Here is a 49,615-nt window from a genome sequence, read left to right on the forward strand (position 1 = left end):
CGCACCGTCCGCGGCCGTCCCCTCGACGGCAAGCGACACGCCGCCCACCGTCTCGAGAGAGTGAGCCTTCTGGATCGTCATCAGGTGTCCCTTCTGGTGAAGTTCCCACCTAATTCATGACACTCCCTTCGGCCCCGGGTCCGTGTGGTCGGTGCCCGGTACTTCGTAGTGCGCGATGATGTGCGAGCGGTCCCTGGGGATCCCGTACTTGGCGCAGATCGCCGCGGTCAGCCGCGCCGACCCCTCGTACATGGCGCTGGTGAAGTACGCGGGCTTGTCCACCCAGCCCTCGTGCTCGATGCCGATGCCGCGCGTGTTGTAGGTCCAGTTGCCCGCGTGCCAGGCGATGTCGCGCTCGCGCACCATCTGTGCGACGTGGCCGTCGGCCGACCGGACGACGTAATGCGCGGAGACCTGCTTCTTCGGGTTCTGGAAGATGGCCAGGGTGTTCCGGTAGGTCGCCTGCGTCATGTGAATGATCACCAAGTCGACGGGGTGGCTCGTCGGGCGATTGGCCGCCGTGTAGTTGGCCGTGTTCGCCGGGAACCATTCCGCTTGCGGGTAGTCGAAGGCCTGGGGTTTCGCGCCGGCTCGGGTGCTCGGGAGTAACGCGGTGGAGAGCGTGGCGAGGGCCGCACTCTGGAGCAGGCGTCGCCTGCTGGGAAGGCTGGGCAGACCGGGAAGGGCTGCGGGCAGGAACTTGGGTCGGTCCAGCTTGGCTCGGTTCATCAGGAAGCGCCTCTCGGTGAGGGGTGGTGAGTGGTGTCGTGCTGCGGTGGAGCGGTGGAGAGGTGGAGAGGTGGAACGGTGGTGAATGAGTACGTGCGGGAGCGATGCCAGTGGCCACGGCGGTTTGGCTCAACGTCCCAGCGCCACCGCCGCTTCGCGCAACCGCGCGTGCAGCCCGCGGTGCGTCTCGCGCTCCGGCAGCCACTTCTTGCGGAGCTTGGCCACGCACGTGTAGTTGGTGTCGCATACGTTGGCGAGCGGCGACTCGACGGCCTGGGTCGCGAACTGGTAGGCGTCCAGCTCGCTGAACCCGTAGTCGCGCACCAGCCACTGCACCAGGTCGAGTTGGGATATCCGGAACGCGTCCTCCAAGGGACGTGCCGAACCGGTCGAGATGATGTGCGTGTCGGACTCGATGCGGGGCCACGGCGTGGCGATCCCCTTGAGCAACTCGACGATTACGACAGTGTTCATCGCACACTCGACGGCCACCCCGCAGGTCTCGCCTTCGCCCTGTCGAGCGTGCCCGTCACCGAGGCTCAGCTGCGCGCCTTCGACGTTCACTCCGAGGAAGCACGTGACACCGGCCCGCATCTCGGGCGTGTCCATGTTCCCGCCGTGCGCGTCCGGCACCAGAGCGGAGCGCACCTCCAGGTTGGCGGGCGCCACGCCCACAGTTCCGTGCATCGGGTCCATCGGCAGCTCGATCTGGATGTCGCTGTCGCGCGCGCTGAACAACGCGGTGCGGCGCGCCCGGTCGAGCTGCCAGATCCACACGGTCTCCGGCAACGGCGGCTGAAGTGTGGCCGTGGTGTGCGTGGAGGTAAGGGCCCCGAACAGCGGGACCGTTGTCGACGCCGCCCAGTCCCGTGCCGGTTCGATCGACACGAAGTGCACCGCGACCGTGTCGCCCGGCTCCGCGCCTTCCACATGGAACGGTCCCGTCTGCGGGTTGAGAAACGGAAACTCGCACACCTCTGACACCAGGTCCTTCTCCGACCGCACCCGCCCGGCGAAGCAGTCCTCTGTGTAAAGGTCGAGGACCGTGCCCGGCGCGATACGCGCCACGGGCGGCGCGCCGCCGAACGTCCACGCGTACTCGCCGGGTTCGGGCCGCACGGTCAGGATCCGCGGGTCACTCATGGTTGTGTAGCTCCGTTCTAGCGAAGGCTGGGGGAAGGGGTCTCGTCGAGGTGGACACGGCACGGGCTGTCTCGGCCATGCGCTCCGGATGGCGTCGCGACAGCATCACGAGCACCACGACCCCGGCCAGCATCAAGGCCCCGGCGATCGGACCCGCATACGGCACCGGCGCCGTCACTTCGGCCGAGTCCGCGGCGGACAGCTGCCGTGCCGGCTCGACCACGGACGATGCGGTGAGCAGGCATGCCACCAGCGCCATCAGCAGGGACAGCGGCAGGCTGCCGCCCGCGAAGACCGTGCTCGACGGAATGGACGCTGCACCCGCTGCGGCGGGCGCCATCGCAGTGATCCTCTGGAACAGGACCTCGCGCAGCTCGACTGCCTTGTGCCGTAGTCCTGGACCTGCGGTCTCCCCCGACATGTGAATCCCCCGATTCCCCGTGCTCGGACGCGCCTTCGTCTGCCCGATGGCAGCGTCTCGCGTGAATCACGGTACGGCTCTTGCCGGTTGGCGAGGAAGAGCGTGGCCTGGTCCGTGGAGAACCCCAGGACTGTGGACAACTCGGTCACTCGTAAGGGGGATTGAGGCGTGAGGATCCAGCGAGAAGAGCCCTGTGAAGAGCCGTGGGACGACCCACGCGGCCGGTAAGAGCGGGCCCGAGACCTATGCCCCGCCGCCCACCGCCGCCGGATCGTCCAGCACGGCTCGCACGACCGAGTGCGCCGCGCCCAGCAACGGGCCCTCTGGGCCGAGCCGGGAGACGGACACCGCGCAGGCGGGACCGGCCGTCCGCCGCGCCAACTCCCGTTCCAGCGATGGCAGTAGCCAGGGCGCTAGTCCGGACAGCGCCCCGCCCAGCACGACGACCTCCGGGTCCAGCAGGTTCACGGCACCGGTCAGCGCGATGCCCAGCGCGGTTCCGGCGTCGCGCAGGGCCCGCCGTACGTCCTTGTCACCCTGAGCGGCGCGCTCTGCCAGCAACCCGACGCGGTCCTCACCCAGTTCCAGGCCGGCCGCGCGCAGCACGGCCTCCTCGCCCGCGTACTGCTCCAGACAACCCCGTCCGCCGCAGGCACAGGCAGGACCCTCGGGACGTACCGGCACGTGCCCCAACTCTCCCGCGAACCCGCGCGTCCCCCGCAGGAGCCGCCCGTCCACGACCACCGCCCCGCCGATGCCGATCTCGGCGGAGACATGCAGGAAGTCGCGCGGAGCCTGCTCGTTGAGCCAGAGTTCGGCGAGACCACCGAAGTTCGCCTCGTTGTCGACCGTCAGCGGCAGTTCGCCCGGCAGCAGAGCGCCGAGATCCGTGTCGTGCCAGTCGAGGTTGGGGGCGCGCACCACGGTCCGGGCATCGCGCGCCACCAGGCCGGGTACGGCGACGGCGAGACCCGCGGGCCACAGGCCCGCACGGTCGGCCTCGGCGACGACCTGCCGTATCAGCTCGGTCAGTTCTCGCAGCACCGGCTCGGGCGACCGGCCGCGGTTGGTGCCGTGCCGCATCGCCCGCGCCCGCACCTCGCCGCGCAGATCGACCGCGCACACGGCGAGATGGTCGACGCCCACCTCCGCGCCGATCCCCGCGGGGCCGCGCCCGCTGAGGGCCAGCGCCGAACCGGGCCGCCCCACCCGCCCCGGCCGCTCGGGACCCAGTTCTTCGAGGAGTCCGGAACGGATCAGCTCGTCCACGAGGGTCGAGACGGCCGCCCGGGTCAGCCCGATGTGTGAGGCGACCGCGGCGCGGGACAGCGGTCCCTCGGCGTTCACGGTGTGCATCACCCGCGACAGGTTGCGGCGCCGCATGCCCTGTTGGGTGTCGGGCAGGCGACGGCCGGGACTGCTGGGATGGGCCTCGTGCAGGGGTGCGGTCATGCCTCCGTCAGTCCTCGTTCGGGCGGTGCCCCTCAGGGCTGTCCTGGCCAGTGTGCGCCGACGCCACAAGAGGCGGAGCGGAGGTCACTGACCAGTCTCTCATCGGGCGCTGATCAAACTCTTAGCGGTGATCTGCCTCTCGCTCCAGCAGCGGAGCGGCGTCGGAGAGTACCGCGGCGATCCGCGCGAGCGCCGCTTCGTCCCGCTCCACAGCATCAAGCACCGGCCCGCGTGCCGTGTCCCAGCGACGGGCCACCGCTGCCGGGTCCTCGCCGGTCAGCAGGCCCGCGGCCTGCGCGGCGGCGCCGAGCGCCACCAGCTCCTTGGCCTCGGGCACCTGAACGGGACGCCCCGACAGCCGTCGCACGGTCTGCTGCCAGGCTGTTCCGCGGGCGCCTCCGCCGATGAGCAGCAGCGGCGCAGAGCGGTCCGCGTCTTCGTCGAGCACCAGGTCGAGGGCGCCGAGCAGCGAGTGGACCGCGCCGTCGTACGCGGCCTGGAGCACCTGTCCGCGTGTCGTGTCGTGCCGCAGCCCGTGGAGCAGGCCCGAGGCGTGCGGCAGGTCCGGGGTGCGCTCGCCGTCCAAATAGGGGAGCAGCGTCACGCTCGTGCCCGGCTCGACAGCCTCGCGGTCGATGCCCAGCAGGGTGGCGACGCGGTCCACGGCGAGAGTGCAGTTGAGGGTGCAGGCCAGCGGCAGCCAGTCGCCACGCGCGTCGGCGAAGCCCGCGACCGTGCCGGTCGGGTCCGTGGGGCGCCGCGTCGAGACGGCGTACACCGTGCCCGACGTGCCGAGGCTGAGCACCGGGGTGCCTGAGAGCAGCCCGAGGCCCAGCGCGGCGGCGGCGTTGTCACCGGTGCCGGGGGCGACCAGCGTGCCCTTGGAGAAGGGCAGGCCATGGCGGTCACGGACGGTGCCCGCGACCTCGCCCGGCTGGACCACACGCGGCAGCAGAGCAGGGTCGAGCCCCACGTGCTCGAGGATCCCTGCGTCGTACGACTCGGTGCCGGACGCCCACCACCCCGTACCGGAGACATCGCCGCGGTCGGTCGTGCCTTGCCCGGTGAGGCGCTCGGTGAGGTAGTCGTGCGGCAGACGTACGGCTTTGGTCGCGCGGATGGCCTCCGGTTCGTTCTCGGCCAGCCAGGCCCACTTCGTGACTGTGAAGGAGGGGGCCGGGACGAGTCCGGTGCGCTCGGCCCAGACTTTCGCCCCACCCAGTTCCTCGGTGAGACGGCGGGCCTGCGGCGCCGAACGCACGTCGTTCCACAGCAGTGCCGGGCGTACGGGTTCGCCCTGTGAGTCCAGCGTGACAAGGCCGTGCTGTTGCCCCCCGATCGACACCGCGGCCGCTTCGCGCGCCGCGTCTCCGCACTGGTGCAGCGCCTCGCACAGTGCGTCCCACCACTGCCGTGGATCGCTTTCGCGACCCGCTCCGGAGGAGACGGTGTGCGGCGCCTGGCCGCTCGCCACCACCTCCCCGGTGGCCGCGTCCACGACCAGCGCCTTGGTGGACTGGGTGGACGTGTCCACGCCGACGACGAGCGGACCCTCGGCTGCTGACATCGGACTCTCCCTCTTCCGCGGCTCCGCGGGGTCTGACCTGGTCTTTTTGGGTGTCTGTCGGGGCCGACACGGCCCAGATTTCACCCGTTGCCTCTGTTCGGAGACATCTTGTCTCTTCCCAGAGATGCCTCCGCATACTAATTTGTTAAGTGCCATGACGAAATAGTCGGAGCAAACAAGGAGCCGCGGCATGAACTACCAGCCCACCCCCGAGGACAGGTTCACCTTCGGCTTGTGGACCGTCGGCTGGCAGGGACGGGACCCGTTCGGGGACGCCACCCGGGCCGCCCTGGACCCGGTCGAGTCGGTGCAGCGACTGGCGGAGCTCGGCGCCTACGGAGTGACCTTCCACGACGACGACCTGATCCCCTTCGGATCCTCGGACACCGAGCGCGAGTCGCACATCAAGCGCTTCCGGCAGGCCCTCGACACGACCGGCATGACCGTGCCGATGGCCACCACCAACCTCTTCACCCACCCGGTGTTCAAGGACGGCGCGTTCACCGCCAACGACCGCGACGTGCGCCGTTACGCCCTGCGCAAGACCATCCGCAACATCGACCTGGCGGTCGAGCTGGGCGCGCAGATCTACGTGGCCTGGGGCGGCCGTGAAGGCGCCGAGTCCGGCGCGGCCAAGGACGTACGCGTCGCCCTGGACCGTATGAAGGAGGCCTTCGACCTGCTCGGCGAGTACGTCACCGAGCAGGGCTACGACCTGCGGTTCGCGATCGAGCCGAAGCCCAACGAGCCGCGCGGCGACATCCTCCTGCCCACCGTCGGGCACGCGCTGGCGTTCATCGAGCGCCTTGAGCGGCCCGAGCTGTACGGCGTCAACCCGGAGGTGGGCCACGAGCAGATGGCCGGGCTGAACTTCCCGCACGGCATCGCCCAGGCGTTGTGGGCGGGCAAGCTCTTCCACATCGACCTCAACGGCCAGTCCGGCATCAAGTACGACCAGGACCTGCGCTTCGGCGCCGGCGACCTGCGGGCCGCGTTCTGGCTGGTCGACCTCCTGGAGACGGCCGGCTACGAAGGCCCCAAGCACTTCGACTTCAAGCCGCCGCGCACCGAGGACTACGCCGGCGTGTGGGCCTCGGCCGCCGGCTGCATGCGCAACTACCTGATCCTGCGCGATCGTACGGCGGCCTTCCGGGCCGACCCCGAGGTCCAGGACGCCCTGCGGGCCTCGCGCCTGGACGAACTGGCCCAGCCCACCGCCGCGGACGGCCTCCAGGCGCTGCTCGCGGACCGTACGGCCTTCGAGGGCTTCGACGCCGAGGCGGCCGCCGCGCGCGGGATGGCGTTCGAGCACCTGGACCAGCTGGCCATGGACCACCTGCTGGGCGCCCGGGGCTGATTCCGACTCCGGTGGGAGAGTCCTGCGCGGAAGGTCTCCGGAATCATGCGATCCACGCCATGAGTCCGTATCAACTTCCGCGCGGGGGTCGCATTGTGACCGGTTCGAGGCGACTCTTGACGGTATGGCCACGCCGCCCTTACCGCCCCAGCCTCCCCGGCCGCCGGACGACACACCGCCTCACGGCGGTGGCGGGTTCGGCCCGCCGCCCGGAGGCTTCGGACCTCCTCCCGGAGGTTACGAACCTCTTCCCGGGAGTTACGGGCCTCCTCCTGGAGGCAACGGCCCGCCATGGCAGGGAGGCGGTGGAGGCTGGCAGCCACCACCTCCTCCCGGACCGCCGGGCGGCCCGGGACGCCGCCGGAACATGCTCTTCATCCTGCTCGCAGTGCTCGTGGCGATCGGCGCGGTGGCCGCGGTGGTCCTGGTCGCCACCAGCGGTGACGGCTCGTCGGACAAGAACCCGCCCGCGGAGAGCAGCGCGACCACGGGTCGTCTGCCGACGCCGTCGCTGAGCATCCCGTCGGAGGTGCCCAGCCAACTGCCCTCCCTGCCCACCGATGTGCCGTCCAACCTGCCGAGCGATCTGCCCAGCGACCTGGACTCGTTGCTCCCGTCCCTCGCGGGCGACGAGGTGCCGTACTACATGCTGCGAACCGGTGACTGCTTCGACATCGACGACAGTCGGCCCGGCCAGGCCTCGAAGCGTTCGTGCCGCGCGGCACATGACGCCGAAGTCGTGAAGGTGGCCGAGTTGGAAGGCACCTACACGACCGATGCCGCCCTCAAGAAGGCGGCATCGGACCTCTGCGAGAAGCCCCTGGACACCAAGGCGGCCCGGCAGCCCGCCGGCACCGTGCGCGGCACCCTGGTGCAGTATCCGGATCCCTCAGGCTTCGAGATCGGCATAGACAACGTCGCCTGCAGCCTGGCCGCGGACGTCGGGGAGGGGAACCGCAAGCTCACCAAGCCGCTGAAGTGAGCCACGCGCGCGTAGTCGTGTGAAAACGCCGAACGGAGGCCGACGGTCAGATCCCGCGCGGCAGCCGTATGTACGTCACCGTGGTCTCGATACCGCTGTCCAACAAGCGTCCTTGTCCGTCGAACGCCTCCGGGCCGTCCGTCATGCCGAAGTCGTTGTCGTTGATGAGCGCGAGCGTGTCGTGGTCCACGCGCGCGACGCCCTCGATCTTCCCGGGCAGCCCCGACACCTGGCCGAGGTCGACGACCAGCCGCTTGCGCAGCACCGGAACACCCGAGGCAGCGGGGTCGTCGAGCTGCTCAAGGGACGGGGCCGTGGTGTCGTCGTCCCACTTGTCGCCGAGGATGTCCGCCTGTCCGCTCAGCTTCACCACCTGCAACCGGGCAGCCTTGTCGGTGCGCTCCTCGACGAGCAGCCGGTCGCGGCCGACGGCCACTACGGAGGAGATCTTCAGCTCAGCCGGGTCGTCCTCGCTGGGGTCGACCACGTTCACCGGGTCGAACCGGTACGCGTACTCGGCGGTGACGGCCCGCTTCTGCGGCGAGAAGCGCAACAGGCGCGTCGTCAGCGATGCCTCGCCCGCATCCGTGTCGGGTACCGACAGCGGGCTCTGTACGGCCATCACGAGATCCCCGCCCGGCAGTTGGGCGAGCCCTTCGAAACCGCGGTTGACCTTCCGGTGCAGCAGGATGGCGGGCAGTGCCTCGACGACCGGGTAGTCCGTGCCCTTCAGGTTCAGCCCCTCGGGTACGTACCGGGTGAGTACCTTCCCGCGCGCGGAGACGTGGATCAACGAGGGCCCGTACTCGTCCACGAGCCAGAAGCTGCCGTCCTCGGCTCGCACGACGCCCTCGGTGTCCACACCGTTCGGGTTGTACGAGAGCGGCGTCCGCGCGTCGTACGAGTACGGCGCCTCGTCGCGCCCCTCCTGGTTCGGCAGCCCGGTGACGGCCTTCCCGGAGGAGGTGGTGATCGGGATCGCGTCCAGCATCTTCACGGTGTCGCCGGACACCCGGATCTTCACGATCGCCGGGTCGAAACCGGGCACGGGGAACGTGCGGCGCTTCTTGCCGTCCACCTTGATCTGGCCGTTGGGCCCGCGGTCGGTGACTGTCCAGAACTCGCCCTTGCGGCCCGCCGGGTAGATGTCGCTGCCGATGCCACCGAGGTCCACACCCCGGTCGTCGTCCACCGTGCCAGGGAGCAGAGAGTTGCTGAACGTGCCGAGGGGGATGTCGGCGAGCGTCGCGGAACGCGTGACACGCGCGTCCCCCGAGGGCGCACCGACCGCGGTACCCGACACCGCCAGGGCGGCCAGCACGGCGAGCGGCAAGCCCGCGGCGACGGAACGGTGGACGCGGCGCTGACCGGCGGCATTCGGGGACATCGGGGCCTCCTGGGGCACAAGTTCAGTGACAGGGGCCAGATTTCGCCTCCTCGCCGAACGCCGTACGGCCGGTGGGTGAACGCCGAGCGTCCACCCCTCATCCGCTGGGCGGTGCCGCCGCTGTCCGCGCCCTTCAGCTCAGTGTCATTCCTGCCCTTCCGCCAGGCCGAGCGCCGTCGCCGGGTCCTGGGACGCCGGACCCGCGGGAACCCAGCGCCCCCGCTCCTTGCGGTACGGCCACCAGCGGCCGTCCGTCCCCAGACGCACCTGTGCCCGCCCGCCGACGACGGTCCAGCGGTTGCGGGACGCGCGCAGTGGCGGCCGCTCGTCCTCCTCCCAGGCCGACTCCAGAGCGGCACGCGCGCGCGTGAGCGTTTCCGCCTCCACCGCCCACTCCGCCTCCAGCACGTCGAGCGCGGGCACACCCCCGTAGTCCCAGGCGCGGACGGCGAGCGCCAGCCCTTCACGGTCCCGGCCCGACCCCTCCGCGAGCCGGGCGGCCACCGAAGCCTCCGGAACACCCGAGGCGAGCCGGACGGCGTCCTGCGAGAGCGTCAACTGGGCCTCGGCGGACTGCTGTTCGTGTCCGGTTCTGAGCGCCTCGGCGAGCAGGCGGTGCGCCTCGCGGGCGGCCTGCGTCGCCAAGAACTCCAGCGCGGCCGGATCGACCCCGGGCGCGGGATCGGTCTCCGTGTCCAGAGACGGCGGCAGTCCCGGCTCTGCGGGCACAGGAGGCGCGGGGGGCAGCGGCGGCAGGATGTCCCCGGCCGCGTACGCCTCGGCGGCGTCCACGCCCTCGTACGCCTGCTGCCGCGCGGGAGCAGCCTCGGTCCGAGGGACGCTGCGTCCTTGCAACTCGTCCAGCAGCTCGCGCTCGCCGCGACCGCGCATGAGGAGCAGCACGAACGGATCCTGGTCCAGCAGCCGTGCCACCTGGTAGCACAGCGCCGCGGTGTGACCGCAGTGGTCCCACGCGCCACAGCCGCACTCCGCCTCCAGATCCCCCAGGCCCGGCAGGAGTTCGACACCGGCGGCCGCCGCGTCCTCGACCAGATGCGGCGGCATCTCGCGGTCGAGCAGCGCCGCGATGTGCCCGGCCCGCTCGACGGCCATGCCCAGGAAGCGGTCCCACTGCCCCTCGGACAGTTCCTGGAGCAGGACGTCGGCGCGGTGCGAGGTGCGGTCGCGGTCCTGGACCACCGCGGTGATGCGCCCCGGACGCACCGACACGGCGCCCACGGCTCCCGCCCGCGCGAGCCCGCGGCCCGTCTTCACCTGCTCCGAGTCCAGCGCGGCGTCCTCCAGCGCCTTCAGCCAGGCCTGCCCCCACCACGTCTGTGCGAAGCCCCGCCCGTGCGCGGGCGGCAGGGCGGCGAAGGTGCGCTCCGGCGTGTTGTCGTACGGGTCGCTCATCGAGTGCCTCCTCGCAGTTCCACCAGGTTGGCCAGTTCGGAGTCGGTCAGTTCGGTGAGGGCCGACTCCCCGGAGCCGAGCACCGCGTCGGCCAGCGCCCGCTTGCGCAGCAGCATGTCCGCGATGCGGTCCTCGATCGTCCCCTCGGCGATCAGCCGGTGCACCTGCACCGGCCGGGTCTGGCCGATGCGGTACGCGCGGTCGGTGGCCTGCGCCTCGACGGCCGGGTTCCACCAGCGGTCGTAGTGCACGACGTGTTCGGCGCGTGTCAGATTCAGGCCCGTGCCCGCCGCCTTCAACGACAGCAAGAAGACGGGCACTTGGCCCTCCTGGAAGCGCTGCACCATGGCCTCACGCTTGGGGACGGGCGTACCTCCGTGCAGGAACTGCGAGTTCACGCCGCGCGTGCTCAGGTGCCGCTCGATGAGGCGGGCCATCCGCACGTACTGCGTGAAGACCAGAACGCATGCCCCCTCGGAGAGGATGGTGTCGAGCAACTCGTCCAGCAGCTCCAGCTTCCCGGAGCGCCCCGCGATCTTCGGCCTGTCCTCCTTGAGGAACTGCGCCGGGTGGTTGCAGATCTGCTTCAGCCCGGTGAGCAGCTTCACGATCAGCCCGCGCCGCGCCATGCTGTCGGCGCCCGAGATCTCCGCGAGGGTCTCGCGGACCACCGCCTCGTACAGACCCGCTTGCTCCTTGGTGAGTGAGACGGCTCGGTCGGTCTCGGTCTTCGGCGGCAGCTCGGGTGCGATGCCCGGGTCCGATTTGCGGCGGCGCAGCAGGAACGGCCGCACGAGCTGGGCGAGCCGCTCCGCCGCCCCCGGATCCTGCCCGCCCTCGACGGCCTGCGCGTACCGGGTGCGGAACGTGCCGAGCCTGCCCAGCAGCCCTGGTGTCGTCCAGTCGAGAATCGCCCACAGCTCGGAGAGGTTGTTCTCCACCGGAGTTCCGGTGAGCGCCACGCGTGCGCGTGCCCCGATCGTCCGCAACTGCCGGGCCGTGTCGGAGTACGGGTTCTTCACGTGCTGTGCCTCGTCGGCGACGACGATGCCCCACGAGGCTTCGGCCAGTCGCGGCGCGTCGAGCCGCATCGTTCCGTATGTCGTGAGCACGAACTCGCTGTCTGCCAGCCCCTCCAGGCTCCGTCGCGGGCCGTGGAAGCGGCGGACCGGAGTGCCCGGAGCGAACCTCTCGATCTCACGCTGCCAGTTGCCCATCAGCGACGTCGGACAGACGACCAGCGTGGGGCCCGCGGCCGACTCGTCGGTCTGCCGGTGCAGATGCAGGGCGATCAGCGTGATCGTCTTGCCCAGACCCATGTCGTCCGCGAGACAGCCGCCAAGCCCCAAGGAGGTCATCCGGGCCAGCCAGTTGAGTCCGCGCAGCTGGTAGTCGCGCAGTGTCGCGGTGAGCGCGGCGGGCTGCCCGACCGGCTCCTGCCCCTCCGGGTCCGAGAGCCGCTCCCGCAGCGTCGCCAGCCACCCCGTGGGCCGCACGTCCACCCGGCGGCCGTCGACCTCCGTGGAACCCGCCAGAGCGGCACTCAGCGCGTCGATGGGCGTGACCTTGCGGTCCTGCTGGTCACGGGCGCGGCGCACCTCCTGTGGGTCGACGAGCACCCATTGGTCACGCAGCCGCACCATGGGGCGGTTCGCCTCGGCGAGCCGGTCCAGCTCCTGTCGCGTCAGTTGCTGATCACCCAGCGCAAACCACCAGTTGAAGGCCAGCAGCGCGTCGGCGGACAGGAACGGCGGTGCGTCGGACGGCAGCTTGCCGGGGCCCCGCTCTTCGTCAGGCGGGCCGATGACCGCGCGGGCTGTCAGCTTGCGCGCCAGTTCCTTGGGCCAGCGCACCTCCACACCGGTGGCCGTGAGCCATCGGGCGCCCTCGCCGAGGAGTTCGGCGACCTCTTCGTCGGCGAGTTCGATCGAGTCGGGCGCGGTCGCCGAGAGCAGGGGAGTGAGCGGAGCCCAGGCCCGCGCGGCTCGGCGCAACGCGAGCAGCGCGTCCATCCGCGCGCGTGGACCGAAGGCGGGGCTCGATCCACTCCACACCTCGGCCGCGTCCGCAACCAGCGTCGGATCGCTGACGCTGTGCAGCTGCAGCACCGCACGGAACGGCAGCCGGGTCTCGTCCGACACGGCTGACGCGAGCCCCGGCACCTCGACCCGCAGCGAGATCCGTACGCCCGCGTCGTGCCCCGCTGCCACGTCGGCGGCCCACGGGCGCTGCTCGGGCACATGCCGCGGCTCCGAAGCGGCGAAGGCAGGACCACCCGCCGCGAGCGTCGCGGCGGGGGAGCGGGGCAGTGTGTCGGCGACCGCGTCGAGGAAGGCGCGCAGCAGCCACTCCGGGTCGGGCAGACACAGCGGCTCGACGTCGTCGACCGGCGCCGCGTGCGCCTCTGGCGGCATCGCGGCGGCCAGTTCGCGGATCCGCTCCAGATCCGCCGCCCCCAGGGGACCGGCACGCCACGCGTCGTGGTCAGCGGCGCTCAGACCGGGCAACAGCAGCCCCCGCGCGGCGAGCTGGAGCGCGAGAACGGCCGCCGCACCCCAGAACGCGGTCGTCCTGTGCGCCTGTGTGGCAGCGCGCGCACGCGTGAGGACTGGCAGAGCCGCCCGCACCGGCAACAGAACGGCCGGTACGCTCACCAGCTCGACGCCATCCTCAGCGGGCAGGACGACCGTCAGCTCCTCGACGGAGCCGGACCCGACGGCAGGGGGGCCTGAACCGTCGGGCAGCCAGAACGCGACGCTCCCCGTACGGGCCGGATCAGCAGGCACGAACACGGCGCAGCAGCGGGCCAGTTCGGAGATCTCGGAGGCGGTTGCCGCAGGAATCCTCTGCACAGCGATGATGCATTCCTCAAATTTGACTACTGGGGTTCAGGGTCGCCGAGGATACAGCACCCTGACCGCCTGGCGGGTTCGTCGGAGTCGTGACCCCGGTCACCTCGCCCTGGGGGTGTCGTCAGTGCCACCAGCCGACCGGGGGTCCTCCCTCCATGAACACGGGTGGTGGCGCCATGGTCGCGCAAGGTCACTGATCCGTACGTTTCTTCAGGTCAGCCCTTCGGCGAGAGACGGAGACCCACCATGCCCCAGACCGCTGCAGCCGTCGCGGAACACCCTCCAGGGGTATCAAGCGAGTTCACGCCACTCCTGCGGACCGTCAAGAGTCAGGGCCTCCTCGACCGCAGGCAAGGCTGGTACGCGATCACCATCGCGGTCAACGCACTGACCCTGGCCTGCATCGTCGCGGGCGTCGTCCTGATCGGCCACTCCTCGTGGGTGCTGCTCCTGGCCCCCCTGCTCGCCGTGCTGTCCGCCCGTACCGCCTTCATAGGCCACGACGCGGGCCACTCCCAGATCACCGGCAACCGGGCCGTGAGCCGCCTGATCGGGCTCATTCACGGCAATCTGCTGCTCGGGATGAGCTATTCATGGTGGAACCAGAAGCACAACCGCCACCACGCCAACCCCAATCACATCGACAAGGACCCCGATGTCGCCGCCGACGTCCTGGTCTTCACCAGCGAACAGGCCACGGGGCGCGTCGGCTTCCGGCGCTGGATCACACGCAACCAGGCCTGGCTCTTCTTCCCGCTCACTCTCCTCGAAGGCGTCGCGCTGAAGGTCCACGGCTTCCAGGATCTGCGTCGGCAGCCTCCCCGTGAGCGCGTGGTGGAGGCAATACTGCTGGTGGCGCATGTCGGCGCGTACGTGACGCTGCTGCTCACCTCCATGCCCCTCGGCACGGCCCTCGCCTTCGCCGCGCTCCATCAGGCGCTCTTCGGCCTGCACCTGGGCATGGCCTTCGCGCCGAACCACAAGGGCATGGAGATGCCCGACCCCCAGGGCGAGGGGTGGGGTCATCTGCGTCGCCAGGTGCTTACCTCCCGCAACATCCGCGGTAGCGCCGTGACCGACTGGTTCCTCGGTGGCCTCAACTACCAGGTGGAGCATCACCTGTTCCCGAGTATGCCCCGCCCTCATCTCCGACTGGCCCAGCCCCTGGTGCGCGCACACTGTCGAGAGTTGGGTATCCCATACATGGAGACGGGACTCGTAGACTCCTACCGTCAGGCCCTTCGGCACATGCACGAGGTCGGGGAGCCCCTCAGGGTCGAGTAGGGGTCGCGCTCAGGGTCGTATCAGGGGCATGGCCTGGAACCGCGGGGAGCACGGACCCGTTCTCAAGACAGAGAGCGGCAGTGGCCGCGAAGGAGGCGACGCACATGTCGAAGAACGCGAAGATCGCCGCAGGGGGTGTGGCGGCCGGCATCATCCTGCTCATCTGGCTGCCCTGGTGGGCCGCCCTCCTGATCGTCCTGGGAGTTCCGGCGGCAGCGTATCTGACGCTGGACCCCTCACAGCGGCGCAGGCTGCGCCGTGTCACGCGCAAGGAGATCGGTCGCTGAGGCTCCATCGATCCGGTCAGGTCCCTTTCAGAGCAGGGGAGTTGACCACGTCGCCGCTCGTGGGCCTGCCGACGGTACGGTCCGCGGGCGGCTGCACGCCCGCTCCAGCCATGCGCACGAGCCCGTGGAAAGCCGACCGGCAGCACGGGAGGCTCGCCTACGGCTGCTCCGGATCCGTGTCGTAGAGGCCATCGACATGCGCCCCGCCCCGACCGTGTGGGTAGCACGGGTTCGCCCCGGCCGTCCTGATCCCGCCGGATTCAGCTCGGGCGTACGGCCATCTTGTCCAGCGCCTCCAGCAGACCGGGCAGCTCGGGCCCACGACCGACCGGAAGAATCTCCCCGGGCTTCTCGTCGAGCAGCACGAAGGCGATGTCGTCGGTCCTGGCCACCATCGACCAGCCCGGCCCGTCGGCCCGTAGGGTGCGTGCGTCACCCGGTGCGAAGGAGGAGCGCACTCGGCCCAGGGGTGGTGGCGTGTCCACGTACGCGCGCACTTCCGCGAGCACGCGTCGGACGCTGCCGCGAGGCAGGCTCCCGGTGTCGTCGCCTTCATCGGAACCGTCACTCCGCGCCGCGTCCTCGGAGGACGCTTCAGCGTCCGGATCGACGAACTCCTCGTCGTTGATCTGCTCCCGCCAGGCCGCCCACTGGAGCGCGATCTCGTCGGCACCGAGCCGTCGCTGCGCCGGACCCCAGCCGGACGTGTCCGGCGGGGACAGCGGCGCCTGTTCCGCGATTTCGGGTGGGGGATCGTGCGGGGCCGGTACGCCGGGTGCCGCGACGGCGAGGGCGAGCGGCCACCCCGGGAGCGCCGCGACCATCGTGCGCTCGTCGGGCGACAGGTCGTACTCCATGCCGCAGTCCCAGGACGCGATGGCGACGGCGACCAGCGAGACGTCGTCGACGACGACCGTCCACCGCGCCCCGTCCCCGTCCTGGCCGAGCACCAGACCGTACCCGTCGGTCACCGGCACGAGACCGAGCGCCGAGCAGGCTTCCGGGTAGTCGTCGCCCAGCACGCTGGGGAACTGCGCCGGCGTCAGGAGCACCGCCGTCAGCACATACAGTGCGTCGTCGTCCCCGGTGGCGACGGCCTCATCGTCCGTCCCGGCCATCCCAGCCTCCCCATCGCTACATCTGTCGGCGCACCCTAATGCGCTCCCGCGGCGGTTGTCACGGGTCCGGAACGCGCACGGAGCTGCGGTTATCCCCCTGGACAGGGGCGAAACGACCACCTATCGGGGTCCGGGTCCGCAATCCGGCACGCCGCTGACCTGCCGGCGGGTACGAACGGCTCGTGCCGAGGTCAGGCGACGGGCAGGCCGAGGAGCGTCCGCGCCACCGCCGTGGGCGACTCGTCGCGCTCCCGTGCGAGAGCGATGACGGCCCGACACGCCAGCTCGTTGACCCCGAACGACAGCGCCTCCGGCGACACCCAGGCCGCGGCCTCGTCGATCCCGTCCTGGTCGTCCTCCGCGCATGCCGACACATAGGCCGCGGCCGCCTCGAACAGGTTGTGAGTGCGCTTCACCGGACGACGATCCGTCGGACGATGTTTCTCCTGAGGCCCGACCGGTCGCGGGCGTGAAAAGAACTTCCAGAGTCTGGCCAACAAACCGGACATCACGGCCACCTTCCCCCTGCGCGGTTGCCATTGCTGATCGTTCGCCTGCTGTACTCAACGTAGTGTTGAAGCTTCGACATCAGAAGAGGGACGGTGTCGTGAAGCGTCAATGGCCGCCCGTCGAGGGAGGCGATCGTGGACCGCAGCCAGGCGAAGTCGGCCCTGCTCGCGGCGCGCGATGCCGAGGACCCCGCGACGGAAGGGATTGTCCAACTCCTCGGCCCGCAGCGGGCGATCACCTTCGTAGAAGAAGCTCGCGGCCACGCGGCCTCAGCCCAGACGCTCGGCCAGCGCGAGAAACCGGGCGTCCTCGTCCACGTAGGCCGTCATGCGCCAGCCGGAGCCGGACAGCAGCGGGCGGAGGTTGGCCTCCGCGCGCAGGTCTGCCGGCGTGATCTGCCGACCCTGGCGCGCCGCGAGGGCGGCCCGGCCGATCGGGTGGAAGAGCGCCAGCGTCCCGCCGGGCCGCACGACTCGTGCCAACTCCCGTAGGTTTTCAGCGGGATTTCGGAGATGGGCGATGAGTCCGGCCGCGAAGACGGCGTCGAGGGACTCCGCACGCAGGGGCAGCCCCGCCACATCGGCGAGCAGCAGCTGTCCCAGCCGGTCCCGGCCCGCCCGTACGGCAGCCTTCAGCATGGCCGGGGTCAGGTCCGCGCCGAGAACCACCCCGGAGGGCCCCACGGCGTCTCTGAGGGGCGGCAGGGCCCGTCCCGTGCCGCAGCCCGCGTCGAGCACGCGGTCGCCCGTCCGCAGCCCGAGTTCGGCAACCGCCGCCGCGTACGCAGGATCGTCGTCGGGGAACCGGTCGTCCCAGTCGGCCGCGCGGGCCGTGAAGAACTCCTGGACATGCGTGTGGTCGTCGCTCATGCACAGCATGATCTCGCACCGGCGGCGAGCAGACATGATCGAACGCCGCCGCGAAACGCGAGGCGGTGCACATGTTCGAGCGTGACGCGATCGTTCAGGTGCATCGCTACGCCATATTCCAACAGCTTTCGAAATGCGCCCCCTTCACGCCCCCTGGCCGGGACTAGCGTCCCGGAGCCATGGGACACCTGGACCACGCCACCTTCGGCTGGCTGACCCCCGTACTGTCGTACGCGATGGCCTGTATCGGCGCCGCCCTCGGGCTGCGCTGCACGGTCCGCGCGCTGGCCACCTCGGGACGATCACGCCGCAACTGGCTTCTCACCGCGGCCTCCGCGATCGGCACGGGCATCTGGACGATGCACTTCGTGGCGATGCTCGGCTTCAGCGTGAGCGGCACCGACATCCGCTACGACGTGCCGCTGACCATCGTCAGCCTGGTCGTCGCCATGGTTGTCGTCGGCGCGGGCGTCTTCGCCGTGGGCTACGGCCGCGACCGTGGCCGCGCGCTCTTCCTCGGCGGGCTCACCACCGGGCTGGGCGTCGCGAGCATGCACTACCTGGGCATGGCCGCGCTGCGGCTGCACGGCGACGTGGACTACGACCCGGTGCTCGTCGGGATCTCCGTCGTGATCGCCGTGATCGCGGCGACCGCGGCTCTGTGGGCGGCGCTGAACATCAAGTCGCCGATCGCGGTCGCCGTCGCATCCCTCGTCATGGGCGTGGCGGTGAGCAGCATGCACTACACCGGGATGATCGCGGTCAAAGTGCAGGTCTCTCCTTCCGGCGAGGCACTGCCCGGGGCCACGGCGATGCAGTTCATCTTCCCCCTCGCCGTCGGCCTCGGGTCCTATCTCTTCCTGACAGCGGCGTTCGTCGCGCTGTCCCCGACGGCCGGGGAGCGTGAGGCTTCCGAGTCGGCCCAGCGGCCCGTCGAGAGCGTCGCCCGATAGTGGTGGGCCCGGACCGGCGACCCGGCAGGAGCATCCCCCGAACCACCCCGAGCGAGGAGGCCATGCGTACACCCCGTAAGACCCCTGTGAACGGCTCCCAGCCGCCGACGACCCCGGTCCGAGGCCGCCGGGCGCACGCCGGACCGCCGGCCGAAGAGAACTCGGGCCCAGAAGTATCCGCGGGCACGGTGCAACGTGACGCGCCCACGCGCGAGGCAGGTTGGAGTCTGCGCCCCCGTACCGTGCGGGCGAAGATCGTCTGCCTGTTGATGGTGCCCGTCGGTTCCTTGCTCGCCCTCTGGGCATACGCCACCGTCACCACAGCCCAGGACGTCTCGCGGCTGCGGCAGCTGCAACGCGTGGACTCCCAGGTGCGCGCCCCGGTCGCAGCGGCCGTCGCCGCGCTCCAGGAAGAACGCGCGGCAGCCGTGCGCTACGCGACCAAACCCGCCGCCGACCAGGAGAGCGACCTCAAAAAGCTGGCGGAGCGCACCGACCGGGCGGTGGCGAAGCTACGACTCGGGGATCGCAACACCGTCGCCGACAGCGAAGAGCTCCCCTCAGGAGTGGCCGGGCGCCTCGAAACCTTCGTCGCCGGAGCTGAACAGCTGCGCTCCCTGCGAACCGCGGTACTCGATCGGCGGACCGGCTGGGACGAGGCGTACGGGCGGTACACCAAGACCATTTCGACGGCCTTCGGAGTGGGCGGCGCGCTCACCGGCATTCAGGACGCCGAAATCGGATCCGACGCGCGCGTGCTGCTCGAGTTCTCCCGCGCGGGAGAAGCCCTGGCACAGGAGGACGCGGTGCTGGCCGGCGCCCGACTCGCCGGCACCCTCGACGGGCCGCGGCTGCGGATGTTCACCGGCGCCGTCGACACGCGCAGGCTGCTCACCGAATCCGCCGTCGCCGACCTGCGCGGGCCCGAACGAGCCGCCTGGCAGGACCTCGCGGAGGGGAGCGCGTACGCCGACGTACGCGCCGTCGAGGACAAGGTGCTCGTGACCCGGCCCGGCGGCAAGGCATTGGACGCCGCGCCCGAGGTGAGCTGGAACGCCGCGCACGCGCGCGTGCAGGACGACATGCGGACGATCGAGGCGGACGCCGGCCGCGGTGTCGCGAACCGGGCCGACCCGTTCCGGCGCGGCCTGCTCTCACCGGCCGGTGTCGCGGTCCTCCTGGGACTCGTCGCCGTGGCCACGTCACTCGTGATCTCCGTGCGCATCGGTCGCGGCCTCGTCATCGAGCTGGTGAGCCTGCGCAACAGCGCCCTGGAGATCGCCCGGCACAAACTCCCGCACGCCATGCGGAAGCTGCGCGCCGGGGAGGAGATCGACATCCGTGCCGAGGCTCCGTCCGGGCCTCCCGCGGAGGACGAGACCGGGCAGGTCGTGGAAGCCCTGGGCACCGTGCACCGCGCCGCCCTGCGCGCCGCGGTCGAGCGCGCGGAACTGGCCAGTGGCATCTCCGGAGTCTTCGTCAACCTCGCCCGCCGCAGTCAGGTCCTCGTCCACCGCCAACTGAGCCTGCTGGACAACATGGAGCGCCGGTCCGACGACCCGAACGAGCTCAGCGACCTCTTCCGGCTCGACCACCTCACCACGCGCATGCGGCGCCACGCGGAGAGTCTGATCATCCTCTCCGGAGCCGCCCCGGGCCGGGCTTGGCGCATGCCGGTCTCCCTGACGAACGTGGTCCGCGCGGCCGTCTCCGAAGTCGAGGACTACGCGCGCGTGGAGGTGCGACAACTCCCCGAGACATCGGTCATCGGAGCCGCGGTCGCCGACCTCACGCACCTCCTGGCCGAAATCGTCGAGAACGCCGCCCAGTTCTCGCCGCCTCACACCAGGGTGCGGATCACCGGCGAGCCGGTCGGCAACGGCTACGCCGTGGAGATCGAGGACCGGGGACTCGGCATGGGCAAGGAGACTCTCGCCGAAGCCAACCGCCGCATCGAGCAGTCCGAGGCACTCGACCTGTTCGACAGCGACCGGCTGGGTCTCTTCGTGGTGAGCAGACTCGCCGCGCGGCACGGCATCAAGGTGCACCTGCGGACCTCGCCCTACGGAGGCACCACCGCGGTCGTCCTGCTGCCCACGGCACTGCTGCACACCGGTGCGGAGGAACGTTCCAGTGCCCGCCGCGCGGAGGCGGAACGGCCTCCGGAACGCGCGTACGCGCGCGTGCCCGGTCCCGCGGCGAAGAGGGACTCCGTAGAGGCACAGAACGAGCGGCCCGCGCTGGTGCCCCCCATACCGGCCACCGCGGAAGCCGCCACGGACGGCTCGTACGACGGCCGGCCGCCCGCCGTCACCACCCTGCGCCTGCACCGCCCCGAGGACGACGCCGATGCCGAGGAATCCGACGGTCTCCCACGGCGCGTACGACAGGCCAGCCTCGCTCCGCAGCTGCGCGAAGAACGCCCCGAAGAGCCCACAGAAGCCACCGGCCGCCGGGACGACGAAGAGCGCACCCCAGAAGTGGTACGGGACCGCATGGCAGCGTACCGCGCCGGATGGGCCCGCGGTGGCGGCCGTACACCCGGCCTCGGCGCCACCCCCGGCCCCGCAGCGGGCAGCGACAGCAGCGAAGGAGACCCCGCATGATCCAGGACCCGGGCATGGGGACCGCAAAGCGGACCGGCGAACTCGACTGGCTGCTGGACGACTTGGTGCTGCACGTCGACGAAGTGCGGCATGCCGTGGTGCTGTCCAACGACGGCCTCGCGGTGGGTGCCTCCAGCGACCTCAGGCGTGAGGACGCGGAGCATCTCGCCGCGGTCGCCTCCGGCTTCCACAGCCTGGCCAAAGGCGCCGGCCGCCACTTCGGTGCCGGCGGCGTACGCCAGACCATGGTGGAGATGGACGACGGCTTCCTGTTCGTGGCGGCCGCTGGCGACGGCTCCTGCCTCGCCGTCCTCAGCGCCGTGACAGCCGACATCGGACTGGTCGCCTACGAGATGGCACGCCTGGTCAAACGGGTGGGCGAGCACCTCCATTCGGCGCCGCGCGTCGCCGCGCGGCCGCCCGCGGCCGGGTGAGCGAGGAGGTCGGCGCCATGACCGAGGACCGCACAGGCCTCCCTGAACAGGCGGGCAGCCAGTGGTACGACAACGAGGCCGGGCCACTCGTCCGCCCGTACGCGATGACAGGCGGGCGCACCAAGCCGGGCCCCACCGGGGTGCGTTTCGACCTCATCGCGCTCGTCTCACTCGACACGGGGGCACCCGATGTCGGTGGCGACACAGCACTCGGCCCGGAACACCGGGCCCTCATAGAGCTCTGCCGCCTCGAGACACAGTCGGTCGCGGAACTGGCCGCCGACGCCGACCTGCCCGTGGGCGTGGTGCGGGTGCTCCTGGGCGACCTCCTGGAACTGGGCTGCGTCACGGTCAGCCGCCCGGTGCCGCCCGCCCAACTGCCCGACGAGCGCATCCTGCGCGAGGTCATCGAAGGACTGAGGGCGCTATAGATGCTGGATCAGACTCACTGGCGAGCTGTCCCGCACCGAGTTGTGCGCTCATCCGGGCACCGAATGGGCGCGAGACGGCCAGAACGGTCAATTAGCGGTCCAACGCCCCGAAGGCGAGCCGCAGTTGCCATGATGCTGACTCCGTTCACATGTACTGACGTCGACCGTTGCCGGCACTCCCGAGAGAAGTGATCGATGGTCTCCGAAGACTCCGACGCCACAAGCGGGGAGACGGCCGCCCTGGCGTTGAAGATTCTCGTCGCCGGCGGATTCGGCGTGGGCAAGACCACCCTGGTCGGCGCCGTCAGCGAGATCAGGCCACTGCGCACCGAGGAACTGCTGAGCGAGGTGGGCCAGTCGGTGGACGACACCGACGGAGTGGACCAGAAGGTGACGACGACCGTCGCCATGGACTTCGGCCGCATCACCATCAGGTCCGGCCTGTCGCTCTACCTGTTCGGTACGCCGGGACAGGACCGGTTCTGGTTCCTGTGGGACGAACTGTCGCAGGGGGCCCTGGGTGCCGTCGTCCTCGCGGACACCAGGCGGCTCGAGGACTGCTTCCCCGCGGTCGACTACTTCGAGCACCGGCACATCCCTTTCGTGGTCGCCGTCAACTGCTTCACGGGCGCGCGTGCTTACGGCGCCCACGAAGTGTCACGCGCCCTCGACCTCGACCAGGGAACACCCGTGGTGCTCTGCGACGCCCGTGACCGCGACTCGGGAAAGGAAGTGCTGATACGTCTCGTCGAGTACGCCGGGCGGATGCATACCGCCCGGCTGCTCGACTCGGTCGGATGACGAGAGGCCCTGGAGCCGTCTGACGAGACGCTCCATGGCCAGTCTGACGAGACGCCCGCAGGCTGACGCGAAGGGCCCGCTCAGTCCGCGACGTCGGCTTGTGCGAGTACCTTCTCTATCCTCAGGCGTACGAGGAGTTCGCCGGGCACGCCGTTGCGGGCACCGAACTCCTCGGCCCGCTCCTCGCCCATGTAACGGCCGCCGATCCGTCCGGCCCAGAGCCGGACGTCATCAAGATCCTCCGAGATCCGGGCGCGCCCCTGCAGGACGACGAACGCGAACGGCGGCCGGTCGTCGTCCACGCACAGGGAGACCCGGCCGTCCCGGGCCAGATTCCGCCCCTTGACAGTGTCCTTCCCCGTGTTGAAGACCAGGTCATCGCCATCGAGCACGAACCAGATCGGCGCCACATGCGGGCTCCCATCGGCCCGGACAGTACACAACTTGCCGGTGCGAGTTCCTTGCGAGACGAATGCCCGCCATTCCTCATCAGTCATCTTCTGTGCCATGCCTCTATCTTCCTTGCCCGCACGGCGGTGGTGGGGAAGGGTGGTTGATCAGGTCCCCCGGCCAGGGGGAGTCACACATCCACGGGGAGACGGATCATGGCTGAGAACCAGGGACTTGGCTGGTTGCTGGACGACCTGACCCAGCGCGTCGAGCACGTACGACATGCGCTGGTGCTGTCCAACGACGGACTGGTGACCGGAGCGAGCGCGGGACTCAGGCGCGAGGACGCCGAACACCTTGCCGCCGTCTCGTCGGGTCTGCACAGCCTGGCCAAGGGTTCGGGCCGCCACTTCGGTGCGGGTCAAGTACGCCAGACGATGATCGAGTTCGATGACGCGGTGCTCTTCGTCACGGCGGCCGGCACCGGCAGCTGTCTGTGTGTGCTCAGCGCTGCGGAGGCCGACATCGGCCAGGTCGCCTACGAGATGACGCTGCTCGTCAACCGTGTCGGCGAACACCTCCACGTCGATGCCCGGCAGCCGGAACACGCACCCTCGATAGATCTCTGACCTGCACAGACGCCGCTGGGCCAAAGTTATCCACAGGCTCGGCGCGAGGCGTGGCAAACGGCTACGGTTTTTCTCGAAGCAAGGGCACGCAAGTGCACATCGCTGTACGGGGGAGAACCGCCATGTCCGGCAACACCATCACGCAGACCGCCATGCCCACCGTGACCCCGGCTGCCGCCACGGCAGCTCGGCCGTCACTCGCGCAGAGCCGCGCCGCGCGAGAACTGGGACTCAAACGGGGTGAGTTCGACCTCGCCGTACGACTCGGGTGTATCCGAACCGTCCCGGACGAAGGCGGCGCAGGCCGCCGCGTCGCTCGCGCGGAGATCGACCGGGTGAGGTCCGGCAGCGGTTTCCCGGATGCCCTGCGAGAACGCGTCAAGACGGTCGGCACCTCGGAGGGCGCGGCCCTCATGGATGTGACGACCGCCCGGTTCACTCGGTTCGCGCGCCTGGGCTTCGTCACGCCCGTCACCTTTTATCTGAACCGCTACAGGGCCGTGGTATGGCGCTATCTGGCTGAGGAACTGCGACAGTTCGCCGAGAGCGAGGACAACGCCCCGCTGCTGAGCGGCCGTACGCCCGAAGGGCTGCGCGACCAGTTGGACGCGGGCCTGGACCTGCGGGCCCGGAACTGGCGGGGACGGCACGTGGGGTTCCTGCTCCGGCAGACCGAGGACCCCTGGGCGCGCGCCGCGGCAATGGCGTCCCTGCTCGATCCCGCGCAGGTCGCGGAGATCGTCGCGGATCCGTACGAACGCGCCTACATGAACCGTTTCAGGCCCGAACAGACGCCCCACGGTGCGCCTGATTCGCCTGCCGCCCACGTTGCCGCCCGGGTCATGACGGCGGAAGACCCGGACGAGATCAGCTGGCTCCGGTCGGACCTGGCGAACGAACTCAAGGAAGCGCGGGAGCACCGGCCCGCGCCACGACCGACACCGTGGCCCGAGCCTCCGGCCACGAGTCTCCGACCACGGTCCGCCGAGGAGCGGCACTTCATCGACCAGCGGCAGACGGTCGACCAGCGACAGACGGTCGAGGAACCTCAGCTGATCGAGAAACCTCAGCTGATCGAGGAGCCAGCACGTCCGCGGGGCCTCCTCAGCTGGTTGCGCCGCAGAAACCCGTGACCCGTCAGGCCTGGAGCTTGCGGAACAGGCCTTCCTGGACGACGGAAACGAGCAGGCGTCCCTCCACGTCGTAGATCCGGCCCCGGGCCAGACCCCGGCCGCCCGTTGCGATCGGCGACTCCTGGTCGTAAAGGAACCACTCGTCGGCGCGGAACGGCCGATGGAACCACATGGCGTGGTCCAGGGAAGCCATGTCGAAACCGCGCGGGCCCCAGAGGGGCTCCACCGGGATACGGACGGCATCCAGGAGGGTCATGTCGCTCGCGTACGTGAGCGCGCATGTGTGGACGAGCGGGTCGTCGCCCAGGGGCCCCACGGCGCGCATCCACACGGCGCTGCGCGGCTCGGCGTGCTCGATCTCCTCGGGGGTCCAGCGCAGCCGGTCCGCGTAGCGGATGTCGAAGGGTTGGCGCCGGGCCATGCGCTCCAGCGTCTCGGGGAGCGTGCCCAGATGCTCCTTGACCTCCTGAGCAACGGTCGGGAGCGACTCAGGATCCGGGACCTCACGGGCCGGCGGCAACTGGTGCTCGAAGCTCCCTTCCTCAGGCTTGTGAAAGGAGGCGGTCAGATTGAAGATCGTGCGGCCCTGCTGCACGGCGGTGACGCGGCGCGTGGTGAACGACCGCCCGTCGCGGACCCGTTCGACCTGGTACACGATCGGTACGCCCGGGCGGCCCGGGCGCAGGAAGTACGCGTGCAGTGAGTGCACGGGCCGTTCCCCGTCCGTGGTGCGGCCCGCGGCCACCAGGGCCTGGCCCGCCACCTGCCCGCCGAAGACCCGCTGCAGGGACTCCTGCGGGCTGCGGCCACGGAAGATGTTGACCTCGATCTGCTCCAAGTCGAGCAGGTCGACAAGTCGTTCCGCTGGGTTCGTCATGCGTCGCGTTCTCCTGTGCTCACAGCTGGCCGACGTCGGTGACCTTGACGACTGCACGTCCCTCGGTGTCGGAGGCCGCGAGGTCGATCTCCGCGCTGATGCCCCAGTCATGATCGCCGTTCGGGTCGGCGAAGGTCTGGCGGACGCGCCACAGGCCGTTCTGCGGCTCCTCCTCGATCTGCAGCAGCTTGGGGCCACGCGCGTCGGGGCCGGTGCCGAGGTCGTCGTACTCGTCCCAGTACTTGTCCATCGCATCGCCCCACGTATCGGCGTCCCAGCCGGACTCGGCGTCCATCTCGCCCAGTTCCTCGACGTGGTCGAGGGCGGCGAGCTCGACGCGGCGGAACATGGCGTTGCGGACGAGGACACGGAAGGCCCGCGAGTTGGCGGTCACCGGCTTGACCTGGTCAGCCCTCTCCTGGGCCTCCTCGGCAGTCATTACCTCCGGGTTGGCGAGCTGCTCCCACTCGTCGAGGAGGCTGGAGTCGACCTGGCGCACCATCTCGCCGAGCCAGGCGATCAGGTCCTCCAGGTCCTCGGATTTGAGGTCGTCCGGGACGGTGTGGTCGAGGGCCTTGAACGCGCTCGCCAGGTAGCGCAGCACGATGCCCTCGGTCCGGGCGAGCTCGTAGTGGGAGACGAACTCCGTGAAGGACATGGCCCGTTCGTACATGTCGCGGATGACGGACTTGGGGGACAGCGGGTGATCGCCGACCCATGGGTGGCTCTTGCGGTAGGTGTTGTACGCGTGGAAGAGCAGCTCCTCCAACGGCTTGGGGTACGACACGTCCTGGAGCCGCTCCATGCGCTCCTCGTACTCGACGCCGTCCGCCTTCATCGCCGCGACGGCCTCACCGCGGGCCTTGTTCTGCTGGGCGGCGAGGATCTGCCGAGGATCGTCCAGCGTGGACTCGACGACGGACACCATGTCCAGGGCGTACGAAGGGGATTCGGGCTCGAGAAGCTCGAACGCGGCGAGCGCGAAGGTCGACAGCGGCTGGTTGAGGGCGAAGTCCTGCTGCAGGTCGACGGTGAGGCGCACGATGCGGCCCTCGGCGTCCGGCTTGTCGAGCTTCTCCACGACGCCGCCGTCGAGGAGCGAGCGGTAGATGGCGATCGCCCGCCGGATGTGCCGCAGTTGCTGCTTGCGCGGCTCGTGGTTGTCCTCCAGCAGATGCCGCATCGCGTCGAAGGCGTTGCCGGGCCGGGCGATCACCGACAGAAGCATCGTGTGCGTGACCCGGAAGCGCGAGGAGAGCGGCTCCGGGTCGGAGGAGATGAGCTTCTCGAAGGTGCTGTCCGTCCAGCCGACGAAGCCTTCAGGAGCCTTCTTGCGGACCACCTTGCGACGCTTCTTCGGGTCGTCGCCCGCCTTGGCGAGGGCCTTCTCGTTCTCCACGACGTGTTCAGGAGCCTGCGCCACGACAAAGCCCGCCGTGTCGAAGCCGGCCCGCCCGGCACGGCCCGCGATCTGGTGGAACTCCCGCGCGCGCAGCGTCCGCACACGGTTGCCGTCGTACTTCGCCAGGGCCGTGAAGAGCACGGTGCGGATGGGGACGTTGACGCCGACACCAAGCGTGTCCGTACCGCAGATGACCTTCAGCAGACCGGCCTGGGCCAGTTTCTCCACCAGACGGCGGTACTTGGGCAGCATGCCGGCGTGGTGCACACCGATGCCATGGCGTACGTAACGGGAGAGGTTGCGGCCGAACTTGGTGGTGAAACGGAAGTTGCCGATCAGCTCGGCGATCTGGTCCTTCTCCTCGCGCGTGCACATGTTGATGCTCATCAGCGCCTGCGCCCGCTCCACCGCCTGGGCCTGGGTGAAGTGCACGATGTAGACGGGCGCCTGCTTGGTCTCGAGCAGCTCGGTGAGCGTCTCCGTGAGCGGGGTCAGCTTGTACTCGTAGGAGAGGGGTACAGGCCGGGTCGCCGAGCGGACGACCGAAGTGGGCCGACCGGTCCGCCGGGTCAGGTCCTTCTCGAACATCGACACGTCGCCGAGCGTCGCCGACATCAGGATGAACTGCGCCTGCGGCAGCTCGAGGATCGGGATCTGCCAGGCCCAGCCGCGATCGGCCTCGGCGTAGAAATGGAACTCGTCCATCACGACCTGGCCGATGTCGGCACGCTTGCCGTCGCGCAGCGCGATGGACGCGAGGACCTCCGCGGTGCAGCAGATAACAGGGGCGTCGGCGTTCACGGACGCGTCGCCGGTCAGCATGCCGACGTTCTCGGTGCCGAAGAGCTTGCACAGCTCGAAGAACTTCTCCGAGACGAGCGCCTTGATCGGAGCCGTATAGAAGGTGACCTCGTCACGGGCGAGCGCCGCGAAGTGCGCACCGGCGGCGATCATGCTCTTGCCCGAGCCGGTGGGTGTCGACACGATCACGTTCGCACCCGAGACCACCTCGATCAGCGCCTCCTCCTGGTGGGAGTAGAGCGTGAGACCGCGTTCCACGGCCCACGACTCGAAGGCTTCGTAGAGGGCGTCGGGATCTGCGGTCTGCGGCAGCTGATCGATAAGGGTCACACCCCCATCTTGCCTGTGATCCCACCCGATGAGGGAATCGGCTGCGAGGCCGAAGATCACGAACGCTACGCTGTGGCGCCGACGCAGCGTAAGCGCACGCGGGCAACGGACTTTGACAACAAGAGGAATGGGGCGGGGTACGGCGATGATGGGACCAGCACACTCACTGTCGGGGGCGGCAGCCTGGCTGGGCGTCGGAGCCGCGGCGGCCGCCGCCGGTCACACGATGCCCTGGCCGGTCCTTCTGGTCGGCGCGCTGATCTGCGCGGGTGCCGCGCTCGCTCCGGATCTGGACCACAAGGCGGCCACGATCTCGCGGGCCTTCGGACCCCTGTCGCGGGGCCTGTGCGAGATCGTCGACAAGCTCTCGTACGCCGTCTACAAGGGGACGAAGAAGGCGGGCGACCCGCGCCGTTCCGGCGGGCACCGCACCCTGACGCACACCTGGCTGTGGGCGGTGCTGATCGGTGCGGGAACGTCGGTCATCGCGATCACGGGAGACCGCTGGGGGGTCCTGGCCATCCTCTTCGTGCACATAGTGCTCGCCATCGAGGGGCTGCTGTGGCGGGCGACGCGTGGTTCCAGCGCCGACGTCCTGGTCTGGCTGCTCGCCGCGACGAGTGCCTGGATCCTGGCGGGAGTACTCGACAAGCCGGGCAATGGTTCCGACTGGCTGTTCACGGAACCGGGCCAGGAGTACCTCTGGCTCGGACTGGCGGTTGTCCTCGGCGCGCTGGTGCACGACATCGGGGACGCGCTGACGGTGTCGGGCTGCCCGATCCTGTGGCCGATACCGGTCGGCCGCAAGCGCTGGTATCCGATCGGGCCGCCCAAGATGATGCGGTTCAGGGCGGGCAGCTGGGTCGAGCTGAAGGTGCTGATGCCGGCGTTCATGGTGCTCGGCGGCGTGGGCTGCGCGGCCGCGCTCAACTTCATCTGAGCGACCGCGCCGGACCGGCCCGCTCCGCCGCCGTCAGGCGGGCGGGTTCAGCCGCCCGCCGAGCAGGCCTGAACGCCCCTGACTCCGGCCGACGGCACCCATTCTCCGGCTTGGTCTCCGGCCGACGGGAAGTACCCCTCCGGGCCGGATCACGCCGCGTCGCCTCCGCCGGAGCCCTGGCCCGCGCTGCCGTATCGCTTCTCGAAGCGGGCGACCCGCCCTTCCGTGTCCACGGTCCGCGCCTTGCCTGTGTAGAAGGGGTGGCTCTCCGAGGAGATCTCCACGTCCACGACGGGGTACGTCTGGCCGTCGTCCCAGTCGATCGTCTGGTCGCTCATCGCGGTGGACCGGGTGAGGAAGGCGTAACCGGCGGCGCGGTCGCGGAAGACGACGGAGCGGTAGTCGGGGTGCTTGTCCTGCTGCATGGGTGCTCCTTGCGTGGGGCGTGGGTGTGCGGACAGGGCGGGGGAACCGGTGGTGTCAGCCGGGCAGGGAGTCCTCGTCGACGATGTGCATGGCGGCCTCCTCCGCCGAGGCCGCGGCGCCGTCGATGCCCACGTCGGTGGCGATCAGCCCGCTTTCCTCGTCCTCGTGGGCGCCTTCGTCGGGAGCCACGAGACGGCCGGAGCGGAGGGCGCCCACCTCGTTGTCCAGCGGTTCGCCGTCCGAGTCCGGGGAGTCTCCGATGCCGTCTCCGTCGGGGGCCGCGATGTCCGGCAGTTCTTCCGCGAGGCGTTCGTCCAGGGTCTCGCCGCGATGCCGTTCCGCCGCGGTCACGTCCCGGCGCTCCACCGCCCACGGCCGCTCCGGCGGCGACCAGCCCCGGTCCAGGGGGTCGCTCACGCCGTCGGCTTCCAGGGTGTCCTCGGCGTCGAGCAGCCCCGCGTCATCCTGAACCTCGGATCCATCGGGCTGGTAGACGTCGTCTCCCCATCCGTCGGCGCTGTCCACGGGAACCTCCAGGTGGTGCGGGCCGGCCCGCTGTCACCGCGCTCGGCGGCGGGCGCGCGGGCCGCTCGGTCCAGGCTTTGCCCATACAGAACATGCGGAGCATGCGGAACCGGGTGGTTCCTGGGCGTTCCCCGAACCGGTGCCGACATCCAGCCTTCCACCCCTCATCGGCACAGCGCAACGCCACGGAGCCCGGCCGCGGACCCGGCCCGCTCAACAAGGGCGGGCACAGGCCAAGGCCGGGACCCCGGTACGGCGCGACCTCGGCCCGCCTGAACACCGGCGGACCGCCGCGTGCACCGTCCGGCCGAGCACAGGCCGGACCAAGTACGAACGGGGCAGCGTGGACGCTCGCCTACCCGTGCCAGGACCTCCACAGGGCCGCGTACGCGCCGTCCGCGGCGACCAGCTGGTCGTGGCTGCCCAGTTCGCTGATGCGGCCGCTCTCGACGACGGCGATGATGTCCGCGTCATGGGCGGTGTGCAGCCGGTGGGCGATGGCGACCACGGTGCGGCCGTCGAGGACGCGGGCCAGAGAGCGTTCCAGATGCCGGGCCGCGCGCGGGTCGAGGAGCGAGGTGGCCTCGTCCAGGACGAGGGTGTGCGGATCGGCGAGCACCAGCCGGGCGAGCGCGATCTGCTGGGCCTGGGCCGGCGTGAGGGCGAGCCCGCCCGAGCCGACCTCGGTGTCCAGACCGTCGTCAAGTGCCCGCGCCCAGTCGTCGGCGTCGACCGCGCCGAGGGCGGCCCACAGCTCGGTGTCGTCGGCACCTGCGCGGGCGAGGAGCAGGTTGTCGCGCAGGGCGCCCACGAACACGTGGTGTTCCTGATTGACCAGCGCCACGTGGGAGCGGACTCGTTCGGCGGACATTCCGGACAGTTCGGCGCCGCCCAGCGTGATCCGTCCCTCCCGGGGTGCGTAGATCCCCGCGAGCAGCCGGCCCAGCGTGGACTTGCCCGCGCCCGACGGGCCGACCAGGGCCAGTCGGGTGCCCGGCGCGACCTCAAGGGAGACCTTGCGCAGGACGTCGACGCCCGCGCGGTAGCCGAAGTGGACCTCGTCGGCGTGCACGTCACGCCCGTCCGGGGCCAGCGACTCGTCACCGGCGTCCGGCTCGATGTCGCGGACACCGACCAGGCGGGCCAGCGAGACATGGGCGACCTGAAGCTCGTCGTACCACCGCAGGATGAGGCCCACCGGGTCGACGAGCATCTGCGCGAGCAGGGCACCCGTCGTCAGCTGGCCCACCCCGATCCAGCCCTGCAGGACGAAGTACCCGCCGATCATCAGGACCGAGCCGAGGACTGTGACATGCGTGATGTTGATGACCGGGAAGAGCACCGAGCGCAGCCAGAGCGTGTAGCGCTCCCAGGCGGTCCACTCCTTGACCCGCTGGTCCGACAGGCCGATGCGGCGCTCGCTCAGACGGTGCGCCTCGACGGTGCGTCCGGCGTCCACGGTCTCGGAGAGCATGGCGGCCACGGCGGCGTAACCGGCGGCCTCGGAGCGGTAGGCGGACGGCGCGCGCTTGAAGTACCAGCGGCATCCGGCCACGAGAAGAGGGACGGCGACCAGCACGGCGGGCGCGAGCGGCGGAGCGGTCACGACGAGCCCGCCGAGCAGCAGGGCCACCCACACCACACCGATGGCCAGCTGCGGCACGGCCTCTCGCATGGCGTTGGCGAGCCGGTCGATGTCCGTGGTGATCCGGGACAGCAGGTCGCCCGTCCCGGCCCGCTCCAGCACGCCCGGCGGCAGCCCCACCGACCGCACGAGGAAGTCCTCGCGCAGGTCGGCCAGCATCCGCTCGCCGAGCATGGCGCCCCGCAGCCGCACCTGCCGTACGAACACGGACTGGACGACGAGAGCGAGGACGAACAGCGCGGCGGTGCGTTCCAGGTGCAGTTCCCGCGCCGCAGCCGCCCCGTCGGAGACGCGCTCGACGAGGGAGCCCAGCAGATAGGGGCCTGCCATCGAGGCGACGACGGCGGCCGTGTTGACGGTGATGAGCAGCAGAAAGGCCCGGCGGTGACGTTGGAAGAGTTCGGCCACGTAGGCGCGTACGGTTTCGGGGGCGCCGACGGGCAGGGTCTCTGCGGTCGTCGGGGCCGCCGGGTCGTAGGCCGGTGGCGCCACGCCGATCATGCGGTCTCCTCGATTTCTTCCAGCTCTGACATGTCTTCGTCCGCCAGCTCCGCGAGGCCTTTCAAGCGGGCTGTGTCGTGCGCCGTGGCCTTGTCGGTGTTGTCGTCTGGCTCACGTGTCACCACGACCCGGTACCGGGATTCGCTGTGCAGCAGTTCGCGGTGCACACCGACCGCAGCGACCTCGCCCTCGTGGACGAGTACGACTCGGTCCGCGTGGTCCAGGAGCAGCGGCGACGAGGTGAAGACCACTGTCGTACGGCCCTGCCGGAGGGAGCGGATCCCGTCGGCGATCCGCGCCTCGGTGTGCGAGTCGACGGCGGACGTCGGCTCGTCCAGGACGAGCACCCCCGGGTCCGTGAGCAGGGACCGGGCCAGCGCGAGACGCTGGCGCTGGCCGCCCGACAGGGAGCGGCCGCGTTCGGTGATCCGGGCGTCCATCGGGTCGTCGGCGTTCAGTGACCCCTGGGCGAGCGCGTCCAGCACGTCGCCGCACTGTGCGGCGGCCAGCGCCTCCTCGGCGCTGACGTCACCGGAGGCGGGCACGTCGAGCAGTTCGCGCAGGCTGCCGGAGAGCAGGACCGGGTCCTTGTCCTGGACGAGGACGGCGGTGCGGGCGGAGTCGAGCGGCAGTTCGTCCAGCGGTACGCCGCCGACCAGCGCCGACGGCAGCTCCGAGGAGTCCGCCGCGTGACCGCCGAGCCGCTCGGCCAGCACGCCCGCGGCGTCCGGGTCACCGCACACCACGGCGGTGAGTCGCCCGGCCGGCGCGAGCATGCCGGTGGCGGGGTCGTACAGATCTCCGGTCGGCACGACGGCCTCGCGCGACCCCTCGCCGTCCGTCGCCCGCTCCAGCGACAGCACCCGGGCGGCGCGCTTCGCGGACGGCTTGGAGAACGAGTAGGCCATCGCGATCTCTTCGAAGTGATGGAGCGGGTAGCTGAGGAGCATGACGGCGCTGTACACGGTGACCAGTTCGCCGACGGTGATCCGGCCTTCCTGGGCCAGGTTCACGCCGTGCCAGACGACCGCGATCAGCAGCAGCCCGGGCAACAGGACCTGGATCGCGGAGATCAGCGACCACATACGGGCACTGCGCACGGCTGCCTGGCGGACCTCCTGAGAGGCACGGCGGTAGCGGTCCAGGAACAGTTCCTCGCCGCCGATGCCGCGCAGCACGCGCAGGCCTGCGACGGTGTCCGAGGCCAGTTCGGTGGCGCGGCCCGCCTTCTCGCGCTGGAAGTCCGCGCGCCGGGTGGCCCGGGGCAGCAGCGGGAGCACGGCGAGCGCCAGGACGGGCACGCCCACGGCGACGACGATCCCGAGCGCCGGCTCGTAGACGACGAGGGCGACACAGACGAGCACGATCGTCACCGCGGCCGCGGTGAACCGCGACACGGCCTCCACGAACCAGCCGATCTTCTCCACGTCACCGGTCGACACCGCGACGACCTCACCGGCCGCCACGCGCCGGGTCAGCGCGGAGCCGAGCAGGGCGGTCCTGCGGGCCAGCAGCTGTTGTACGCGCGCGGCCGCGGTGATCCAGTTGGTGACCGCGGTGCGGTGCAGCATGGTGTCGCCCAGCGCGATGCCGATTCCGCACAGCGCCATCAGCCCGCCCGCCAGGCCGAGCCGAGCGCCGGAGCGGTCCACCACGGCCTGGATGGCGAGGCCGACGCAGAAGGGCAGTGCGGACACGGACATGAAGTGCAGCAGGCCCCAGGCCAGGGACTTCAGCTGTCCGCGGAGTTGATTCCGGCCGAGCCACACCAGGAACCGGGAGCCAGAGCGAGCGTCCGGCACACCTGGGTCGGGATACGGAAGGTCTTGAATCTGCATGACGTCCCAGGGGGCTCGTAGAACGGGGTGGGGGGAGGCAACAAACCGTGAAAGGCTCGCGTCACAGAGTGCCCGCAGGCAAACGATTTTCCGCCGCGGGGCAAAGTTTCGGCCCGGACCGTCCGGATATGGCCGGGAAGTCATGGGGCCGGGCGCAATCGTCCGGATCGTGGTGCGACGATGGAACGCATGCGAATAGGCGGTGCGATGCGCACGAAGGCCGCGGCTGCGGCCTGCGGTGCCCTTCTGATCTCCCTGGCGGCCTGCGGCGGTTCGGACGGCGGCACCGGGAGCGGGAGCGGTCGCGCGAGCGACGCGCAGCCGAGCGACCGGACCGGTCAGGCGCAGGCACGCACCGTCGACCTCAAGCGCATCCCCGATGTCGGCGACAAGCTGCAAAAGCAGATCCCCGCCAATTCCCGCCAGGTCGTAGCGGTCTACGGGGAGGGCAAGAACTCGGCGGACTCCACGATCGTCCTCTACACCAAGTCCGGCTCCACCTGGGACCAGACCCGCAGCTGGGAGGGGCACAACGGAAAGAAGGGCTGGACCACCGACCATCAGGAGGGCGACAAGCGCAGCCCCGTCGGCGTGTTCACCCTCAGCGACGCGGGCGGCGTCCTCGCGGATCCGGGCGCCAAGCTCCCGTACACGCAGTCCGCGGGCTTCCAGGCCCCGCACTACTGGGCCAAGTCGCACTGGAACGACTTCGACTACGTCATCGCCGTCGACTACAACCGCGTCAAGGGCACTTCGCCGAACGACCCGACCCGACCCCAAGGCCAGGCCAAAGGCGGCAGCATCTGGCTGCACATGGACCATGGCAGCGGTACGTCAGCCTGCGTGAGCCTGTCCAAGTCCGGCATGGAGTACCTGCTGCGTACCCTCGACCCGGACCAGCACCCGGTCGTGGTGATGGGTGACAAGGCGGACCTCAAGGCGTGACGGCGCGCACCGGTCCCACCTCCTGACGACACCTCACCGGCCACAAACGCTCAGCACCGGCCCCGAGCCCTCAGTAATAGTGCCGGAGTGACGGCCACAGCCTGGACCACGGCTCCGTCGTCCCCGAGCACAGCACGACCGCCGCGCCCTGCTCCTCGTTCTCCACCTCGTGTCCGTTGTCGACGCGTGCGACCCGACGGCAGTCGGTGAAGTACCGCTCGATGTCGTGCGCGTCCTCCTGCCGGACAAGGAGGACGGGTCCGTCTGCCGAGTCCGGCGGCGGGCCCCAGTCGGCGTAGCTCATATGGCCGGAGTAGGGCCGGGGCAGCCCACGGGCGGGGCCGTAACGGTCGAGGGCGCCCGCCTCGCCGTAGTTCTGCGTGAAGACCACGGCGCGTGCCCGCTCACGCTCGGGAATCGCGTTCCAGCCCTGCCGCGTCGTGTCGGCCAGCGCGGGCCAACCCACCTGCTCGCCCTGCTCCTTGTTGAGCGCCATCGGAACGGCGAGCGCGCTCGGCGGCAGCACCGGCAGGGTCACCATCGCGTTGATCGGGACGGTGACTGCGACGGCCACCACGGGCCACGTACGGCCATGGCGGCGCGTCCAGGCGATGAGCGGCTCGCAACCCGCCACCAGCAGCACGATCAGCAGCGGAACCGCGTAGTACCCCTTGCCGCCCAGCCCGAGGACCAGCACGCACAGGACGGGGTACGCCACTGCCGTCGCCCGGGCCCACCGCAGCGCCGGATCCCGCCACAGCCGCAGCCAGCCCGCCACCCACACGGGTACGAACAGGGGTGAGAGATAGATGAGTTGCTGGGGCACGAACAGAATCCGGTTCTCGGTCCCGTCGTCCGTGCTGATGCCGTCCGCGACGGTCAGTTGCGGCCAGTCGTGGTCGGCCTGCCACCACAGGTTGGGCGCCGCCACCGCGAGGCCGACGGCTGCGCCGGCGAGCAGCCACGGACTGCGCAGCACCCGTCGCGGCCCTACGGTCAGCACAGCCGCGAGCAGCGTGACCACCAGCAGCGCCACGAGGTACTTGTTCAGGAGACCGCCCCCGACGCACAGGCCGATCGGCAGCCACCACCGCCCGTCGCCCGTGCGCAGCAGCCGCAGCAGCAGCCAGCAGATCACCAGCCACGCCGCCAGATCGAAGGTGGCGGTCGACATCATGTGCCCGACAGCCAACGGCTGCCCGCCCACGCCCGCGAGTCCCGCGGCGAGCACCTGAGTCCTCCGGTCACCGCCCAACTCCCGTGCTACAAGGGCGACCACGAAGATGAGGGCCACGAAGGCAAGCGTTGCCGGGACGCGCAGCGCGACCGTCGAGTCCCCGAACAGCGCCGTGGACGCCCTCGCCAGGAGCGGCGTCAGCGGCGGCTGGTCGACATAGCCCCACGCCAGGTGATCGCCCGCGGCGAGGAAGTACAACTCGTCGCGGTGATACCCGTACCGGCCGGACAGAGCGGTCAGTACGACGGCGAAGACCGCCGCCAGGCACGCCACCGGAGCGAGGGCGAAGCGAGGTAACTCCTGCGGTGCGTCGTCCCGTTCCCGATCCATCGCGCCCCCGTCGCCAACCGGTACCGTCACGGTACTGACGGTGCCCTGGTTCCGCCATGCTCCGGGGGCTCATTGCGTGCCGGGCCAACTCCCCGTAGAACACCGCTCATGAGAAGACGGATCATCATGTCCATGCTCGCCGGGGTGACCCTCATGGCGAGCACCCTCCTCGGCGCGGGCCCGGCCCCAGCCGCCCAACTCGTCAACCCACCCGCCGAGTTCGGCACCGACTGGCACGACCCACTGACCGCCGCCCCGCCGGTCACCAAGCCCGCCGGCAAGTCGTGCGAAGTGACGGTCGCCGAGGCCCAGTTCCGCGACTTCACGCCTTACGAGGGGACGTACGCGCCGCCGAGCGGCTGTGGCGACCGCTGGAGCAAGGTGGTGCTGCGTCTCGACGGCAAGGTCAAGGGGCGGCAGTTCGACCGGCTCGGCTATGTGCACATCGGCGGGGTCGAGGTCTTCCGCACGTCCACGCCGCAGCCCTCGCCCGACGGCATCGAGTGGTCGGTGGAGAAGGACGTCACGCGCTACAGCGACACATTGCGAGAAGGCCACGACGTCGAGATGCTCATCGGCAACGTCGTCGACGACACGTACACGGGGATCATCGACGTCGAGGTGACGCTGACGTTCTACGCCGCCGAGAACCAGGTCGCCCACAATCCTGCCGCGACTCCCGACAGCGTCCTCACCCTCCAGGACGGCACCCTCACCACGCCGCGCAACAGTGAACGCGTCGTCGCCGAGGTATACGCCACAGGATCCGGAGGCGGCTGCGAGGAGTACTGGTATCTGACGGTGCCCGACGCCGCACCGTACTCCTGCAAGGCCGATGACGGCCCCTACCGCGAGGTGCAGGTCAAGGTCGACGGCCAACTCGCGGGCATCGCCGCGCCGTTCCCGACCGTGTGGACCGGAGGCTGGTCCAACCCCTTCCTCTGGTATGTGATTCCGGGGCCGCGCGCTTTCGACATCAAGCCGGTGGAGTACGACCTGACGCCGTTCGCGGGACTGCTCAACGACGGCCGCCCGCACCGCATCGACGTCTCCGTAGTGGGCGTTCCCGAGGGGCAGAGCGGCTGGAGCGCCCCGGTGAACGTCCTCGTCTGGCAGGACGCGAAGAGCAAGCAGGTCACCGGAAAGCTCACCGCTCACAAGGTGGGCGACCTCGCCAACTCCTCGACGCACACACCCGGTCCGGAACATCGGCTGGACACGGAGGCCGGACACCGGCTGACCGTGTCCGGGTACGTCGACACCTCCCACGGCCGCGTGACGACCACCGTGAGCCGCGCGCTGGCCAACACCTCCGTGCACCGCTGGACCGACGGCGAGAACACGGACGCGCTCAAGGCGACATGGACCGACGGTGAGACGGTCACCGTGGACGGGCGCGGGCCGGCCAAGTCGACCCGTACGCACCGGACATACACCATGGACGGCACCACGACGCTCGGCGCGGGCGACCGGCTGCGGACGGTCCTGTCGCTGGGGGACCGGGCCGCCGTCGTGGAGACGCGGGGCGGCCGGCGCGTCGCATGGTCCCGCCTCGACGACACCTACGCGGGCGACGCGACGTATACGGCGAACGTGCCGCGCGATCAGCGGCACGCGGTCGGCACGACGAGCGAGCGCTACCGGCTGTACGGATCTGGCGGGTGCTTCGACCGAAGCCTTGTGACCGTGCAGGGGGCGCTCATCGAAGACCGCGACGGGTGTTGAGCCGTCATGTGTGGGACATGACACATCGGTCGATGATTTACATGCATGTGACATAGAGGTCTCCGGCGGTAGCAAACTCCCCCGATAGTGATCACCGCGGAATCCACTTTCCGCATCCCAGAAGTCCCCTCGGAGGAGTGTCCGTGCCGCCGTCTGTACCGTCCCCGCGACGCGTCGCACGCATATTGCGTACCTCACTGTTCGCGCAGGTCGCCTGCGCGCTCGTGCTCGGAATCGTCGTCGGGAGGTTGTGGCCGGACACGGCCACAACCTTCCAGCCGCTCGGCGACGGCTTCGTGCGCCTCATCAAGACCGTCATCTCGCCGCTCGTGTTTTGTGTGGTCGTCGTCGGCATCGCCAAGGCCGGCAACCTCAAGGCCTTCGGGCGGATCGGGCTCAAGGCCCTGATCTGGTTCGAGGTCGCGTCCACGGCCGCGCTGCTCCTCGGCCTGATCGCCGCCAACGTTGTCAGCCCGGGATCGGGCATGAACGTCGACCCGTCGAAGCTCGACGCCTCGGCCGTCGACGGCAAGACCGGTGGCGGTTCGCTGCCGTCGACCAGTGAGTTCGTCCTGGAGGCGCTGCCGCAGAGCGCGGTCGGCGCGTTCGCCGAGAACTCGCTGCTCCAAGTGCTGGTCCTGGCCTGCCTGGTGGGCGCCGCGCTGCTGCACCTCGGCCACACCAAGGTGCCCGCGATCCTGCCGGCCATCGAGCAGGCCCAGGAGATCATCTTCGCGATCGTCGCCTTCGTGATGAAGCTGGCGCCGCTCGCCGTGTTCGGCGCCATGGTTCACCTGGTGGGGGAGTACGGGCTCGGTGTGATCGAGACGTACGGCCAGCTCATCATCCTCTGCTACGCGGTCGCCGCGCTCTTCCTGGTGCTGCTCTCCGTCGCGCTGAAGCTGGTCACCGGGCTGAGCCTGTGGAAGTTCGTGCGCTATACCCGCGAGGAGCTGCTGCTCGCGCTCGGCACCGCGTCCAGCGAGACCGTAATGCCCCGCATGATGCAGAAGCTGCGCCAGGCGGGTGCCCGCGACGACGCCGTGGGCCTCGTGCTGCCGACCGGGTACTCCTTCAACCTCGACGGTGCGTCCATCTACCTCTCCATCGGCACGCTGTTCATCGCGCAGGCCGTGGGCGTGGAGCTCAGCCTGGGGCAGCAGATCACCGTGATCCTCGTGCTCATGCTGACCAGCAAGGGCATGGCGGGCGTACCGGGTTCGGCGTTCCTCGCCCTGTCGGCGACCGCCTCCGCGCTCGGTGTCATCCCCGCCGGTGCCGTGGCCCTGTTGCTGGGCGTGGACCGCATCATGGACTCGATGCGCGTCGTCACCAACCTGCTCGGCAACTGTGTCGCCGTCTTCGCGGTGTCCCGCTGGGAGGGTGCGCTGGACATCGAACGGGCGAAGAAGATGCTCAACGGCGAGATCGCGTTCGTGGAAGAGGACACCGAGAGCGTGCCGAAGGCGGAGGTGCCCGTGCGGGCCGATGGTGGGGGCAAGTCCGAGGAGCCCACTGCCGAGGCCAGGGTTCCGGCGGTCGAGGAGGCCGAGGATCCCGCTTCCGACCCGACCGTCTCCGAGGGCAAGGCCGCGCTCGCCAAGGCACCTGCAGGCGAAGCCAGTTGAGAAAAGGGGCCCGGCGCACCGCTTGGCGCCGGGCCCCCGCGCCGTCACCTCGTCATTACCGCCCTGCCATCCGTCGTGCTTGCCCCCGGTGACGGTTCGGCGCGCTGTCACCCTCCTCGGGGGCGGATCGGGAGGCAAGGGGCAGAAGTGGCCAGGGAGTTGGACTTCGTGTGCTTGGTCTTCGGGCCTCTGCGCACTCGTGTGAGCAGGCGGAGCGGAGCCCGCGGGGGCTTCCGTCAGCAGTCGCGCTTCGGCTCCTGGGCCGCGCCCATCCCGTCGACCAGCGTGTCCAGCAGCCCGCCTAGGACCTTGCGCTGCTCGTCCGTGAGGGGAGCCAGGATGTCCTCCGCCGCGGCCCGGCGTGCGCCGCGCAGCTCCCGCAGCGCCCGGCGGCCGTCGTCCGTCAGCTCTATGCGGATCACCCGACGGTTGGTGGGGTCGGGCACGCGGCGCACCTTGCCGCTCGCCTCCAGACCGTCGACCAGCGTCGTCACGGCCCGGGGCACCACCTCCAGCCGCGCGGCCAGATCGGCCATGCGTGGCGGTGAGCCGTAGTGCACGAGGGTGCGCAGCAGCCGGGACTGGGCAGGCGTGATGCCGAGCCCGCGCTGCTCCAGGTGACGCTTCTGAATGCGGTGCACACGACGGGTCAACCGCAGCAGCTGCTCGGCGAGCAGGCCATCGGCGTCGGGGGTGTTCATGGCGGGAACAATAGCAGGACCTTGTTCATTGTGAGTATAGGTAACAATGAGCTATGCTCCCTCAGATATTGTCCTCTCACATCCCGTAGGAGCCCATGCCCCGCGACGAAATCACCTGGACACCGCCACCCGTCGAGGCCGGACAGCCGCGACAGGTGCGCCGCATCCTCAAGCTCTTCCGCCCCTACCGCGGCCGGCTCGCCGTCGTCGGCCTGCTCGTCGGCGCCGCATCCCTGGTGTCGGTCGCGACGCCCTTCCTGCTGAAGGAGATCCTCGACACCGCGATCCCGCAGGGTCGCACCGGCCTGCTGGGCCTGCTCGCGCTCGGAATGATCCTCAGCGCCGTACTCACCGGCGTCTTCGGCGTCCTGCAGACCCTCATCTCCACGACGGTCGGCCAGCGCGTCATGCACGACCTGCGCACCTCCGTCTACGGCCGGCTGCAGCGCATGTCGCTCGCCTTCTTCACCAGAACGCGCACGGGCGAGGTCCAGTCGCGCATCGCGAACGACATCGGCGGCATGCAGGCGACGGTCACCTCGACCGCCACCTCGCTGGTGTCCAACCTCACCAGCGTCATCGCCACGATCGTCGCGATGATCGCCCTGGACTGGCGGCTGACCGTTGTCTCGCTGCTCCTGCTGCCGGTGTTCGTGTGGATCAGCCGCCGCGTCGGCAACGAACGCAAGAGAATCACCACCCAGCGCCAGAAACAGATGGCTGCCATGGCCGCCACCGTCACCGAGTCGCTCTCCGTCGGCGGCATCCTGCTCGGTCGCACCATGGGCCGCTCCGACTCGCTGACCCGCTCCTTCTCGGACGAGTCCGAGGGGCTCGTCGACCTCGAGGTGCGGTCGAACATGGCGGGCCGCTGGCGGATGGCAGTCATCGGAATCGTCATGGGCGCCATGCCGGCCGTCATCTACTGGGCCGCGGGCATGGCCCTCCAGTTCGGCGGACCCGCCATCTCCATCGGCACGCTCGTCGCCTTCGTCTCGCTCCAGCAGGGCCTGTTCCGGCCGGCCGTCAGTCTGCTGTCCACCGGCGTCCAGATCCAGGCCTCGCTCGCGCTCTTCCAGCGCATCTTCGAGTACCTCGACCTGCCCATCGACATCACCGAGCCCGAGCGCCCGGTCCACCTCGACCAGATCAAGGGCGAAGTCCGCTTCGAGGACGTCGAGTTCCGCTACGACGACAAGAGCGGACCGATACTCGACGGCATCGACATCACCGTCCCCGCAGGCGGCAGCCTCGCCGTCGTCGGCCCGACCGGCGCGGGCAAGTCCACGCTCAGCTATCTGGTGCCGCGTCTGTACGACGTCACGGGCGGCCGCGTCACGCTCGACGGGGTGGACGTACGCGACCTGGACTTCGACACCCTCGCGCGTGCGGTCGGCGTCGTCTCCCAGGAGACGTACCTCTTCCATGCTTCCGTCGCCGACAACCTGCGCTTCGCCAAGCCGGACGCCACGGACGAGGAGCTGTACGCCGCCGCGAAGGCCGCCCAGATCCACGACCACATCGTGTCTCTCCCCGACGGCTACGACACGATGGTCGGCGAGCGCGGACACCGGTTCTCCGGCGGTGAGAAGCAGCGCCTGGCCATCGCCCGCACCGTCCTGCGGGACCCGCCGGTCCTGATCCTCGACGAGGCGACCAGTGCGTTGGACACCCGTACCGAGCGGGCCGTGCAGGAGGCCATCGACGCCCTGTCGGCCAACCGGACCACGCTCACCATCGCGCACCGCCTGTCCACCATTCGGGGCGCCGACCAGATCGTGGTCCTCGACTCCGGCCGTACGGCCGAACGCGGCACGCACGAGGAGCTGTTGGAGCGAGAGGGCCGCTATGCGTCCCTCGTTCGGAGGGACGCCCAACTGGAGCCAACAACATGAAGATATGTCTGATTTTTGATGATATGTGGGTTACCGTGCCCGCATGCAGACCTACATTCCGCCCACTCCGCCACGGAGAACGATTCGACTGACGCGACGGGGCCGGACCGCCCTCATCGCGACCGGAGCCGTCGTGGCGGCCGCCGCCGTGGCGGTACCCCTGCTGGGCACGGACGAGAAGGCGGGCCCCGTGTCCCTGGTGATCCCGGAAGGCTGGCGCTCCGGCCAGGTGTACGAGGCCGTCGACAAGGTTCTCGCCCTGCCCGGGGGCACCACGAAGAAGTCCCTGGACAAGGCCAACCTCAAGCTTCCGAACGACGCGAGCGGCAACCCCGAGGGCTACCTCTTCCCGGCCACGTATCCGATCGACAAGCAGTCGACCCCGGCGGCCCTGCTGTCGTACATGGTCAATACGGCGAACAAGAAGTTCAGCGGCGGGGCGGTCACGGCCGGGGCCGAGCGGAACGCGATGAACGTCTATCAGACCGTCACGGTCGCGAGCATCGTCCAGGCCGAGGCGGCCACCAAGGCGGACATGGGCAAGGTGGCCCGTGTGATCTACAACCGGCTCGACCGGGGCATGCCGTTGCAGATGGACTCCACGATCAACTACGCGCTGAACCGCAGCACGTTGCGCACCAACCAGAACGACACGCGGCTCAACAGCCCGTACAACACGTACACGCGGATGGGCCTGCCGCCCACGCCGATCGCCAACCCTGGCGAGGCGGCCATGCGTGCCGCGGTCAGCCCGACGCAGGGCGACTGGCTGTACTTCGTCACCGTCAAGCCGGGTGACACCCGCTTCACGGCCGACTACGAGGAGCACCGGAGGAACGTCGCGGAGTTCAACCGAAACGGCCACAGCGCGTCCACGTCGTCCCGCTGAGCCGCGCGCCGGTCACTGCACGGCACACCTCCGCTCGCGGAGCTTTTCAGCACGCGGCCACGAACCGTGCCCCTTCAGGGGCGCGAGGAACTGCGCGCGCAAGCCCCGCAAACCCGCCCATGCTCACCGACCTCACCGCCCGCAGAGGCGCGGGGAACTGCGCGAGAAGCCCACCGCAACCCCACCGGACGCCACCAACAGACACGCTCCGAGAGGCGTCACGCTGCGACCGGCGCAGCCAGGAGCCGCCTGATGTCCCGTACAGCGGAGCGCCCCGCACGGTTCGCTCCGATCGTGCTGGCCGACGGCCCGTACCCGACCAGATGGATCCGTGGGTCGGCGACCGCACGGGTTCCCTCGATCCGGATGCCGCCGCCGGGCTCACGCAACCGCAGCGGTGCCAGATGGTCGATCGCCGCGCGGAAACCAGTAGCCCACAGGATGATGTCGGCGTCCACGCGGCGCCCGTCGTCCCACTCCACGCCGTCCGGAGTGATCCGGTCGAACATCGGCAGCCGGTCCAGGACACCGTCCTCGATGCCCTGCCGGATCGCGTCGTTGAGCGGCAGCCCGGTCACCGACACGACACTCTTCGGCGGCAGTCCCTGACGGACGCGCTCCTCCACGAGCGCGACCGCCTCCCGGCCGACGTCCTCGGTGAACGGCCCCTCGCGGAAGACCGGTGGCCGCCGCGTCACCCAGGTGGTCCCGGCGGCGTAGGGGGCGATCTCCAGCAGATGCTGCGTACCGGACGCGCCGCCGCCCACCACGACGACCCGCTGCCCGGCGAACTCCTCAGGTCCGGGGTACTGGGCGGTGTGCAACTGCCGCCCCCGGAAGGTCTCCTGACCGGGATAGCGCGGCCAGAACGGCCGGTCCCAGGTGCCCGTCGCATTGATCAGCGCCCGCGCCGACCACGTACCGTCGGAGGTGTCGACGAGCAGCCGGCCCGCCTCGCCCTCGCGCACGGCCTTCACGTCGACCGGCCGCCGCACCCGCAGATCGAAGGTGCGCTCGTACGTGTCGAAGTACTCCGCGATGACCTCGGAGGACGGCCGCGCCGGATCCGCGTCCGTCAGCTCCATGCCCGGCAGCGCGTGCATGCCGTGCACCTTGCCGTATGTGAGGGACGGCCACCGGAACTGCCAGGCGCCGCCCGCCCGCGGCGCGTGGTCCAGGACCACGAAGTCCCGCTCCGGCTCGAAACCGGTGCGCCGCAGGTGATAGGCGCCGGCCAGTCCGGCCTGGCCGGCGCCTATGACGACGACATCGACTTCGCGTGCTGCCTGCACCCCGGTGTTGTTCACGCTTCTACTAACTTCACCGGCGGGCCGGATCTTCCCGGGACACCTGGATTTCAGGGACACACGGACTTCCCGGGGCCACGGTGCTAACGGCCGCTCGCGACCAGGATCGGCGCCCCGTTCGCGGGAACGCGCGGTAGCAGTCCACGTACGGCCAGCTCGGGAATCACGCCCTCCCCGAACCAGTACGCCTCCTCCAGATGCGGATACCCGGAGAGCACGAAGTGGTCGATGCCCAGCGCGTGGTACTCCTCGATCCGGTCGGCGACCTCGGCATGGCTGCCGACCAGAGCCGTGCCGGCCCCGCCGCGCACGAGACCCACGCCCGCCCACAGGTTCGGCGAGATCTCCAGCCGGTTCCGGTCGCGGGAACCGCCGTGCAGCGCGAGCATGCGCTGCTGGCCGACCGACTCGCTGCGGCCGAGCGCGGCCTGCGCGGCCGCGATGGACTCCGGATCGAGGTCGTCGAGCATGCGCCGCGCCGTCGCCCACGCCTCGGCCGACGCGTCCCGCGAGATGGTGTGCAGGCGGATGCCGAAGCGGACCGTACGCCCCTCGCGCTCGGCGAGGGAGCGAATCCAGTCGATCTTCTCCTTGACCTGCGCCGGTGGTTCGCCCCAGGTCAGATACACATCCGCGTGCCGGGCCGCGACCGGCCCCGCGGCCGCCGAGGAACCACCGAAGAAGATCTCCGGCAGCGGATCCGGCGGCAGCGCGGTCAGCCCGCCCTCGACCTGGTAGTGCGCGCCGTCGAAGTCGTACGGCTGCCCGCTCCACACTCCTCGTACGACGGACAGGAACTCGTCCGTGCGCGCGTACCGCTGGTCGTGGCCGAGTTGGTCGCCGAAGCGCCGCTGCTCGGTGGAGTCGCCGCCGGTGACGACGTTCAGGAGCAGCCGGCCGCGCGTGATGCGCTGGTACGTGGCCGCCATCTGCGCGGCGAGCGTCGGCGAGATGACGCCGGGCCGGAACGCGACCAGGAACTTCAGCCGCTCGGTGTGCTGGGCCAGCGCCACCGTCGTCAGCCAGGCGTCCTCGCACCAGGTGCCGGTCGGGGTGAGAACCGCCTCGAAGCCCAACTGCTCGGCCGCCTTGGCGATTTGGGCCAGGTACTCGATGTCGGGCGCGCGCACTCCGCTGACCGGCCGGGCGCGGTCGACGGGGTTGGCGGCGTAGGCGTGCCGGTCCACGAGGGTGCGGCCGTCGCCGCCCGTCGGCAGGAACCAGTGGAGATGTACGGTCATCGGTTCACGACTCCTTCGAGGCGCGGGGAGTGGTGGTGGACGGCGGCAGGTCGCTGTTGAAGCGGGTGTCCACGAAGTCGGCGAAGTCGACCTTGCGGGGGATGAGCTTCAGGCCGGTGAAGGTGTCCGCGATCTCCTGCTCGGAGGCGATGAGCGGCCTGTCGAGAGCCACCGCGATCCGGGTCGCGTTGGACCGCTTCACCGAGGCGAGCGCCACCTCATAGGGCAGCCCCGTGTCCTTCGCCCAGACCTTGGCCCATTCCTCCGGGTGCTCGTAGACCCAGTCCTGTGCGCGCTGCAACCGTTCCAGGTAGTCGCCGATCGCCGCGACCTTCTTCTTGTCCTTGAGCGCTCCGGGCGCGGCCACCTGGAAGTTGAGGCCATTGACCACGCCTTCGCCGTCCGCCAGGATCCGGCCCTGCTTGGCCTGCAGTACCTGAGAGGTGTACGGGTCCCAGACCGCCCAGGCGTCGATCTTGCCGGCGGTGAACGCGGCCAGCGCGTCGGCGGGCTGGAGGTACTTCACGTCGACATCGCTCAGCTTCAGCCCGGCCTCCTGGAGTGAGGCGATCAGCTGGTAGTGCGCGGACGAACCCTGCGCCACCGCGACCGACTTGCCCTTGAGTTCCGAGGTCTTCGTCAGCTTCGAGTCAGTGGGTATCAGAAGGGCCTCGCCCTTTGACCGGCCGCGCCAGGCACCCACCACCGTGATCTTGGAGCCCGCGCCCGCCGCGAAGATGGGCGGGGTGTTGCCGACGCCGCCGATGTCGACGGCCTTCGCGTTGACAGCCTCCAGGAGCGGTGGACCGGACGTGAAGGTCGACCACTTGATCTTGTAGTCCAGGTTCGTCAGCTCCCCGGCGGCCCGCAGCACGGCTTCCGAACCGCCTTTCTGGTCACCGACGTTGAGCGTGAGGGAGCCCTGGCCGTCGGTTCCGCCACCTGTCGAGGTATCGGCCGCCGAGTTCCCGCCGCAGGCGGCGACGAGCAGAGCAAGGGGGATCAGCAGGGTGGGGGTGAGGCGTCGGGGCATGACGATTCCGTTCGGTTGCTTCAGGTGAGGGTTGAGAGTCGACTGGGCGGTGCAGGAGGAGGGTTCAGGCTGCTTCGGCGGCCGTCTCCACGCCCAGCCGTTCCAGCAGACCGGCGCGCAGCTCGGCGAACCGCGGGTCGGTGATGTCGCGCGGACGGTCCAGATCGACCGTGGTCTCGTACGCGATGACGCCGCCGTCCATCACGAGGACGCGGTCGGCGAGCAGTACCGCCTCCTCCACGTCGTGCGTGACCAGGAGCACGGCGCAGCCGCGGCGCCGCCACAGCTCGCCGACGAGCCGCTGCGCCTTGATCCGGGTCAGTGCGTCAAGCGCGCCGAACGGCTCGTCGAGCAGCAGCAGATCGGGTTCGCGCACCAACGCGCGGGCCAGCGAGGCGCGTTGGGCCTCGCCGCCGGACAGCGTCTTGGGCCAGGCGTCGCAGCGCTGGGTGAGACCGACCTCCGTCAACGCCTGTGCGGCGACGGCGCGTTCGGGTTTCCCGGGCAGTCCGAGCAGGACGTTGCGCCACACCCTCTTCCACGGCATCAGCCGGGGTGCCTGGAAGGCGACGGCCTTGCGGCGCGGGACGAGGACGGTGCCCTCGATGTCGCGGTCGAGCCCGGCGAGGATGCGCAGCAGAGTGGACTTGCCGCAGCCGCTGCGGCCGAGGAGAGCCACGAACTCGCCCGGCTCCACGTCGAGTTGGAGGTTGTCGATTACGGCGCGGCCGTCGAAGGCGCGAGTCAGGCCTGCCACCCGTACGGCCGAGGCGGGGGCGGTCGCGGACTTCTGGTCATGCGGGGGAGTGGTCACCTGACTCACCGGCCCGTGAACGTCGGTCGCCATTGCAGCAGCAGCCTTTCGAGGGAGCGGACGATGTAGTCGGCGAGCAGGCCGAGGAAGGCGTAGACGATCAGGCAGACCACGATCACGTCGGTACGCAGGAAATCGCGCGCCTGGACCATCAGGAAACCGATGCCGGCGTCCGCGTTGATCTGCTCGGCGAAGACCAGCGCCAGCCAGGCGATGCCCAGCGAGTAGCGCAGGCCGGTCATCGCACCGGGGAGGGCGCCGGGCAGGACGACATGCCGTACGAGCCCCCAGCGCGACAGGCCCAGAGACTCCCCGGCCTCGATCAGCTGGGAGTCGACGCCGCGGATGCCCGCGTACACGTTGAGGTAGAGCGGGAAGGACACGCCAAGCGTGATGATCGCGACCTTCGGGGCCTCGCCGATGCCGAACCAGATGATGAACAGCGGGATCAGACCGACGAACGGCACGGTCCGCAGCATCTGGACGCTCGCGTCGACGAGGTCCTCGCCGATCCGGAACAGGCCGGAGACCAGGGCGAGTCCGGTGCCCACGACGGTGCCGAGCAGGAGTCCCACGGCGACGCGCTGAAGCGAGACGCCCATCGCGTTCGGCAGGGACCCGTCGGAGATCAGATCGCCGGCGACCCGCGCGATCGTGCCGGGCGAGGCCAGAACGTCGGAGGTCAACACACCCGTACCGCTTAGGACTTGCCACAGGGCGAGCAGCAGGAGGGGACCGGAGGTGCGGCGCAGCCAGCGGGGAACGCGGGTGCGGCGGGTCGAGGTGGGGACGATGGGTTCGAGGTCGGGCTGGGCGTGGTCGGGGTGACCGACGTGCCTGGACGTCGACATTCCCGAAATATCGGATTCATGAGAGTCCGGCGGGGCATGGCTGATGCTCATGAGGGCTCCACGGCTGGAGAGCAAGGGGAGGGGTACGCGTCAGCGCCCGGACATCCGATTCCGGTCCCGATTCCGGTCCCGGTTCAGATCAGACGTACGGGCATGCTGAGGCGCAGAAGAGAGAAGCGCGAGAAAAGCGAGTGGGAGGCGTCAGTGGCCGCGGCGACACGCGGCGGAGGCCACCCGCAGCAGGTCGATGTGACCGCGCGTGGTGAGCAGAGCTGAACGCAACATGCGGCTGAAAGTAGCCAGTTCGGCCGCGTACGGTCAATGGTGTCTCGCGGAATGGACCTCGCGTATCACGGGGCGGTGGGTCGACCGTGTGCGCAATCGCGCGGATGCGCGAGGGTGCGCGAGGATTGATTCATGTCCGATGTCTTCACCACCCGCGTCCTGAACGTCGCCTCCGGATCCAGCGAAACGGTCGTCGACCTCACCCGTGAATGCGAGGCCTTCCTCCGGGAGGTGGCGGGCGACCGCGACGGCCTGCTCAATGTTTTTGTGCCCCACGCGACAGCCGGTGTGGCCCTGATCGAGACGGGTGCCGGCAGCGACGACGACCTGCTCGCCGCCCTCCAGTCCCTGCTCCCCGCGGACGACCGCTGGCAGCACCGCCATGGAAGCCCCGGCCACGGTCGTGACCATGTCCTCCCGGCGATCGTCCCTCCGCATGCCACGTTGCCGGTGCTGGGGGGTCGCCTGGAGCTGGGGACATGGCAGTCGGTGTGTCTGGTCGACACTAATCGCGACAATCCGGACAGAAGGGTTCGGCTGTCGTTCCTTGGGTGAGGCCCGAGGTGTGACGACTCTAGTGCCGCATCAAGCAACGTTCGCCCTGTTCACGACCTCGCGGAGGCGTTCGTCGGCGGCGTGCTTGTTCCGCCAGATGATGTAGCGGCGGATCATGCTGCCTTGCTCCTTGTGGCTGGCGTGGT

The 49,615-nt window shown here is 70.0% G+C and carries 44 protein-coding genes and 2 pseudogenes; 18 read left to right on the forward strand and 28 right to left on the reverse strand.

The annotated features are described in order from the left end of the window. Window positions 1-114 precede the first annotated feature (114 nt). The 5 genes from ACTWQR_RS45510 to xylB all read right to left on the reverse strand — a co-directional run bounded on the left by ACTWQR_RS45510 (window position 115) and on the right by xylB (window position 5,312). The gene (locus ACTWQR_RS45510; RefSeq protein ID WP_443233194.1) at window positions 115-729 is read right to left on the reverse strand and encodes an N-acetylmuramoyl-L-alanine amidase; all 615 of its coding nucleotides are present in this window, start codon (window positions 727-729) and stop codon (window positions 115-117) included. A gap of 129 nt (window positions 730-858) precedes the next feature. Beyond that, window positions 859-1,872, reverse strand: coding sequence for an acetamidase/formamidase family protein (locus tag ACTWQR_RS45515; RefSeq protein ID WP_443233195.1), 1,014 nt, complete (start codon window positions 1,870-1,872; stop codon window positions 859-861). Next, window positions 1,865-2,212, reverse strand: a complete 348-nt coding sequence (locus tag ACTWQR_RS45520) for a hypothetical protein (RefSeq protein WP_443233196.1) — start codon at window positions 2,210-2,212, stop codon at window positions 1,865-1,867. Before ACTWQR_RS45520 ends, ACTWQR_RS45515 begins: the two co-directional genes overlap by 8 nt. A 324-nt stretch (window positions 2,213-2,536) precedes the next feature. Beyond that, window positions 2,537-3,745 carry an ROK family protein gene (locus ACTWQR_RS45525; protein WP_443233197.1) on the reverse strand — a complete coding sequence of 403 codons (1,209 nt, stop codon included), beginning with the start codon at window positions 3,743-3,745 and terminating at the stop codon, window positions 2,537-2,539. A 121-nt stretch (window positions 3,746-3,866) separates the two neighbouring features. Beyond that, complete coding sequence (gene xylB, locus ACTWQR_RS45530) at window positions 3,867-5,312, reverse strand: xylulokinase (RefSeq protein ID WP_443233198.1); 1,446 nt, start codon at window positions 5,310-5,312, stop codon at window positions 3,867-3,869. 190 nt (window positions 5,313-5,502) lie between these two features. On the opposite strand from xylB, the gene xylA reads away from it, so the two are divergent. Both xylA and ACTWQR_RS45540 read left to right on the forward strand, forming a co-directional pair. Continuing rightward, the gene (xylA, locus tag ACTWQR_RS45535) at window positions 5,503-6,669 is read left to right on the forward strand and encodes a xylose isomerase (RefSeq protein ID WP_443233199.1); all 1,167 of its coding nucleotides are present in this window, start codon (window positions 5,503-5,505) and stop codon (window positions 6,667-6,669) included. A gap of 367 nt (window positions 6,670-7,036) precedes the next feature. Beyond that, a complete protein-coding gene (locus ACTWQR_RS45540; protein ID WP_443233200.1) occupies window positions 7,037-7,651 on the forward strand; it encodes a hypothetical protein in 615 nt (204 codons plus the stop codon). Window positions 7,652-7,697: 46 nt separating this feature from the next. Here ACTWQR_RS45540 and ACTWQR_RS45545 read toward each other — a convergent pair whose 3' ends face one another. The 3 genes from ACTWQR_RS45545 to ACTWQR_RS45555 form a co-directional block, all read right to left on the reverse strand. After that, complete coding sequence (locus ACTWQR_RS45545) at window positions 7,698-9,038, reverse strand: esterase-like activity of phytase family protein (protein ID WP_443233201.1); 1,341 nt, start codon at window positions 9,036-9,038, stop codon at window positions 7,698-7,700. A gap of 144 nt (window positions 9,039-9,182) precedes the next feature. Beyond that, window positions 9,183-10,451, reverse strand: coding sequence for an SWIM zinc finger family protein (locus ACTWQR_RS45550; RefSeq protein ID WP_443233202.1), 1,269 nt, complete (start codon window positions 10,449-10,451; stop codon window positions 9,183-9,185). Then, window positions 10,448-13,303: a DEAD/DEAH box helicase gene (locus ACTWQR_RS45555; RefSeq protein WP_443233203.1), complete on the reverse strand. Its 2,856-nt coding sequence runs from the start codon at window positions 13,301-13,303 to the stop codon at window positions 10,448-10,450. Before ACTWQR_RS45555 ends, ACTWQR_RS45550 begins: the two co-directional genes overlap by 4 nt. A gap of 246 nt (window positions 13,304-13,549) precedes the next feature. On the opposite strand from ACTWQR_RS45555, the gene ACTWQR_RS45560 reads away from it, so the two are divergent. After that, entirely contained in the window at window positions 13,550-14,587 is a 1,038-nt protein-coding gene (locus tag ACTWQR_RS45560; RefSeq protein ID WP_443233204.1) for a fatty acid desaturase family protein, read from the forward strand. Window positions 14,588-14,691: 104 nt separating this feature from the next. Next, window positions 14,692-14,874 (forward strand): hypothetical protein, encoded by a 183-nt coding sequence (locus tag ACTWQR_RS45565; RefSeq protein WP_151475341.1) that lies wholly within the window; start codon window positions 14,692-14,694, stop codon window positions 14,872-14,874. A 260-nt stretch (window positions 14,875-15,134) separates the two neighbouring features. Here the strand turns inward: ACTWQR_RS45565 and ACTWQR_RS45570 are convergent, their stop codons facing one another. The 4 genes and pseudogenes from ACTWQR_RS45570 to ACTWQR_RS45585 form a co-directional block, all read right to left on the reverse strand. Continuing rightward, window positions 15,135-15,992: a hypothetical protein gene (locus ACTWQR_RS45570; RefSeq protein WP_443233205.1), complete on the reverse strand. Its 858-nt coding sequence runs from the start codon at window positions 15,990-15,992 to the stop codon at window positions 15,135-15,137. 191 nt (window positions 15,993-16,183) lie between these two features. Continuing rightward, on the reverse strand, window positions 16,184-16,501 hold the full coding sequence (locus ACTWQR_RS45575; RefSeq protein ID WP_443233206.1) for a hypothetical protein: 318 nt from the start codon (window positions 16,499-16,501) through the stop codon (window positions 16,184-16,186). 116 nt (window positions 16,502-16,617) lie between these two features. Then, window positions 16,618-16,759 (reverse strand): annotated as a pseudogene (locus tag ACTWQR_RS45580) (PadR family transcriptional regulator); the annotation flags it as partial. Window positions 16,760-16,771: 12 nt separating this feature from the next. Next, on the reverse strand, window positions 16,772-17,371 hold the full coding sequence (locus ACTWQR_RS45585; protein ID WP_443233207.1) for a class I SAM-dependent methyltransferase: 600 nt from the start codon (window positions 17,369-17,371) through the stop codon (window positions 16,772-16,774). Window positions 17,372-17,550: 179 nt separating this feature from the next. Between ACTWQR_RS45585 and ACTWQR_RS45590 the strand changes: the two genes are divergently transcribed. From ACTWQR_RS45590 to ACTWQR_RS45610, 5 genes are all read left to right on the forward strand, one after another. Then, a complete protein-coding gene (locus ACTWQR_RS45590; RefSeq protein WP_443233208.1) occupies window positions 17,551-18,324 on the forward strand; it encodes an MHYT domain-containing protein in 774 nt (257 codons plus the stop codon). A 62-nt stretch (window positions 18,325-18,386) separates the two neighbouring features. Then, complete coding sequence (locus ACTWQR_RS45595; RefSeq protein WP_443233209.1) at window positions 18,387-20,930, forward strand: sensor histidine kinase; 2,544 nt, start codon at window positions 18,387-18,389, stop codon at window positions 20,928-20,930. Continuing rightward, window positions 20,927-21,364: a roadblock/LC7 domain-containing protein gene (locus ACTWQR_RS45600; protein WP_443233210.1), complete on the forward strand. Its 438-nt coding sequence runs from the start codon at window positions 20,927-20,929 to the stop codon at window positions 21,362-21,364. The genes ACTWQR_RS45595 and ACTWQR_RS45600 overlap by 4 nt, the downstream gene beginning before the upstream one ends. Window positions 21,365-21,381: 17 nt before the next feature. After that, window positions 21,382-21,795: a DUF742 domain-containing protein gene (locus tag ACTWQR_RS45605; protein WP_443233211.1), complete on the forward strand. Its 414-nt coding sequence runs from the start codon at window positions 21,382-21,384 to the stop codon at window positions 21,793-21,795. Between the two features lie 195 nt (window positions 21,796-21,990). Beyond that, complete coding sequence (locus ACTWQR_RS45610) at window positions 21,991-22,596, forward strand: GTP-binding protein (RefSeq protein ID WP_443233212.1); 606 nt, start codon at window positions 21,991-21,993, stop codon at window positions 22,594-22,596. 80 nt (window positions 22,597-22,676) lie between these two features. Here the strand turns inward: ACTWQR_RS45610 and ACTWQR_RS45615 are convergent, their stop codons facing one another. Continuing rightward, the gene (locus tag ACTWQR_RS45615) at window positions 22,677-23,105 is read right to left on the reverse strand and encodes a PPOX class F420-dependent oxidoreductase (protein ID WP_443233213.1); all 429 of its coding nucleotides are present in this window, start codon (window positions 23,103-23,105) and stop codon (window positions 22,677-22,679) included. Between the two features lie 96 nt (window positions 23,106-23,201). Between ACTWQR_RS45615 and ACTWQR_RS45620 the strand changes: the two genes are divergently transcribed. Further along, entirely contained in the window at window positions 23,202-23,615 is a 414-nt protein-coding gene (locus ACTWQR_RS45620) for a roadblock/LC7 domain-containing protein (protein WP_443233214.1), read from the forward strand. A 122-nt stretch (window positions 23,616-23,737) separates the two neighbouring features. Beyond that, a complete protein-coding gene (locus ACTWQR_RS45625) occupies window positions 23,738-24,748 on the forward strand; it encodes a DUF6397 family protein (RefSeq protein WP_443233215.1) in 1,011 nt (336 codons plus the stop codon). A 4-nt stretch (window positions 24,749-24,752) separates the two neighbouring features. Here ACTWQR_RS45625 and ACTWQR_RS45630 read toward each other — a convergent pair whose 3' ends face one another. After that, a complete protein-coding gene (locus ACTWQR_RS45630; RefSeq protein WP_443233216.1) occupies window positions 24,753-25,625 on the reverse strand; it encodes an acyl-CoA thioesterase in 873 nt (290 codons plus the stop codon). A gap of 19 nt (window positions 25,626-25,644) precedes the next feature. After that, window positions 25,645-28,158: a DUF3516 domain-containing protein gene (locus ACTWQR_RS45635; protein WP_443233217.1), complete on the reverse strand. Its 2,514-nt coding sequence runs from the start codon at window positions 28,156-28,158 to the stop codon at window positions 25,645-25,647. 145 nt (window positions 28,159-28,303) lie between these two features. Here ACTWQR_RS45635 and ACTWQR_RS45640 point away from each other — a divergent pair, with 145 nt between their 5' ends. Beyond that, entirely contained in the window at window positions 28,304-29,098 is a 795-nt protein-coding gene (locus ACTWQR_RS45640) for a metal-dependent hydrolase (RefSeq protein ID WP_443233218.1), read from the forward strand. Between the two features lie 149 nt (window positions 29,099-29,247). Here ACTWQR_RS45640 and ACTWQR_RS45645 read toward each other — a convergent pair whose 3' ends face one another. The 4 genes from ACTWQR_RS45645 to ACTWQR_RS45660 all read right to left on the reverse strand — a co-directional run bounded on the left by ACTWQR_RS45645 (window position 29,248) and on the right by ACTWQR_RS45660 (window position 34,033). Further along, window positions 29,248-29,523: a type B 50S ribosomal protein L31 gene (locus ACTWQR_RS45645; RefSeq protein ID WP_443233219.1), complete on the reverse strand. Its 276-nt coding sequence runs from the start codon at window positions 29,521-29,523 to the stop codon at window positions 29,248-29,250. Window positions 29,524-29,578: 55 nt separating this feature from the next. Beyond that, window positions 29,579-30,049, reverse strand: coding sequence for a DUF5709 domain-containing protein (locus tag ACTWQR_RS45650; protein ID WP_443233220.1), 471 nt, complete (start codon window positions 30,047-30,049; stop codon window positions 29,579-29,581). A gap of 355 nt (window positions 30,050-30,404) precedes the next feature. Then, window positions 30,405-32,195 (reverse strand): ABC transporter ATP-binding protein, encoded by a 1,791-nt coding sequence (locus ACTWQR_RS45655; RefSeq protein WP_443233221.1) that lies wholly within the window; start codon window positions 32,193-32,195, stop codon window positions 30,405-30,407. After that, on the reverse strand, window positions 32,192-34,033 hold the full coding sequence (locus ACTWQR_RS45660) for an ABC transporter transmembrane domain-containing protein (protein ID WP_443233222.1): 1,842 nt from the start codon (window positions 34,031-34,033) through the stop codon (window positions 32,192-32,194). Before ACTWQR_RS45660 ends, ACTWQR_RS45655 begins: the two co-directional genes overlap by 4 nt. Before the next feature lie 189 nt (window positions 34,034-34,222). On the opposite strand from ACTWQR_RS45660, the gene ACTWQR_RS45665 reads away from it, so the two are divergent. Then, entirely contained in the window at window positions 34,223-34,978 is a 756-nt protein-coding gene (locus ACTWQR_RS45665; protein ID WP_443233234.1) for a hypothetical protein, read from the forward strand. Between the two features lie 70 nt (window positions 34,979-35,048). Here the strand turns inward: ACTWQR_RS45665 and ACTWQR_RS45670 are convergent, their stop codons facing one another. Beyond that, window positions 35,049-36,575, reverse strand: a complete 1,527-nt coding sequence (locus ACTWQR_RS45670; protein ID WP_443233223.1) for an ArnT family glycosyltransferase — start codon at window positions 36,573-36,575, stop codon at window positions 35,049-35,051. A 78-nt stretch (window positions 36,576-36,653) separates the two neighbouring features. On the opposite strand from ACTWQR_RS45670, the gene ACTWQR_RS45675 reads away from it, so the two are divergent. Then, complete coding sequence (locus ACTWQR_RS45675) at window positions 36,654-38,270, forward strand: peptide-N4-asparagine amidase (protein WP_443233224.1); 1,617 nt, start codon at window positions 36,654-36,656, stop codon at window positions 38,268-38,270. Between the two features lie 143 nt (window positions 38,271-38,413). Beyond that, on the forward strand, window positions 38,414-39,898 hold the full coding sequence (locus ACTWQR_RS45680) for a cation:dicarboxylate symporter family transporter (RefSeq protein ID WP_443233225.1): 1,485 nt from the start codon (window positions 38,414-38,416) through the stop codon (window positions 39,896-39,898). Window positions 39,899-40,134: 236 nt separating this feature from the next. On the opposite strand, the gene ACTWQR_RS45685 is transcribed toward ACTWQR_RS45680, so the two are convergent. Next, complete coding sequence (locus ACTWQR_RS45685; protein ID WP_443233226.1) at window positions 40,135-40,599, reverse strand: MarR family winged helix-turn-helix transcriptional regulator; 465 nt, start codon at window positions 40,597-40,599, stop codon at window positions 40,135-40,137. A 95-nt stretch (window positions 40,600-40,694) separates the two neighbouring features. Between ACTWQR_RS45685 and ACTWQR_RS45690 the strand changes: the two genes are divergently transcribed. Then, window positions 40,695-42,494 (forward strand): ABC transporter ATP-binding protein, encoded by a 1,800-nt coding sequence (locus tag ACTWQR_RS45690; RefSeq protein WP_443233227.1) that lies wholly within the window; start codon window positions 40,695-40,697, stop codon window positions 42,492-42,494. 43 nt (window positions 42,495-42,537) lie between these two features. Further along, window positions 42,538-43,383 carry an endolytic transglycosylase MltG gene (mltG, locus tag ACTWQR_RS45695; RefSeq protein WP_443233228.1) on the forward strand — a complete coding sequence of 282 codons (846 nt, stop codon included), beginning with the start codon at window positions 42,538-42,540 and terminating at the stop codon, window positions 43,381-43,383. Window positions 43,384-43,601: 218 nt separating this feature from the next. Here mltG and ACTWQR_RS45700 read toward each other — a convergent pair whose 3' ends face one another. The 6 genes from ACTWQR_RS45700 to ACTWQR_RS45725 all read right to left on the reverse strand — a co-directional run bounded on the left by ACTWQR_RS45700 (window position 43,602) and on the right by ACTWQR_RS45725 (window position 48,914). Then, complete coding sequence (locus ACTWQR_RS45700; protein ID WP_443233235.1) at window positions 43,602-44,675, reverse strand: NAD(P)-binding domain-containing protein; 1,074 nt, start codon at window positions 44,673-44,675, stop codon at window positions 43,602-43,604. A 98-nt stretch (window positions 44,676-44,773) separates the two neighbouring features. Further along, window positions 44,774-45,931 (reverse strand): LLM class flavin-dependent oxidoreductase, encoded by a 1,158-nt coding sequence (locus ACTWQR_RS45705; RefSeq protein ID WP_443233229.1) that lies wholly within the window; start codon window positions 45,929-45,931, stop codon window positions 44,774-44,776. Window positions 45,932-45,935: 4 nt separating this feature from the next. Beyond that, window positions 45,936-46,964 carry an ABC transporter substrate-binding protein gene (locus tag ACTWQR_RS45710; RefSeq protein WP_443233230.1) on the reverse strand — a complete coding sequence of 343 codons (1,029 nt, stop codon included), beginning with the start codon at window positions 46,962-46,964 and terminating at the stop codon, window positions 45,936-45,938. 64 nt (window positions 46,965-47,028) lie between these two features. Then, entirely contained in the window at window positions 47,029-47,811 is a 783-nt protein-coding gene (locus ACTWQR_RS45715) for an ABC transporter ATP-binding protein (protein ID WP_443233231.1), read from the reverse strand. Further along, a complete protein-coding gene (locus ACTWQR_RS45720; RefSeq protein ID WP_443233232.1) occupies window positions 47,784-48,680 on the reverse strand; it encodes an ABC transporter permease in 897 nt (298 codons plus the stop codon). Before ACTWQR_RS45720 ends, ACTWQR_RS45715 begins: the two co-directional genes overlap by 28 nt. 150 nt (window positions 48,681-48,830) lie before the next feature. Continuing rightward, a complete protein-coding gene (locus tag ACTWQR_RS45725; protein WP_365505671.1) occupies window positions 48,831-48,914 on the reverse strand; it encodes a putative leader peptide in 84 nt (27 codons plus the stop codon). Window positions 48,915-49,046: 132 nt separating this feature from the next. Between ACTWQR_RS45725 and ACTWQR_RS45730 the strand changes: the two genes are divergently transcribed. Then, window positions 49,047-49,469, forward strand: a complete 423-nt coding sequence (locus ACTWQR_RS45730) for a secondary thiamine-phosphate synthase enzyme YjbQ (protein ID WP_443233233.1) — start codon at window positions 49,047-49,049, stop codon at window positions 49,467-49,469. A 30-nt stretch (window positions 49,470-49,499) separates the two neighbouring features. On the opposite strand, the pseudogene ACTWQR_RS45735 reads toward ACTWQR_RS45730, so the two are convergent. Beyond that, window positions 49,500-49,615, reverse strand: a pseudogene (locus tag ACTWQR_RS45735) (transposase); the annotation flags it as partial.

This window comes from Streptomyces sp. 2A115, from assembly GCF_052245575.1.
GTDB lineage: Bacteria > Actinomycetota > Actinomycetes > Streptomycetales > Streptomycetaceae > Streptomyces.

Excerpts from the sequence above, each read along its gene's own strand:
- ACTWQR_RS45610 (WP_443233212.1), top strand. The coding sequence starts at position 21,991 with ATGGTCTCCGAAGACTCCGACGCCACAAGCGGGGAGACGGCCGCCCTG.
- ACTWQR_RS45655 (WP_443233221.1), bottom strand. The coding sequence starts at position 32,195 with ATGATCGGCGTGGCGCCACCGGCCTACGACCCGGCGGCCCCGACGACC.
- ACTWQR_RS45720 (WP_443233232.1), bottom strand. The coding sequence starts at position 48,680 with ATGAGCATCAGCCATGCCCCGCCGGACTCTCATGAATCCGATATTTCG.
- xylA (WP_443233199.1), top strand. The coding sequence starts at position 5,503 with ATGAACTACCAGCCCACCCCCGAGGACAGGTTCACCTTCGGCTTGTGG.
- ACTWQR_RS45520 (WP_443233196.1), bottom strand. The coding sequence starts at position 2,212 with ATGGCGCCCGCCGCAGCGGGTGCAGCGTCCATTCCGTCGAGCACGGTC.
- ACTWQR_RS45625 (WP_443233215.1), top strand. The coding sequence starts at position 23,738 with ATGTCCGGCAACACCATCACGCAGACCGCCATGCCCACCGTGACCCCG.
- ACTWQR_RS45525 (WP_443233197.1), bottom strand. The coding sequence starts at position 3,745 with ATGACCGCACCCCTGCACGAGGCCCATCCCAGCAGTCCCGGCCGTCGC.
- ACTWQR_RS45585 (WP_443233207.1), bottom strand. The coding sequence starts at position 17,371 with ATGAGCGACGACCACACGCATGTCCAGGAGTTCTTCACGGCCCGCGCG.
- mltG (WP_443233228.1), top strand. The coding sequence starts at position 42,538 with ATGCAGACCTACATTCCGCCCACTCCGCCACGGAGAACGATTCGACTG.
- ACTWQR_RS45540 (WP_443233200.1), top strand. The coding sequence starts at position 7,037 with ATGCTCTTCATCCTGCTCGCAGTGCTCGTGGCGATCGGCGCGGTGGCC.
- ACTWQR_RS45620 (WP_443233214.1), top strand. The coding sequence starts at position 23,202 with ATGGCTGAGAACCAGGGACTTGGCTGGTTGCTGGACGACCTGACCCAG.
- ACTWQR_RS45675 (WP_443233224.1), top strand. The coding sequence starts at position 36,654 with ATGAGAAGACGGATCATCATGTCCATGCTCGCCGGGGTGACCCTCATG.
- ACTWQR_RS45645 (WP_443233219.1), bottom strand. The coding sequence starts at position 29,523 with ATGCAGCAGGACAAGCACCCCGACTACCGCTCCGTCGTCTTCCGCGAC.
- ACTWQR_RS45565 (WP_151475341.1), top strand. The coding sequence starts at position 14,692 with ATGTCGAAGAACGCGAAGATCGCCGCAGGGGGTGTGGCGGCCGGCATC.
- ACTWQR_RS45600 (WP_443233210.1), top strand. The coding sequence starts at position 20,927 with ATGATCCAGGACCCGGGCATGGGGACCGCAAAGCGGACCGGCGAACTC.
- ACTWQR_RS45515 (WP_443233195.1), bottom strand. The coding sequence starts at position 1,872 with ATGAGTGACCCGCGGATCCTGACCGTGCGGCCCGAACCCGGCGAGTAC.
- ACTWQR_RS45690 (WP_443233227.1), top strand. The coding sequence starts at position 40,695 with ATGCCCCGCGACGAAATCACCTGGACACCGCCACCCGTCGAGGCCGGA.
- ACTWQR_RS45510 (WP_443233194.1), bottom strand. The coding sequence starts at position 729 with ATGAACCGAGCCAAGCTGGACCGACCCAAGTTCCTGCCCGCAGCCCTT.
- xylB (WP_443233198.1), bottom strand. The coding sequence starts at position 5,312 with ATGTCAGCAGCCGAGGGTCCGCTCGTCGTCGGCGTGGACACGTCCACC.
- ACTWQR_RS45640 (WP_443233218.1), top strand. The coding sequence starts at position 28,304 with ATGATGGGACCAGCACACTCACTGTCGGGGGCGGCAGCCTGGCTGGGC.
- ACTWQR_RS45685 (WP_443233226.1), bottom strand. The coding sequence starts at position 40,599 with ATGAACACCCCCGACGCCGATGGCCTGCTCGCCGAGCAGCTGCTGCGG.
- ACTWQR_RS45725 (WP_365505671.1), bottom strand. The coding sequence starts at position 48,914 with ATGTTGCGTTCAGCTCTGCTCACCACGCGCGGTCACATCGACCTGCTG.
- ACTWQR_RS45550 (WP_443233202.1), bottom strand. The coding sequence starts at position 10,451 with ATGAGCGACCCGTACGACAACACGCCGGAGCGCACCTTCGCCGCCCTG.
- ACTWQR_RS45545 (WP_443233201.1), bottom strand. The coding sequence starts at position 9,038 with ATGTCCCCGAATGCCGCCGGTCAGCGCCGCGTCCACCGTTCCGTCGCC.
- ACTWQR_RS45630 (WP_443233216.1), bottom strand. The coding sequence starts at position 25,625 with ATGACGAACCCAGCGGAACGACTTGTCGACCTGCTCGACTTGGAGCAG.
- ACTWQR_RS45715 (WP_443233231.1), bottom strand. The coding sequence starts at position 47,811 with ATGGCGACCGACGTTCACGGGCCGGTGAGTCAGGTGACCACTCCCCCG.
- ACTWQR_RS45615 (WP_443233213.1), bottom strand. The coding sequence starts at position 23,105 with ATGGCACAGAAGATGACTGATGAGGAATGGCGGGCATTCGTCTCGCAA.
- ACTWQR_RS45560 (WP_443233204.1), top strand. The coding sequence starts at position 13,550 with ATGCCCCAGACCGCTGCAGCCGTCGCGGAACACCCTCCAGGGGTATCA.
- ACTWQR_RS45710 (WP_443233230.1), bottom strand. The coding sequence starts at position 46,964 with ATGCCCCGACGCCTCACCCCCACCCTGCTGATCCCCCTTGCTCTGCTC.
- ACTWQR_RS45570 (WP_443233205.1), bottom strand. The coding sequence starts at position 15,992 with ATGGCCGGGACGGACGATGAGGCCGTCGCCACCGGGGACGACGACGCA.
- ACTWQR_RS45705 (WP_443233229.1), bottom strand. The coding sequence starts at position 45,931 with ATGACCGTACATCTCCACTGGTTCCTGCCGACGGGCGGCGACGGCCGC.
- ACTWQR_RS45730 (WP_443233233.1), top strand. The coding sequence starts at position 49,047 with ATGTCCGATGTCTTCACCACCCGCGTCCTGAACGTCGCCTCCGGATCC.
- ACTWQR_RS45590 (WP_443233208.1), top strand. The coding sequence starts at position 17,551 with ATGGGACACCTGGACCACGCCACCTTCGGCTGGCTGACCCCCGTACTG.
- ACTWQR_RS45575 (WP_443233206.1), bottom strand. The coding sequence starts at position 16,501 with ATGTCCGGTTTGTTGGCCAGACTCTGGAAGTTCTTTTCACGCCCGCGA.
- ACTWQR_RS45605 (WP_443233211.1), top strand. The coding sequence starts at position 21,382 with ATGACCGAGGACCGCACAGGCCTCCCTGAACAGGCGGGCAGCCAGTGG.
- ACTWQR_RS45660 (WP_443233222.1), bottom strand. The coding sequence starts at position 34,033 with ATGCAGATTCAAGACCTTCCGTATCCCGACCCAGGTGTGCCGGACGCT.
- ACTWQR_RS45665 (WP_443233234.1), top strand. The coding sequence starts at position 34,223 with ATGCGAATAGGCGGTGCGATGCGCACGAAGGCCGCGGCTGCGGCCTGC.
- ACTWQR_RS45595 (WP_443233209.1), top strand. The coding sequence starts at position 18,387 with ATGCGTACACCCCGTAAGACCCCTGTGAACGGCTCCCAGCCGCCGACG.